This is a genomic window from Corynebacterium sp. HMSC08D02 (genome assembly GCF_001807505.1).
Classification (GTDB): Bacteria; Actinomycetota; Actinomycetes; order Mycobacteriales; family Mycobacteriaceae; genus Corynebacterium; species Corynebacterium pseudogenitalium.
In genome coordinates, this window is sequence record NZ_KV789252.1 from 114928 (window position 1) to 172056 (window position 57129).

Annotated in this window: 54 protein-coding genes (2 of these 54 cut by a window edge); 40 read left to right on the top strand and 14 right to left on the bottom strand. The window is 59.6% G+C overall.

Features of this window, described 5'->3' with window-relative positions:
- Positions 1-1557, top strand: partial view of a signal recognition particle protein gene (gene ffh, locus HMPREF3170_RS07430; RefSeq protein ID WP_070478854.1) — the 3' portion only. Its footprint begins 45 nt before the window's first position; the window shows 1557 of its 1602 coding nt (coding positions 46-1602); the start codon falls outside the window, past its left edge; it ends in the stop codon at positions 1555-1557.
- 64 nt (positions 1558-1621) lie between these two features.
- On the opposite strand, the gene HMPREF3170_RS07435 is transcribed toward ffh, so the two are convergent.
- On the bottom strand, positions 1622-3787 hold the full coding sequence (locus tag HMPREF3170_RS07435) for an acyltransferase family protein (RefSeq protein ID WP_070478856.1): 2166 nt from the start codon (positions 3785-3787) through the stop codon (positions 1622-1624).
- A 358-nt stretch (positions 3788-4145) separates the two neighbouring features.
- Between HMPREF3170_RS07435 and rpsP the strand changes: the two genes are divergently transcribed.
- The 12 genes from rpsP to HMPREF3170_RS07495 all read left to right on the top strand — a co-directional run bounded on the left by rpsP (position 4146) and on the right by HMPREF3170_RS07495 (position 15157).
- The gene (gene rpsP, locus HMPREF3170_RS07440; RefSeq protein WP_070362270.1) at positions 4146-4640 is read left to right on the top strand and encodes a 30S ribosomal protein S16; all 495 of its coding nucleotides are present in this window, start codon (positions 4146-4148) and stop codon (positions 4638-4640) included.
- Between the two features lie 90 nt (positions 4641-4730).
- The gene (gene rimM / locus HMPREF3170_RS07445; protein WP_371327492.1) at positions 4731-5243 is read left to right on the top strand and encodes a ribosome maturation factor RimM; all 513 of its coding nucleotides are present in this window, start codon (positions 4731-4733) and stop codon (positions 5241-5243) included.
- A complete protein-coding gene (gene trmD, locus HMPREF3170_RS07450; protein ID WP_070478859.1) occupies positions 5236-6423 on the top strand; it encodes a tRNA (guanosine(37)-N1)-methyltransferase TrmD in 1188 nt (395 codons plus the stop codon). Before rimM ends, trmD begins: the two co-directional genes overlap by 8 nt.
- 17 nt (positions 6424-6440) lie before the next feature.
- Positions 6441-8741 carry a Tex family protein gene (locus tag HMPREF3170_RS07455; RefSeq protein WP_070478982.1) on the top strand — a complete coding sequence of 767 codons (2301 nt, stop codon included), beginning with the start codon at positions 6441-6443 and terminating at the stop codon, positions 8739-8741.
- A gap of 114 nt (positions 8742-8855) precedes the next feature.
- Positions 8856-9203: a 50S ribosomal protein L19 gene (gene rplS, locus HMPREF3170_RS07460; RefSeq protein ID WP_070362274.1), complete on the top strand. Its 348-nt coding sequence runs from the start codon at positions 8856-8858 to the stop codon at positions 9201-9203.
- 119 nt (positions 9204-9322) lie between these two features.
- Complete coding sequence (gene lepB / locus HMPREF3170_RS07465; RefSeq protein ID WP_083290932.1) at positions 9323-10012, top strand: signal peptidase I; 690 nt, start codon at positions 9323-9325, stop codon at positions 10010-10012.
- 25 nt (positions 10013-10037) lie between these two features.
- Positions 10038-10682: a ribonuclease HII gene (locus tag HMPREF3170_RS07470; RefSeq protein WP_070363483.1), complete on the top strand. Its 645-nt coding sequence runs from the start codon at positions 10038-10040 to the stop codon at positions 10680-10682.
- Positions 10679-10987 (top strand): DUF2469 domain-containing protein, encoded by a 309-nt coding sequence (locus HMPREF3170_RS07475; RefSeq protein ID WP_070362276.1) that lies wholly within the window; start codon positions 10679-10681, stop codon positions 10985-10987. Before HMPREF3170_RS07470 ends, HMPREF3170_RS07475 begins: the two co-directional genes overlap by 4 nt.
- 144 nt (positions 10988-11131) lie before the next feature.
- Positions 11132-11506 carry a YraN family protein gene (locus HMPREF3170_RS07480; RefSeq protein WP_083290916.1) on the top strand — a complete coding sequence of 125 codons (375 nt, stop codon included), beginning with the start codon at positions 11132-11134 and terminating at the stop codon, positions 11504-11506.
- Positions 11493-13049 (top strand): YifB family Mg chelatase-like AAA ATPase, encoded by a 1557-nt coding sequence (locus tag HMPREF3170_RS07485; protein ID WP_070362277.1) that lies wholly within the window; start codon positions 11493-11495, stop codon positions 13047-13049. Before HMPREF3170_RS07480 ends, HMPREF3170_RS07485 begins: the two co-directional genes overlap by 14 nt.
- Positions 13046-14230, top strand: coding sequence for a DNA-processing protein DprA (locus HMPREF3170_RS07490; RefSeq protein ID WP_070478863.1), 1185 nt, complete (start codon positions 13046-13048; stop codon positions 14228-14230). Before HMPREF3170_RS07485 ends, HMPREF3170_RS07490 begins: the two co-directional genes overlap by 4 nt.
- 21 nt (positions 14231-14251) lie before the next feature.
- Positions 14252-15157, top strand: a complete 906-nt coding sequence (locus HMPREF3170_RS07495; RefSeq protein WP_070478864.1) for a tyrosine recombinase XerC — start codon at positions 14252-14254, stop codon at positions 15155-15157.
- Between the two features lie 4 nt (positions 15158-15161).
- Here the strand turns inward: HMPREF3170_RS07495 and HMPREF3170_RS07500 are convergent, their stop codons facing one another.
- Complete coding sequence (locus tag HMPREF3170_RS07500; protein WP_141742244.1) at positions 15162-15653, bottom strand: M23 family metallopeptidase; 492 nt, start codon at positions 15651-15653, stop codon at positions 15162-15164.
- 308 nt (positions 15654-15961) lie between these two features.
- Here HMPREF3170_RS07500 and rpsB point away from each other — a divergent pair, with 308 nt between their 5' ends.
- The 3 genes from rpsB to pyrH all read left to right on the top strand — a co-directional run bounded on the left by rpsB (position 15962) and on the right by pyrH (position 18746).
- Positions 15962-16876 carry a 30S ribosomal protein S2 gene (gene rpsB, locus HMPREF3170_RS07505; RefSeq protein WP_070362281.1) on the top strand — a complete coding sequence of 305 codons (915 nt, stop codon included), beginning with the start codon at positions 15962-15964 and terminating at the stop codon, positions 16874-16876.
- 167 nt (positions 16877-17043) lie between these two features.
- Positions 17044-17862 carry a translation elongation factor Ts gene (gene tsf / locus HMPREF3170_RS07510; protein ID WP_070478866.1) on the top strand — a complete coding sequence of 273 codons (819 nt, stop codon included), beginning with the start codon at positions 17044-17046 and terminating at the stop codon, positions 17860-17862.
- Positions 17863-18062: 200 nt separating this feature from the next.
- A complete protein-coding gene (pyrH, locus tag HMPREF3170_RS07515; protein WP_070362283.1) occupies positions 18063-18746 on the top strand; it encodes a UMP kinase in 684 nt (227 codons plus the stop codon).
- Positions 18747-18749: 3 nt separating this feature from the next.
- Here the strand turns inward: pyrH and HMPREF3170_RS07520 are convergent, their stop codons facing one another.
- A complete protein-coding gene (locus HMPREF3170_RS07520) occupies positions 18750-19841 on the bottom strand; it encodes an amidase family protein (RefSeq protein ID WP_246814940.1) in 1092 nt (363 codons plus the stop codon).
- A 137-nt stretch (positions 19842-19978) separates the two neighbouring features.
- On the opposite strand from HMPREF3170_RS07520, the gene frr reads away from it, so the two are divergent.
- The 3 genes from frr to rlmN are packed head-to-tail and all read left to right on the top strand — an operon-like array spanning position 19979 to position 22596.
- Positions 19979-20536: a ribosome recycling factor gene (frr, locus tag HMPREF3170_RS07525; protein ID WP_070362284.1), complete on the top strand. Its 558-nt coding sequence runs from the start codon at positions 19979-19981 to the stop codon at positions 20534-20536.
- Positions 20537-20548: 12 nt separating this feature from the next.
- Complete coding sequence (locus HMPREF3170_RS07530) at positions 20549-21478, top strand: phosphatidate cytidylyltransferase (RefSeq protein ID WP_083290918.1); 930 nt, start codon at positions 20549-20551, stop codon at positions 21476-21478.
- Positions 21479-21498: 20 nt separating this feature from the next.
- Positions 21499-22596 (top strand): dual-specificity RNA methyltransferase RlmN, encoded by a 1098-nt coding sequence (rlmN, locus tag HMPREF3170_RS07535; protein WP_070478868.1) that lies wholly within the window; start codon positions 21499-21501, stop codon positions 22594-22596.
- A gap of 93 nt (positions 22597-22689) precedes the next feature.
- Here rlmN and HMPREF3170_RS07540 read toward each other — a convergent pair whose 3' ends face one another.
- A complete protein-coding gene (locus HMPREF3170_RS07540) occupies positions 22690-23130 on the bottom strand; it encodes a DUF2631 domain-containing protein (RefSeq protein ID WP_070478870.1) in 441 nt (146 codons plus the stop codon).
- Positions 23131-23457: 327 nt separating this feature from the next.
- On the opposite strand from HMPREF3170_RS07540, the gene dxr reads away from it, so the two are divergent.
- The 5 genes from dxr (at position 23458) to map (ending at position 29862) form a co-directional block, all read left to right on the top strand.
- The gene (gene dxr / locus HMPREF3170_RS07545; protein WP_070362287.1) at positions 23458-24621 is read left to right on the top strand and encodes a 1-deoxy-D-xylulose-5-phosphate reductoisomerase; all 1164 of its coding nucleotides are present in this window, start codon (positions 23458-23460) and stop codon (positions 24619-24621) included.
- 27 nt (positions 24622-24648) lie between these two features.
- Positions 24649-25857, top strand: coding sequence for a M50 family metallopeptidase (locus HMPREF3170_RS07550; RefSeq protein ID WP_070478871.1), 1209 nt, complete (start codon positions 24649-24651; stop codon positions 25855-25857).
- Between the two features lie 20 nt (positions 25858-25877).
- Positions 25878-27041: a flavodoxin-dependent (E)-4-hydroxy-3-methylbut-2-enyl-diphosphate synthase gene (gene ispG, locus HMPREF3170_RS07555; protein ID WP_070362289.1), complete on the top strand. Its 1164-nt coding sequence runs from the start codon at positions 25878-25880 to the stop codon at positions 27039-27041.
- 62 nt (positions 27042-27103) lie between these two features.
- Positions 27104-28927, top strand: a complete 1824-nt coding sequence (locus HMPREF3170_RS07560) for a penicillin-binding transpeptidase domain-containing protein (RefSeq protein WP_070478873.1) — start codon at positions 27104-27106, stop codon at positions 28925-28927.
- Positions 28928-28962: 35 nt separating this feature from the next.
- Positions 28963-29862, top strand: a complete 900-nt coding sequence (map, locus tag HMPREF3170_RS07565; protein WP_070363487.1) for a type I methionyl aminopeptidase — start codon at positions 28963-28965, stop codon at positions 29860-29862.
- A gap of 131 nt (positions 29863-29993) precedes the next feature.
- Here the strand turns inward: map and HMPREF3170_RS07570 are convergent, their stop codons facing one another.
- The 4 genes from HMPREF3170_RS07570 to HMPREF3170_RS07585 all read right to left on the bottom strand — a co-directional run bounded on the left by HMPREF3170_RS07570 (position 29994) and on the right by HMPREF3170_RS07585 (position 33651).
- Positions 29994-30440, bottom strand: a complete 447-nt coding sequence (locus tag HMPREF3170_RS07570; RefSeq protein WP_070478875.1) for a hypothetical protein — start codon at positions 30438-30440, stop codon at positions 29994-29996.
- Positions 30441-30493: 53 nt separating this feature from the next.
- Complete coding sequence (locus HMPREF3170_RS07575; protein ID WP_070362292.1) at positions 30494-30886, bottom strand: hypothetical protein; 393 nt, start codon at positions 30884-30886, stop codon at positions 30494-30496.
- Positions 30887-31230: 344 nt separating this feature from the next.
- Positions 31231-32643 carry a mycothione reductase gene (gene mtr, locus HMPREF3170_RS07580; RefSeq protein WP_070478877.1) on the bottom strand — a complete coding sequence of 471 codons (1413 nt, stop codon included), beginning with the start codon at positions 32641-32643 and terminating at the stop codon, positions 31231-31233.
- A 3-nt stretch (positions 32644-32646) separates the two neighbouring features.
- Positions 32647-33651, bottom strand: a complete 1005-nt coding sequence (locus HMPREF3170_RS07585; protein ID WP_070362294.1) for an alpha/beta hydrolase — start codon at positions 33649-33651, stop codon at positions 32647-32649.
- A gap of 258 nt (positions 33652-33909) precedes the next feature.
- Here HMPREF3170_RS07585 and mqo point away from each other — a divergent pair, with 258 nt between their 5' ends.
- A complete protein-coding gene (gene mqo / locus HMPREF3170_RS07590) occupies positions 33910-35406 on the top strand; it encodes a malate dehydrogenase (quinone) (RefSeq protein WP_070478879.1) in 1497 nt (498 codons plus the stop codon).
- A gap of 57 nt (positions 35407-35463) precedes the next feature.
- On the opposite strand, the gene HMPREF3170_RS07595 is transcribed toward mqo, so the two are convergent.
- Positions 35464-36672, bottom strand: a complete 1209-nt coding sequence (locus HMPREF3170_RS07595) for a protein adenylyltransferase SelO family protein (RefSeq protein ID WP_070478881.1) — start codon at positions 36670-36672, stop codon at positions 35464-35466.
- 87 nt (positions 36673-36759) lie between these two features.
- Between HMPREF3170_RS07595 and HMPREF3170_RS07600 the strand changes: the two genes are divergently transcribed.
- The gene (locus HMPREF3170_RS07600; protein WP_070478883.1) at positions 36760-37728 is read left to right on the top strand and encodes a class I SAM-dependent methyltransferase; all 969 of its coding nucleotides are present in this window, start codon (positions 36760-36762) and stop codon (positions 37726-37728) included.
- Here HMPREF3170_RS07600 and HMPREF3170_RS07605 read toward each other — a convergent pair.
- Genes HMPREF3170_RS07605 through HMPREF3170_RS07615 form a run of 3 tightly spaced genes read right to left on the bottom strand, consistent with a single transcriptional unit; the run spans position 37703 to position 39837 of the window.
- On the bottom strand, positions 37703-38392 hold the full coding sequence (locus HMPREF3170_RS07605) for a thermonuclease family protein (RefSeq protein ID WP_070478884.1): 690 nt from the start codon (positions 38390-38392) through the stop codon (positions 37703-37705). The genes HMPREF3170_RS07600 and HMPREF3170_RS07605 overlap by 26 nt on opposite strands.
- Complete coding sequence (locus tag HMPREF3170_RS07610; protein ID WP_070478886.1) at positions 38389-39114, bottom strand: DUF1648 domain-containing protein; 726 nt, start codon at positions 39112-39114, stop codon at positions 38389-38391. The genes HMPREF3170_RS07605 and HMPREF3170_RS07610 overlap by 4 nt, the downstream gene beginning before the upstream one ends.
- Entirely contained in the window at positions 39115-39837 is a 723-nt protein-coding gene (locus HMPREF3170_RS07615) for a YaaA family protein (RefSeq protein ID WP_070478888.1), read from the bottom strand.
- 30 nt (positions 39838-39867) lie between these two features.
- Here HMPREF3170_RS07615 and HMPREF3170_RS07620 point away from each other — a divergent pair, with 30 nt between their 5' ends.
- On the top strand, positions 39868-41649 hold the full coding sequence (locus tag HMPREF3170_RS07620; protein WP_070478889.1) for a proline--tRNA ligase: 1782 nt from the start codon (positions 39868-39870) through the stop codon (positions 41647-41649).
- A gap of 20 nt (positions 41650-41669) precedes the next feature.
- Here the strand turns inward: HMPREF3170_RS07620 and HMPREF3170_RS07625 are convergent, their stop codons facing one another.
- Positions 41670-42485: a DUF4439 domain-containing protein gene (locus HMPREF3170_RS07625; RefSeq protein WP_070478891.1), complete on the bottom strand. Its 816-nt coding sequence runs from the start codon at positions 42483-42485 to the stop codon at positions 41670-41672.
- Positions 42486-42527: 42 nt separating this feature from the next.
- Between HMPREF3170_RS07625 and rimP the strand changes: the two genes are divergently transcribed.
- From rimP to HMPREF3170_RS07665, 9 genes are all read left to right on the top strand, one after another.
- The gene (rimP, locus tag HMPREF3170_RS07630) at positions 42528-43079 is read left to right on the top strand and encodes a ribosome maturation factor RimP (RefSeq protein ID WP_070478892.1); all 552 of its coding nucleotides are present in this window, start codon (positions 42528-42530) and stop codon (positions 43077-43079) included.
- Positions 43080-43098: 19 nt separating this feature from the next.
- Positions 43099-44103, top strand: a complete 1005-nt coding sequence (gene nusA, locus HMPREF3170_RS07635) for a transcription termination factor NusA (RefSeq protein WP_070478894.1) — start codon at positions 43099-43101, stop codon at positions 44101-44103.
- Between the two features lie 155 nt (positions 44104-44258).
- Entirely contained in the window at positions 44259-44573 is a 315-nt protein-coding gene (locus HMPREF3170_RS11350; protein ID WP_071572529.1) for a YlxR family protein, read from the top strand.
- A 106-nt stretch (positions 44574-44679) separates the two neighbouring features.
- Complete coding sequence (gene infB / locus HMPREF3170_RS07640; RefSeq protein ID WP_070478896.1) at positions 44680-47439, top strand: translation initiation factor IF-2; 2760 nt, start codon at positions 44680-44682, stop codon at positions 47437-47439.
- A 136-nt stretch (positions 47440-47575) separates the two neighbouring features.
- A complete protein-coding gene (gene rbfA / locus HMPREF3170_RS07645) occupies positions 47576-48010 on the top strand; it encodes a 30S ribosome-binding factor RbfA (protein WP_070478897.1) in 435 nt (144 codons plus the stop codon).
- A gap of 5 nt (positions 48011-48015) precedes the next feature.
- Positions 48016-49002 (top strand): DHH family phosphoesterase, encoded by a 987-nt coding sequence (locus HMPREF3170_RS07650; RefSeq protein ID WP_070478899.1) that lies wholly within the window; start codon positions 48016-48018, stop codon positions 49000-49002.
- A 12-nt stretch (positions 49003-49014) separates the two neighbouring features.
- The gene (locus HMPREF3170_RS07655) at positions 49015-50328 is read left to right on the top strand and encodes an MATE family efflux transporter (protein ID WP_070478901.1); all 1314 of its coding nucleotides are present in this window, start codon (positions 49015-49017) and stop codon (positions 50326-50328) included.
- A gap of 7 nt (positions 50329-50335) precedes the next feature.
- Positions 50336-51139, top strand: coding sequence for a metallophosphoesterase family protein (locus HMPREF3170_RS07660; RefSeq protein ID WP_070478902.1), 804 nt, complete (start codon positions 50336-50338; stop codon positions 51137-51139).
- Positions 51139-51792, top strand: a complete 654-nt coding sequence (locus HMPREF3170_RS07665) for a 4'-phosphopantetheinyl transferase family protein (RefSeq protein ID WP_070362309.1) — start codon at positions 51139-51141, stop codon at positions 51790-51792. Before HMPREF3170_RS07660 ends, HMPREF3170_RS07665 begins: the two co-directional genes overlap by 1 nt.
- A gap of 31 nt (positions 51793-51823) precedes the next feature.
- Here HMPREF3170_RS07665 and truB read toward each other — a convergent pair whose 3' ends face one another.
- Entirely contained in the window at positions 51824-52717 is an 894-nt protein-coding gene (truB, locus tag HMPREF3170_RS07670; RefSeq protein WP_070362310.1) for a tRNA pseudouridine(55) synthase TruB, read from the bottom strand.
- Positions 52718-52747: 30 nt separating this feature from the next.
- Here truB and HMPREF3170_RS07675 point away from each other — a divergent pair, with 30 nt between their 5' ends.
- The 4 genes from HMPREF3170_RS07675 to HMPREF3170_RS07690 form a co-directional block, all read left to right on the top strand.
- Complete coding sequence (locus HMPREF3170_RS07675) at positions 52748-53740, top strand: bifunctional riboflavin kinase/FAD synthetase (RefSeq protein WP_070478989.1); 993 nt, start codon at positions 52748-52750, stop codon at positions 53738-53740.
- Positions 53741-53778: 38 nt separating this feature from the next.
- Positions 53779-54732, top strand: a complete 954-nt coding sequence (locus HMPREF3170_RS07680; RefSeq protein WP_210385511.1) for a nucleoside hydrolase — start codon at positions 53779-53781, stop codon at positions 54730-54732.
- A 99-nt stretch (positions 54733-54831) separates the two neighbouring features.
- The gene (gene rpsO, locus HMPREF3170_RS07685) at positions 54832-55101 is read left to right on the top strand and encodes a 30S ribosomal protein S15 (protein ID WP_070362312.1); all 270 of its coding nucleotides are present in this window, start codon (positions 54832-54834) and stop codon (positions 55099-55101) included.
- A 138-nt stretch (positions 55102-55239) separates the two neighbouring features.
- Positions 55240-57129, top strand: the 5' portion of a protein-coding gene (locus HMPREF3170_RS07690) for a polyribonucleotide nucleotidyltransferase (protein WP_070478904.1). 429 nt of this gene lie beyond the right edge of the window; 1890 of the gene's 2319 nt are visible here — the first part of the coding sequence; it begins with the start codon at positions 55240-55242; its stop codon lies beyond the right edge, outside the window.

The following is a 57129-nucleotide window of genomic DNA, read 5'->3' on the forward strand; positions in this document are numbered from 1 at the left end:
TTGCGCGGCAAAGGCAAGCTCACCGAGGCTGACATTAACGCCACAGCACGTGAGATTCGGATCGCGCTGCTGGAGGCTGACGTCTCGCTGACTGTCGTACGCGCCTTCATTAAGCGCGTGAAAGAGCGCGCTTTGGGCTCCGACGTTTCAGAGGCGCTGAACCCGGCACAGCAAGTGGTCAAGATTGTTGACCAGGAGCTGACCGCCATTTTGGGCGGAGAGACTCGACGCCTCAACTTTGCAAAGACACCGCCGACCGTCATCATGCTGGCAGGTCTACAGGGTGCTGGTAAGACCACCCTGGCAGGTAAGTTGTCCCGCCACCTGGCAAAACAAGGACACACACCGCTGCTGGTGGCCTGTGACCTCCAGCGCCCGGGCGCGGTGCAGCAGCTCCAGATTGTGGGTGAGCGCGCCGAGGTTGCAACGTTCGCTCCGGATCCTGGCACGTCCATAGACTCGTTTGAGCACGAGATGGGCACTTCCCACGGCGACCCTGTCGCGGTGGCGCAGGCTGGTATTGAGCACGCGAAGCAAAACAAGCATGACGTGGTGATCATCGATACCGCGGGTCGTTTGGGTATTGACGAAACGCTGATGACGCAGGCCCGTAACATCCGTGATGCAGTCCAGCCTGATGAAGTCCTGTTTGTGATCGATGCGATGATCGGTCAGGACGCGGTCACGACTGCGCAGGCCTTCGCAGACGGCGTGGACTTTACCGGCGTTGTGCTGACGAAGCTCGACGGTGACGCCCGCGGTGGTGCAGCTCTGTCCATTCGCGAAGTCACCGGCAAGCCGATCCTGTTCGCGTCCACCGGTGAGAAGCTCGACGACTTTGATGTCTTCCACCCGGAGCGCATGTCGAGTCGCATCCTCGGTATGGGCGACCTGCTCTCACTCATCGAGCACGCGGAGACCGTCTTCGACCAGAAGGAAGCTGAGGAGGCCGCGAGCCGACTCGGCACTGGGGAGCTCACGCTCGAGGACTTTTTGAACCAGATGCTGATGATCCGCCGCATGGGCCCGATCGGCAATCTGCTCAAGATGATGCCTGGCGGCAAGCAGATGAACCAGATGGCGGACATGGTTGATGAGAAGCAGCTGGACCGCATCCAGGCAATCATCCGCGGTATGACGCCTGAGGAACGCGCGAACCCGAAGATCCTTAATGCGTCGCGCAGGAAGCGTATCGCTGCTGGTTCCGGCGTGAAAGTCTCTGACGTCAACCAGCTCGTTGAACGCTTTTTCGAGGCGAAGAAGATGATGGGCGCGATGGCCAACCAGTTCGGCCTACCAGGAATGCCGGGCATGGGTGGCGGACGCTCCGCGACAAAGAAGAAGCCGAAGGGACGCAGGGGCAAGAACGGGAAGCGCAAGCCCGCGAAGCGCCGTGGTGGAGGCCCGAAGATGCCGGGCATGCCACAGATGCCGGGAATGCCTGGCATGGAGGATCTGCAGAAGATGCAGGAACAACTTCCTCCAGGTATGGAGGGTCTTGACCTCAACAATCTTGACTTCGGCGCAGCGATGAAGCGCATGGGCAAGAAGAAGTAGTCAGCAAAACACTGAAGGGCCGGTACGGGCATCCGTACCGGCCCTTTGCTATGGTGCTCGCACGCTACTGCGTAGCGGGTGCGTCCATCTCCAAGCTCGGTGTGGGATCCGTGGCGGGCCCCGGGAGCAGGCCTAGCTCTTCGAATATCGGCATCAGCTCAGCCCACAGAAGCGGAGCGAGCGTTGCTGCGTAGGCGTTCGAGATGTGGTTCTGGTCGCGGTAGATGTACACGTTGCCACGCTGTGGCGGGCAAAACTTGTCGTCGCAGAACCAGTCAGCGGTATCGATGGACCACTGGTGATTCTCGGGCAAGAGGTACGAGGTTGCTGGGTCCTCGGGCCCGTAGACTGTGCTGCGCAGTGCTGAGCAGTCGCGTTCGGAGGCACCAGCAACGATGCAGAGGTTCGGGTCCATAGGATCGCCTTCTGGGGTGAACATCCATGGGTTATCGCGCAAACCAACGAACGGGATGCCGTTGTAGGCGAAGTTCTGCCACAGGTTCGCGTAGGCGTCGGGGACCTTGTCCGTGGAAAACGCTGCACCGCCCGCGTGGCCCTCGGGGCGTGTGGAGTTTGAAATGACCAGGTCCGGGTTCATTTCGACGATGTTCTGGAACGCAAGCTCCGACCATTGAGCGCATACATCGCTGACGAACTCGTCTCTGTCGGCACCGCCGATGACAATCGGGCACTCCTGCCGGACGTACGGAATGACCCGGAAGTGGTGCTCTTTCCCGAGCTTGTCGAGGGGCACGACGTACGGCTCGATGTGGGACCCGCCGGTCATCACTACAGTGACGTCGGACTCGAGGTCGCCGTACTGGCAGTCGGGACGAGGCATGTCCGTTGCCGGCTGGGGGATCATGATCATGCACTCGTCTACGCCGATAGGTGGGTAGATGCCCGCAATCAGGGCCGGATCGGGCTGTGGCTTGACGTCTGGGACTTCAGCACCAGCAATGGCGAGGGCGCCCGGGTAAAGGTCCTCCGGAAGATCGCGGTCTGCGTCCTCGATGCGCTGATTCCAAAGCGGTTGGATTGCAAAAATAGTGGCAACGAGCACGGAAACCAGCACGCCGCCGCCTGCGCGGCCAATGCCGGTGCGGGTGCGCAGCGTCGAGCGGGCGTCGATAACCGGTGTATCGGTCGATTGCGGGCGCTTGCGGTGTTGACGCAGCGGGTCTTCTACCAGCAGGTGTGTGACGTGTGCGAGTCCGAGCGAAACCGCGATGACGAGGGTGCCAACCCACCACGGAGGAGTCCCGAACCCTCCAGCAAGAGTGACAATGATGAGCAACGGCCAGTGCCAAAGATAGAGGGAATAGGCGATGCTGCCTAGCCACGTCATCGGCTTCGACGCCAGAATGTTTGAGACCGAGTTCTGGTTGCCACTCATGACAATCAGCGCGGCGCCAGTGAGTGGCAGCAGCGTGACAGGGCCGGGGAACGCGAGTGAAGTGGTGACGACGATGCCGGTAATCGAAATCATCACAACGCCAAGGCCCGCAGTCCACGCGGCTGTGCGCTGTGGCAGGAAACGGCTGGTTGGCACGAAGGCAAGCAACCCACCGAGCGCGAGCTCCCACGCACGGGAGAAGGTGGAGTAGTAGTTCTGGCCCGTACCGACGAAGCCGAAGCGCGCAGCGTATGCGAACGAAGCAACGGTGATAATGGCGAGCAGCGTGATCGCGCCTCGCTTGGCAATGATAGCCGGAACTTTGCACTTCCAGATCAGGAAGGCCAGCAGCGTCCCCAACAAAATGGCGAAAACGTAGAACTGGCCCTGCACACTCATTGACCACAGGTGTTGCAGCGGAGACGTGTCCTGGCTTGCCGCCGCATAATCCGCATCTTGGGCGATCAGCTCCCAGTTTTGGTAGTACAGCATGGAGGCGGTGAACTGCTTGGAGAGTTCCACGCCCATGAGTTCGGGGGCGAGCAGCATCACGCCAAGCATGGTTGCCAGGACAGTGAGCGCAAGTGCTGGAACGAGGCGTCGAATAGTGCGCCACAGTGGCCACCAGGGGTTGAGGCTTGGGTTTGGGCGCATTGCGTAGCGGATCTGGCCGCCGAGGAAGAAGTATCCAGACAGCAGCAAGAAGACGTCGACGCCGCCTGAGACTCGGCCGACGTAGACGTGGAACAAGACGACTAGTGCGATAGCAAAGCCTCGAAGCCCGTCAAGGTCGACGCGGTATGCGGTTGAGCGTTTCGTGCTCGGTGCAGGCATGCTGAAAAACCTCGTGTACTCTCAGATTGTTTCGCGCCCTCATTACGCTTCATGCTATTTTTCGGCGGGCAACTGAAAAGACGATACCCGCAACAGGCAGGCAAATGGTAACTATCTGCCTAGATAACAAGTCCTGTTTGGGAATTGGTTCGCTATGGGGTAACCTCTTTCAGGTTGATTATCTGTGTATGCAGGTTTTGAACAGGACCAAACTGCGTTCGCGTTGGACCCGTCACGTGCAGAGATGCGCGATGTCGCCCAACCAGTCACGCGCAGGGTAAAGAAGAAGGGTTGAACCGGCCCGCCTATCGTGTTGGCGGGTGTCTGTACTGCCCGGTGACCGTAAAGGAAGATTTTCATGGCTGTAAAGATTAAGCTGCAGCGCGTCGGTAAGATCCGTAACGCGCAGTACCGTGTTGTTATCGCTGACGCGAAGGCTCGTCGTGATGGCAAGGTTGTCGAGAACATCGGTATCTACCACCCGAAGCAGGAGCCTTCCCTCATCAAGATCGACTCCGAGCGTGCTCAGTACTGGCTCGGCGTTGGTGCGCAGCCGACCGAGCCTGTGCTCGCTCTGCTGAAGATTACCGGCGACTGGCAGAAGCACAAGGGCCTCGACGGTGCTGAGGGCACCCTCAAGGTTGCTGAGGAGAAGCCATCCAAGCTTGACCTGTTCAACAAGGCTCTCGAGGAGGCCAACAACGGCCCGACCGCTGAGGCGATCACCGAGAAGCGCAAGAAGGCGAAGGAAGAGGCTGAGGCCAAGGCTGCCGCAGAGGCTGAGGCAGCTGCAGCTGCTGAGGCTGCGGAGTCCGCTGAAGAGGAGTCCCCGGCTGAGGAGTCCGAGGACTAATCCGAACCTCGCAACGGCACGTTCCCGATCCGTGTGGTCGGAGGGCGTGCCGTTTTTTGTTTGCGAAGTGGGCGTCGAAAAGTAGGGTAATTGAGCATGGAGCTACTGATTGGTCGGGTCGTGAAGACTCACGGTATTAAGGGCGAAGTCGCGGTGGAAGTGCACACGGACCAGCCCGAGGTCCGCTTCGCGGTGGGCAGCAAGCTGCGCGGCGCGCAAACGGGGAAGGAAATTGAACTCACCGTTGCGACGGCCCGCCCGCACAAAGGACGCCTGTTGCTCAGCTTCGAAGAGGTGCCGGACCGTACCGCCGCTGAGGGGCTGCGAGGGCTGAAGTTCTTCGCGGCGCCGCTTGAACGCGGGGAGGACGCGGACCCGGATGAGTTCTACGATCACGAATTGATTGGACTGAACGTGCGTCTTGATGGGGAGGAGATCGGGCAGGTCACAGGTGTGATGCATACGCCGGGGCGCCAGATTCTTGAGGTTGAGTACGACGGCCGTGAGGTCCTCGTGCCGTTCGTGAGCGATATTGTGCCCGAAGTTGATCTGGAGAAGGGCTTCCTGTCCATCACCCCGCCAGAGGGTTTACTCGATGTCTAGGCACACCTTGAGGCTCGATATTGTCACCATTTTTCCCGAATACCTTGAGCCGCTGCGCCACGCGTTGTTGGGCAAGGCGATTGAGCAGGGGATTGTGAGCGTCGGCGTGCATGATCTTCGACAGTGGGGGCTTGGTGTACATAAGTCTGTCGACGCCCCTCCGCTCGGCGGCGGGCCTGGTATGGTGATGCGCCCGGATGTGTGGGGTGAGGCGCTTGATGCCGTGGCAGCTGGCAACGAAGGTGAAGGGTTGCGTTCCGCCGCACCGCACCGCAATGACAAGGCCCGCCACGATGAGGTCCACGCCGTCGCGCCACGGCCGTATGAAGTTAGTGATGTCCGCGAAGGCGAGTCTGCTGAGCAACCACTGCTGATTGTGCCTACTCCGGCGGGATCGCCGTTTACGCAGCAGGATGCGCAGGCGTGGTCGCGCGAGTCCCACATCGTGTTTGCTTGTGGCCGCTACGAGGGCATTGACCAGCGCGTCTTTGTCGATGCCCAGAAACGCTACCGGGTGCGCGAGGTCTCTATCGGCGATTACGTGCTAATCGGCGGGGAGGTGGCTACGTTGGTGATCGCGGAGGCCGTCACCCGTCTGATCCCCGGGGTGCTGGGCAATACGCAGAGCCACGAGGACGATAGTTTTTCCGATGGGTTGCTTGAGGGACCGAGCTACACAAAGCCACGAACGTGGCGCGGGATCGGCGCCCCTGACGTGCTCTTTTCGGGTGATCACGCCAAGGTGGAGCGCTACCGACGTGATGCATCGCTGCTGCGCACGCAGCAAGTCCGCCCGGAGCTATTGGACGCCGCCGAGCTCGATGAGGATGACGAGTTTGCGCTGTACGGCCGCGACGTCGTGACGGCAATGCAGGTGCTCGTCGACGAGAAGCGCTGGCCGAAGGCGCGCAAGTCTTTGGCCCGTGCGTTGCGCAAGGCTGGCTACCGCGAGCCCAAAATCTCACTGGAGCCGATCGGCCCGCACTGCGAGGATGAGTCGATTCTTGAGACCGATTACCTGTTGAAGGAGGGGCATCCGCCTCTTGAGTCTTTGTGCAGGCTCGAGGTGCGCGGCCGCACCGCGCTCGAGCCGGACGCTGCGACGCAAGCGGTGGTCGCAGGCCTGCCCAGAGGTACCTACTGGTACGGATCGACCCGCCTCGTGGATGGGAACGCATAAGCATTAGAATGTCCGGAATGACGTTCATTGCTGAGACCATTGCATCGGAACTCCAGGTAGCGCCGCGCCACGTTGAGGCTGCGCTGCAACTGTTGGCAGAGGGGAATACGGTCCCATTCATTTCTCGCTACCGGAAGGAAGCTACCGGTGGCTTGGATGACACACAGCTGCGCCACATTGAGCAGCGCAATGCGTATTTGATCGAGCTTGAGGAGCGCAAGGCTTCGGTCATTGAGGCGATCGAGGAGCAGGGCAAACTCACTGATGAGCTCAAGGCGCTCATCATGGGTGCGGATACGAAGGCGCGCGTCGAGGATCTCTACCTGCCGTATAAGAAGCGCAGGAAGACCAAGGCGGATATCGCGCGTGAGGCCGGTCTCGAGCCGCTCGTTGACTCGCTTATTGACGCCCCTTCGGCCGACGCCGAGACAGAGGCGGCACGCTATATCTGTGAAGGGTTCGCCGACACGAAAGCGGTGCTGGACGGTGCCCGCGCGATCTTGGTTGACAGGATCGCCACCGATGCGGATCTCGTCGGCGAGGTCCGTGACAAGGTGTACGAGTCCGGAACGATGCGTTCGAGCGTCGTCGAAGGCAAGGAGAGCGAGGGTGCGAAGTTCCGAGACTATTTCGACTTCAGCGAGCCATTCGCCTCGTTGCCGTCGCACCGCATTTTAGCGCTGCTGCGCGGCGAGCAGGAAGGCGTGCTTTCGCTGGATTTGGACGCCGGAGATGACGCGGCGTACGAGGGGATGATCGCGAACCGTTTCGACCTTAACTGCGAAAAGAGCCCGTGGTTGGCGAAGGCCGTGCGGTGGGCATGGAAGACAAAGCTGCAGGTCTCTTCTAATTTGGATACACGGATGCGTCTGAAGGAGCGCGCGGATGAGGCGGCTCTGGACGTCTTCAGTACGAATCTTCGCGATGTGCTGCTGGCCGCTCCTGCCGGTCAACGCGCGACCCTGGCGCTGGATCCGGGTTACAGGAACGGTGTAAAAACAGCGACCGTAGATGGCACGGGGAAGGTGCTCGCAACCGCGATCGTCTACCCACACCAACCGCAGAACCAATGGCAGCAGGCGGTGCAGGTACTCGCGAACACCGTGGCGGAACACGGCGTGGAGCTCATCGCGATTGGTAACGGCACGGCGTCGCGGGAGACGGAGAAGCTTGCACGAGAGGTCGCGGACATGATCGCAGCAGCGGGCGGGCGCAGGCCTGTTCCGGTGGTGGTGTCGGAATCGGGTGCGTCGGTGTACTCGGCTTCTGAAATCGCGGCTCAGGAGTTTCCGGACATGGATGTGTCACTGCGTTCCGCGGTCTCGATTGGGCGGCGCCTCCAGGACCCGCTTGCGGAGCTGGTCAAGGTCGACCCGAAGTCAATTGGCGTGGGGCAGTACCAGCACGATGTGAATCAGGCGGCGCTCGCGCAGTCGTTGGACGCCGTGGTGGAGGACGCGGTGAACTCAGTCGGGGTGGACGTCAATACGGCGTCGGTACCGCTGCTGGAACGAGTCGCTGGCGTGACGCCGACGATCGCGAAGAACATCGTTGCCTACCGCGATGAACATGGTGTGTTTGCTTCGCGCAAGGAGCTGAAGAAGGTGCCGCGACTTGGGCCGAAGGCCTTCGAGCAGTCGGCCGGCTTCCTACGCATCCAAGGCGGAGAGAATCCGCTTGATGGCTCCGCTGTGCACCCGGAGGCCTACCCCGTTGTGGAGCGCATCGCTCAGCAATCTGGGGTGGACACTGCGGCACTCGTTGGTAACAGCAGAGTGCTGTCGGGTCTTCGTCCGCAAGACTTTGCCGACGACACCTTCGGCGTCCCAACCATCACGGATATCTTTGCCGAGTTGGAAAAGCCGGGCCGGGATCCGCGTCCGGAGTTTAAGACGGCCACATTTAAAGAAGGTGTACACAAGGTGTCTGACCTCCAGCCGGGCATGATTCTGGAAGGGACGGTCACCAACGTCGCCGCGTTCGGTGCGTTTGTGGACGTCGGCGTGCACCAGGATGGCCTCGTGCACGTGTCTGCGATGAGCCATTCTTTTGTGAAGGACCCGCACGAGGTCGTGCGCTCGGGTGAAGTGGTGAAGGTGAAGGTCCTCGAGGTGGACGTGCAGCGCCAGCGAATTAGCCTCACGCTGCGCCTGGATGATGAGCCTGGAAGCGAGCAGAAGCGTGAGTCTTCACGCGGGAAGAAGCCGCAGCAGAAGCCGAGCCGTCAGGGTGGGAAGCGCCAGCGAGGTCGCGCTGGAGGTGCGCCGCAGGGCGGTTCGATGGCGGATGCACTCAAGCGTGCCGGATTTGGGAAGTGACGTGCTCGCATGTACAATCGTGCGGGTTATTGTAAGCGACATGAACCAGCCGAGCGTCCACTTGTGGAAAACGCCGCTAGGGTCCTCTGTCCAGAAACGTAAAGGATTGCTTCAATGAGCAACGGCATTATTGATCTTGTAGACGCAGGCCAGCTGCGCGACGATATCCCTGACTTCCGTCCGGGCGATACCCTCGACGTACACGTCAAGGTTATCGAGGGTTCGGTTACCCGTACCCAGGTCTTCACTGGCTTCGTCGTTCGTCGTCAGGGTGACGGCATCCGTGAGACGTTCACGGTCCGCAAGGTTTCCTTCGGTATCGGTGTTGAGCGTACCTTCCCGGTACACTCCCCGAACCTGGAGAAGATTGAGGTCGTCCGCAAGGGTGACGTACGTCGCGCGAAGCTGTACTACATGCGCGACCTGCGCGGCAAGGCTGCCCGCATCAAGGAGCGCCGCTAAGCGCATACCCGCTTTTTGCACATCACCCCGCACACTTACGCTTCGTAAGGTGCGGGGTGTTTTGTTGCGCTGCTAGAGTGTTGCGGGTGAACGAAAAGAGCGCATCTGAAGAAAAATCCATGCCGTGGTACATCGAAATCCCGATGGTCGTTGTACTCACCTTGGTGTTCATCTTCATTATTCAGACATTCATTGGCCGCCTCTACGTGATTCCGTCTGCGTCGATGGAGCCGACGTTGCATGGACAGGACGGCAAGGGTGATCGCATCTTCGTGGAGAAGGTGTCCTACTACTTCTCCGATCCGGAGCCGGGTGACGTCGTCGTGTTTAAGGGGACTGACTCGTGGAATACCGGCTTCGTCACTAACCGCTCCGACAACCCGGCCATTGCCGGTCTGCAGGAGGTGTCCTCCTGGGTGGGGCTGGTGCCGAAGGATGAGAACACGTTGGTCAAGCGCATCATCGCGAAGGGTGGCCAGACGGTGTCTTGCCAGGAGGGGGATCCGGCGGTGATGGTGGATGGAAAGCCGATCGACCAGTCGTACACGCTGCAGCCGAACTACTACCCGGTGGATCCTGAGACTGGGTCCGACGCTTGCGGTGGGAACTACTTCGGCCCGGTAACTGTCCCTGATGGGAACTACTTCATGATGGGTGATAACCGCACGAATTCCGCTGATTCGCGCTACCACCTTGGTGATGAGTACCAGGGCACGATCCCGGAGGAGAACCTTCGCGGAAAAGTTCTTGCGATTGTGTTCCCACTCCAGCGTTTTGGTGGCGTCGACGACCCGGCGATCCAGCAGTAGCCCTACGCTTGGTGTGTGAGCTGTGGTGCGTCGTTTGAAGCAGCTTCGGACGTACGAGGTGGCGCTCGAAAAAGCAGGGCTCGGACCAGTCGTCGGGGTTGACGAGGCCGGCCGGGGCGCCTGCTTCGGGCCACTGACAGTCGCCGCGTGCGTGCTACCACCGCAGCCGATACGGCAACTTGAGGGGTTGACGGATTCCAAGCAGTTGACGGCGAAGCGTCGAGAAGCACTCTTTGACATCATCTGCCAGCACGCGCTCGCATACTCCATCGTGCACGTGCCCGCCAGCGAGATTGATCACCGCGGAGTGCAGCATGCCAACATTGACGGGGCCCGGCGCGCAGTTGCGCAGCTAGAGACGGAGGCGCGGTACGCGCTTGTCGACGCCTTCCATATCGCGGGTTTGCCCGTACCACAACTGCCGATTATCGGCGGTGACGCGAGTGCCCGGTGCATCGCCGCCGCCAGTGTGCTAGCTAAAGTGAGCCGCGACCATCTCCTCGATGGCTACGCGGAGCAGTACCCGGGGTATGGGTTGGAGCGCCACAAGGGGTATGGCACGAAGGCGCACATGGATGCGGTGCGCCGCCACGGGGCGACGCCGCAACATCGTTATAGTTATGCCAACGTGAGAACTGCCGTTGAGATTTACGAAGGGGGCACCGCATGAGTGCTGAGGATCTGGACAATTACGAGGCTGACGTCGAGCTGTCGCTGTATCGCGAGTATCGCGACGTCGCGAGCCAGTTCTCGTTTGTTGTGGAGACGGAGCGTCGTTTCTACCTTGCGAATGCTGTCGAGTTGATCCCGCACAAAGACGGCAACGATGTGTACTACGAGGTCCGTATGTCGGATTGTTGGGTGTGGGACATGTACCGCGCGGTGCGTTTTGTGCGCTACGTCCGCGTAATTACGTACAAGGATGTCAATATCGAGGAGCTAGACAAGCCGGACATCACGTTCCCTAATTCGTAGTCTGCGTTTCGACGTCCCCTCCGCCCCTCCCGCGTGTTGCCTGTAAGGAACCGCGGGAGGGGTTTTTGCGTCTAAACACTTACGCCTCTGGTGCGCCTGGAGGTGTGTGCAAACGAACAAGGATGTGAAGAAGGGAACGAAGTTATGCAGAAACCGTGCATGGACCAGTACCAGCTTGGCCGTCTAGGGGAAGATGCCGTACTGGAGGAGTATTTAGCGTTGGGCTACACGTGCCTTGGCAGGCGGGTGCGATTACGGCATGGCGAGATTGACCTGATTATGCAGGACTCTTACGGCACCGTGGTGTTCGTAGAGGTGAAAACTCGTCGTTTACCGGGGTTTGGTTCGGTTGAGGCGGTGCACGCAAAGAAGATGATGGCAATGCGTAACGCGGCTGCTGAGTGGTTGCGCAGCACTGAGGGGGTCTACGAAGTCCGGTTCGACGTCGTGGAGGCGATGTATCACGAGGACGGCTTCGAGTTTGAGTTCATCATGGGGGTCGAAGATGCCGCTTGCTAGTACGTTGAGTGCCACGGTTGAGGGCATTCGGGCGCGCATCGTACGCGTGGAGGCCAACGTCGGGCCGGGGTTACCAGGAATGCATATTGTTGGGCTCGCCGATGCTGCCGTGAAAGAATCCCGCGAGCGAATCCGTACCGCCTGCCGTAATAGTTCACTGCCGTGGCCGAAGACGAAGGCGATGGTGTCGCTGTCGCCGGCGCACCTGCCGAAGGCTGGTTCGCAGTTTGACTTGCCGATTGCGTTGGCGGTGATGGGGAGTCTAGATCCACGCGCTCAACGGGCACTATCGCGAACATTTTTTGTAGGAGAGTTGGCGCTGGATGGCAGCTTGCGGCCTGTACCGGAAGTGCTGCCGATGCTGCTGGCGGCCCAGGAGCTGCTTGTTCAGGAGGGTGGAATTGACCGCATTGTGGTTCCGCGCGCGAACGAGCACCAGGCACAGCTCGTGTCACGCGGAGACATCGTGCTGGCGGACTCGCTGGCGCAGGTGTGGGCGTGGCTGGTCGGGGAAGAGGTGCTTGAAGTAGCTTCTGTGGGTGCGCCAAGCATTGAGCAAGGACGACAGCCGGACTTCGCAGACATCGCAGGGCAAGGCCCCGAGCGAAGGATTATGGAAGTCGCCGCGGCCGGTGCGCATCACATGCTAATGATCGGACCACCCGGCTCAGGCAAGTCCATGCTTGCAGAGCGTCTCCCATCCATCCTCCCCGCAATGGACGTCGAAGAAATGGTCACGTCCACAGCGATTCACGCAGCTGCCGGGATCGCCGGGGGAGAGCTGATTGCGCACCGCCCGTTCATCGCGCCGGACCCGTCGCTTTCCAAGGCGCAACTCATCGGGGGAGGCAGCGGGATTCCTCGCCCCGGCGCGGTCAGTCAAGCCCATAACGGTGTGCTGTTTCTCGACGAAGCCTCTGAGATCGCGTCCGCTACCCTCGATGCGTTGCGCATTCCCCTGGAGAAAGGCGAGGTGCGCCTGCGACGCAGCAACCGCGACGTCATCTTTCCAGCCGACTTCCAGCTCATCCTCGCGATGAATCCATGCCCGTGTGGAAAACCAGCGAACCGCTGTCGGTGCTCCGGGGCGCAGCGTGCGCGGTATGCGCGAAGTATTTCGGGTCCGCTGAGGGACCGCCTGGACATTGTCTGCAGGACTTCGCTGGATAACGCCGTGCTGAACCCAAACGGGGCAGAGTCTTCCACGGCCATCGCCCAGCGTGTGGCAGAGGCACGGGACCGTGCGGCACATCGGTGGCGGACGTGCGAGGAACACACGAACGGGGCGTTGACGAATGCGCGCGTGCCGGGGCCGTGGCTGCGTCGATACTTCCCGGCGGAAGATTCCGCGATGATGTTCCTCTCCTCGATGCTTGCGCGCGGGGAGGTCAGCCAGCGCGGTATCGACCGCATCCTGAAATTGTCGTGGACTTTGGCGGATCTCACTGGCGCACAATGCCCCCACCTCGGGCACGTCGCTGAGGCCGTCGATCTTCGAGACGACCAGACCTTGCTTTCAGCACGTCAGGAGGCATCGGCATGAGCGCGCTTGAATCATGGGCCTACCTCAACCGTGTCATCGAGGGGCCGTCGACGGCGCTATGGGCACTGCGAAACGAAGGCTATACCGCTGACGAAATCGCCGAAGGCGTGCGCACACGAGCGCCCTGGCTCGGTGACCTCGCCGCCGACACCGATGCGAGGTACACCTGGGACCAGCCAGCAGAAGACCTAGCCACTGCAGCGGAGCATGGGTACACACTCATCACACCGGAATCGCCCGAGTGGCCTCGCGAACGGATCTATGACTCCTTCAATCTCGGTGCAAAGATGAGTCGGGATGGCGAAGGTGCTCCGATACGTGCAGACGGGGTTCCGCCACACGCCCTCTGGGTTCGAGGCAATACCAACCTGCCGGAGCTATTGGAAAACTCGATCGCGATCGTCGGCACACGAGCGCTGAGCGCATATGGACATTCAGCCACCCGTGACATCGTGCACGGACTGAAGCGCTGGGGATACACCATCGTCTCCGGCGGCGCGCTCGGTATTGATGCGGCAGCCCACGATGCGGCCCTCGAGGCGGGACTGCCAACTGTGGTGTTCGCCGCATGCGGGCCGGGTGTCACCTACCCGAGGCGCCACAAACAGCTATTCGATCGCATCGTGGCGGCAGGGGGAGCGATCATCACCGAATACAGCCCTGGCATGGCCCCTGAGCGACACCGCTTCCTCACCCGAAACCGACTCGTCGCTGGGTTCACACAGGCCACGCTAGTAATAGAAGCCGCCTACCGCTCCGGGGCGCTCAGCACGTTGCGCTGGGCGCAGTACTACCAACGCGGGACGCTCGCAGTACCTGGGCCGATAACCACCGCCGGATCTGTCGGCACCAACCTCGCCATCTATAAGGGGGAGGCCACGATGGTGCTCAACGCGACCTACGTCCACGAGGCGATCCGCCTCGAGAACGGACTGGATGCAGAACAAGAACTTGCGGACAACAATGTAGCTTCGCCCCTCCAGCTCCTGACCCGCACCGAGATGCGCATCTACGATGCCACGCCAAAGCATCATCGCGACGGGCTTGTAGCGGAGGAGATTGCAGGTGCCGCCGCGCTATCCCTCCAAGTCACCATCAACACGCTCATTGAGCTGCAAGGTAAGGGACTGATCCAGCGGGAAGGCCAGCTGTGGCGACGAAGCGACACAGCCAAACCCTAAGGTACCGATACAATACGGGACATGAGTAGCAGCCACGATCAGTCGTCCACCCAGTTTCTCACCGCGGTGGACGACTTCATCGATTACTGCCAACACGTCAAAAACCGCGCCGCGGCGACCTGCAAGAGCTACAAATCGGATCTCACCACACTCGCGCCGTACACACCAGATCTCAACGCATTCACCATCGACGCTCTACGCCACTGGCTCGCCGACGCAGTCCAAGCCGGCAAAGCCCGCTCCACCATCTCGCGCCGCACCGCATCCGCGCGCGCCTTCTCCACCTGGGCTTACCAACACGGCTACATCGCAAAGGACGAAGCAGCCCGCCTGCGCACCCCGAAAGAACAGCGCAAACTACCCACCGTGCTCAGCGCCCCCGCTACCGAGGAACTCATCCGCCCCCACGGCGACACACCAGAAGACATCCGCGACACCGCCATCCTCGAACTGCTCTACGCCAGCGCAATCCGCGTCGGCGAACTCGTCGCCCTCAACATCGACGACCTCGACTTCCATACCAACACCGCAAAAGTCACTGGCAAAGGCAACAAACAACGCATCGTTCCCTTCGGAAACAACGCACACGAGGCACTCACCACATGGCTTCACGACGCCCGGCCAGCCCTCGCCAATAGTGCTAACGCGGGGGCCGAACCGCTGTTCGTCGGCACCCAGGGAAAGCGCATCGACCAACGCCAAGTTCGCCGAATCGTCGAGCGCGCCGGGCTGCAAGCGGGGCAGGCGAGTATCACGCCACACTCGTTGCGACACACAGCGGCCACGCAAATGCTTGAAGGCGGCGCCGACCTACGAATGGTGCAAGAAATGCTCGGGCACTCTAGCCTGCAAACCACGCAGATATACACGCACGTCTCCTCACAGCGGCTCACGCAGATTTACAACCAAGCGCACCCCAGGGCATGAGCCTCTAACGGGTTGGCTTCAACCGAATGGTGGGCGTCGATAGGAGGGAAAGCGGATTGATGTAAGTGTCTTTCGCGATGAGTGCGCCCCAGTGCAGCCCGTCCTGGAGATGTGCCTGCGGCCCCGTCGGCCGTGCCAGCGTCCCAATCGCATCGCCGAGTTTTACTTCGTCGCCTTGCCGCACACGCGCGTGTACAGGCTGGTACGTCGTACGGATGCCATCTGGGTGATCAATACTGATAATGGGCGTGCCTGCTACCTTGCCTACGAAAGCGACTGTCCCGTTGTCTGCTGCTAGAACAGTGGCTCCGACGCGTAGCGCAAGATCAACCCCGCGGTGCCCCGGCATCCAGTTCTTCTCCGGGATCTCTGCGGGCCGTGTAATCCGGGTCGCGTAGGGCAGCCCCGTGGTGGGGTCGACGTACGCAAGAACCTGAGGCGCCAAGCACCACGTGCAAAGTAGGGGAGCAATGGCCGCGAGTAAGCGTGTGAACATGTGCATGTTGCCATTGAGCCCTGAAACCGCGGTAGTGGACAAGGCTGTGGGCATGCAGCCTGTGGAGAAAAACTGGCCTGTGGATAAAGCTCAGGGTTTGTGCAGGTCAAATTAGGTAATCGAGGGATAGTCGACTATGCTTAGCAAGGCAACTTTTCGAAGTTGACTACGCGCGCCGAATAACGCCAGCTCAGCGTTGGTCCCACAGTATGAGGGTGTTGAGCGGGTGCGGTGCTAGGGCGAGGGATAAAAACCCTTGCAGTACATGAACATTAACCGAACGAGATTACTCCAAAGGAGAAATTCCCATGGCAGTTGTAACCATGCGCGAACTCCTCGACGCAGGTGTCCACTTTGGCCACCAGACGCGTCGTTGGAACCCGAAGATGCGTCGCTTCATCTTCACCGACCGCAACGGCATTTACATCATCGACTTGCAGCAGACGCTGACCTACATTGACGAGGCTTTCGAGTTCGTCAAGGAGACCGTTGCACACGGCGGCACGATCCTGTTTGTTGGTACGAAGAAGCAGGCGCAGGAGCCTATTCAGGAAGAGGCTCAGCGCGTTGGTATGCCATACGTAACGCACCGCTGGCTCGGTGGCATGCTCACCAACTTCCAGACCGTTTCCAAGCGTATCGCCCGTATGAAGGAGCTCCAGGCTATGGACGCTGCTGAGAACGGCTACGCAGGTCGCGGCAAGAAGGAAGTTCTGATGCTGACCCGCGAGCGCCAGAAGCTCGAGCGTGTCCTCGGTGGCATCGCTGACATGACCAAGGCACCTTCTGCTCTGTGGGTTGTTGACACGAACAAGGAGCACATCGCGGTCAACGAGGCAGAGAAGCTGCGTATCCCGGTTGTTGCTGTTCTTGACACCAACTGTGATCCGGACGACGTCAACTTCCCAATCCCAGGTAACGACGACGCCATCGGCGCGGTCAAGATCCTGACCCACATCATCGGCGAGGCAGTCATCGCTGGTAAGCAGCAGCGCGAGGAGCGTCAGCTGGCTTCCGCACGTGAGGCTGCAGGCGACACCGACGCTAAGCACCAGGCAGAGGTTGCAGAGGCCGCTGCTCAGGCAGCCGCATCCGCTGAGGTTTCCGCTGCAGACGCTGCAAAGGCAGCTGCTGAGGCTGAAGCTGCTGCGCCACAGGAGGTTGCACCAGTCGAGCAGCCACACGCTGTTCGCGCTGCAGAGCAAGCTCAGCAGGCTAAGTAACTCCGCTCGCAGGACGCGCGAAACGTGTATCCTGCATAAGCGAGTGTGACACCCCGCGTCCTGTTCACGTCCTGGATTATGGGCGCGAATTGGGCGTGGGGTGTTTTGCTTGAAGCATAATTTTACGACGTATTTATCCACTACTGTACGAGGAGGATCGCCCGAATATGGCGAACTACACTGCTGCTGACGTAAAGAAGCTGCGCGAAACCACCGGCTCCGGCATGCTCGACTGCAAGAAGGCGCTGGAGGAAACCGGCGGCGACTTCGAGAAGGCTGTTGAGCTGCTCCGCATCAAGGGCGCAAAGGACGTGGGCAAGCGCGCAGAGCGCAATGCTCTCGAGGGCCTCGTCGCTGTCTCCGGCAACACCATCGTCGAAATCAACTCGGAGACGGACTTCGTTGCTAAGAATGACGAGTTCAAGACCACCGCTGGCAAGATTGCTGACGCTGCTGCAGCAGCGAAGGCAAACAGCCAGGAGGAGCTGGCAAACGCTGACGTCGACGGCGAGACCGCTCACGACGTTCTTGAGCGCCTCTCCGCAAAGATTGGCGAGAAGCTGGAGCTGCGCCGTGCTGCCACCATCGAGGGTGAGCAGCTGGCGAAGTACCTGCACCAGCGTTCCGCTGACCTGCCACCAGCTGTTGGCGTTTTGGTTGCTTACAAGGGCGACAACGCTGAGGCTGCACACCAGGTTGCGCTGCAGATCGCTGCGATGAAGGCTCGCTACCTCAAGGAAGAGGACATTCCGGCAGAGGTCGTCGAGAAGGAGCGCGCTGTTCAGGAAGAGATCACCCGCAACGAGGGTAAGCCTGAGGCAGCTATCGAGAAGATCGTCCAGGGCCGCATGGGCGGCTTCTTCAAGGACGTTGTTCTTCTGGACCAGCCGTCACTTGCTGACTCCAAGAAGACCGTGAAGCAGTTCACGGAGGAGAGCGGCATTGAGGTCACCGACTTCGTTCGCTTCGAGGTTGGCCAGGCATAAGCCTGATGCTTTTTACCGTCGGCGTTGAGGGGTTACCCTCCGCCGGCGGTTTCTTTATGCCCGGTTGCTACAAACCGGACTGAGATCGCTAAGATCGGTCGAGAACAGAATTGTCCTCTACGGCTCGAATTGGCCAACTCTCAAGGAGTGTCCTCACAGTGTCAGAACTTGCGTCTACCCGCACAGGATTCAAACGCGTCATGCTCAAGCTGGGCGGTGAAATGTTCGGCGGTGGAAAGGTTGGTATCGATCCGGACGTCGTCGAAAGCGTTGCTGCACAGATTGCCGAAGTCGCCCAGTCCGGAACCGAAGTAGCGGTAGTGATTGGCGGCGGCAACTTCTTCCGCGGTGCAGAGCTGCAAAAGCGTGGCCTTGACCGTGCACGCTCCGACTACATGGGCATGCTCGGCACGGTGATGAACTGCCTGGCGCTCCAGGACTTCCTGCAGCAGAAGGGCGTCGACTGCCGCGTTCAGACTTCCATCAACATGGCGCAGATCGCTGAGCCCTATTTGCCGCTTCGTGCAGTGCGGCACCTGGAGAAGGGGCGCGTCGTCATCTTCGGTGCTGGCATGGGCATGCCGTACTTCTCTACGGATACCACGGCCGCGCAACGCGCCCTGGAAATTGGTTGCGAGGTGCTCCTGATGGCGAAGGGGGTTGACGGTGTCTACGACGACGACCCTCGAACCAACCCAGACGCACAGCTCTACAGCGAGGTTTCTCCCCGCGAGGTGCTCGAAAAGGAACTCAAGGTTGCTGATGCCACCGCGTTTTCGCTGTGCATGGACAACAACATGCCGATCCTCGTGTTCAACCTGCTCAAGGAAGGCAACATTGCCCGCGCGGTATCCGGCGAGCAGATCGGTACCCTTGTTTCCTAAGAATTAATCGGGCAGCCCAAAATGTTCGACGGTGCGCGCTACCGAAAGTAGCGCGCGTCCGCCAACTGTGACTGACCCAAGGTGGAGCGCCCCGACTGCGACAGCGGGGCTGCCCATCACATTGAACAGCGTGCACCAAGGCGTCCACACTGTTTGTTGGTAAAAGCTCTCATCCGGGGTGAGGGAGGAGAAGTAGCCAATTGGTGGGGGATCAAACGCAATCGTGGGGGTGAGCACGATATCAACGTCCCACTCGTGTTGTACGTGTCTAAGTAGGTGCGCGAAGTGGTCATTCGCCGCAAATAGTTCTTCTGGGGTTACCTCGCAACCTTGTGTGTGCATCCATGCGAGGTAGTGATTGTCGAGCGGCTCTACGTTGCGGAAGCTGCTCGTGATGCGGTGTCTGAAGTGCTCGAACGTTGATTGTGCGTCCGCATAGGGGCGAAGTGACACTACATCGTGGTGTTTCCCGAGCTCACGTGCAGCGGCCTCTAGGGCATCACCGCGGCTCGTTGAAACGGTGGTGTTGGCGAAGAGGCCGTCGATAAGTACTCCGATGCGCAGTTTGCGTACCGCGGTGGGGTGATGTCCGTACAACTCAAACTGGTCTGCGACGCTGCGCGTGATAAAACCATTCGCGACTGCCGCGCGTGTTCCAGGCTTGTAACCAACGGCACCGCAGGCTGCTGCCGGGACTCGCAAGGACCCTCCAGCGTCCGTGCCGTGTGCAGCACGGTACAGCCCACTGCCCACGAGCACTCCGGCGCCTGCCGAAGAACCACCGGGCGTGCACCCAGGGAACAAGGGGGACTCTAAAAGCGGTGAGTGGGCTTCTTCGGCGTAGCACGTCGCCCCTAGCTCGGCTGTCAGTGACTTTCCAGGGATGGCTGCCCCAGACTCAAGCAGCGCTGCGACGATTGGGCTGTGCTCTTCCGCGATGACGCTGCGTGACGGGTTGCCGTGCGTGGTGGGCATTCCAGCGACATCCGTTCCGTCTTTGATGGGGATTTGCCATGATGAAAGTCGGCCCTCAGCAGTGCCCAATGGAGTCGGGTGTGTATAGACCATCGCGGCACTGGCGGGGGAGTAAAGCATGGGGACAGTCTAGGCGTAACTTGCCTTGAATTCTGCCGTTCCCCGTCAAGCCACGACACGGCTGGGAGTGAAACGCTGGTAGATTGGTGTGCGACTTATTTGTCCCGAACGCTTTGTACAGAAGAAGTGGAGTAAAAATGATTGATGACGTGTTGCTTGATGCCGAAGAGCGTATGAGCGCTTCTGTCGATTTCACCCGCGATGACCTCGTAACGATTCGGACTGGTCGCGCTAACCCTGCCATGTTTAATGGCGTCATGGCTGATTTTTACGGTGCACCAACCCCGATCAACCAGATGGCGACGATCTCTGTTCCGGAGCCACGCATGCTGCTGATCAAGCCGTACGACATGTCAACGCTCAAGGAAATTGAGACTGCCATCCGCAACTCTGATCTCGGCGTCAACCCGACCGATGACGGGCAAGTCATTCGCGTCACGATCCCACAGCTGACGGAAGATCGTCGCCGTGACCTGGTCAAGCAGGCCAAGCAGAAAGGCGAGGACGGCAAGATCGCTATCCGTAACGTCCGCCGCCACGGTATGGAAGCACTGAAGAAGATCCAGAAGGACGGCGACGCCGGCGAGGACGAAGTGCAGACCGCAGAAAAGGCACTGGACAAGACCACCCAGGGCTACGTGGCACAGATTGATGAGCTAGTTCAGCGCAAGGAAGCCGAGCTGATGGAGGTCTAAGCAGACCTTTCGATGAATAGAAAGCACCGCTACGTGAAACACTCGACAGATCAGTCAGGACCATCGGGCTGGCCCCGCATCGCGCCGCCCAAGCCGAAAAATGATGCGGGTCGCGACCTGCCAGCTGCCATCACGACCGGGATCATCCTCGGCGCTGTGGTGATCGCTGCTGTGTGGGTTGGCCCTATGGCCTGGTATCCACTTGTCGCCATCGCTGTAGCAGGTGGGATGTGGGAGGTGCTTACCCGTTTGCGGGAAGCGGGCTACCAGCAGCCGCGCACGCTGCTGATCATCCTCGGTCAGATCATGGTGTGGTCTTCCGCCGCCTACAAAACCGCTGGCGTAGTTGGCGCATTCGCGTTCACGGTGCTGTTCCTGATGTTTTGGCGGCTGTTCGACCACGGCAGGCACCAAACGCCGACCAACTATCTCCGCGACACCGCCGTGGGAGTGTTCGTCCTGGCGTGGATTCCACTGTTTGGAAGCTTCGCTGCGATGGTTTCGCTTATCGACGAAGGCTCCGTCAGTGGTTCAGCGTTCATTGTCGCGTTCATGTGCTGCGTGGTGGCGTCTGACGTTGGGGGATACGCTGCTGGCGTGATGTTTGGTGCGCACCCGATGGCGCCGGCTGTAAGCCCGAAGAAGTCCTGGGAAGGATTTGCGGGCTCGATGATATTCGGGATCATTGCAGGCGTCGCGGTGGTCACGCTACTGATCAAGGGCCCGTGGTGGATGGGGATCCTTTTAGGTGCTGCACTGGTTATGTGCGCCACGATGGGCGATCTCGTCGAAAGCCAATTCAAGCGCGAACTCGGTATCAAGGATATGTCCCAGATACTGCCTGGACACGGCGGAATCATGGATCGCTTAGACGGTATGTTGCCAGCAGCGTGCGCAACGTACATTCTGCTCAGTGCTTCCGCATTGATGAATCCGTTCTAACGTGCAAAGATGGGGCAATTATGACTGAGACCCCAACACTGCCACTTCTGACCCCAAAGTTTGGTATGCCGCCGAAGCACTTCGCTGATTTGTCGAGCGAAGAGCGCATCGAGGCCCTGAAGTCCCTCGGCCTGCCGAAGTTCCGTGCGGACCAGATTGCGCGCCACTACTACGGCAAGTTTGAAGCAGATCCCCTCACAATGACGGATCTGCCTGCCGCACAGCGCGAGAAGGTAAAAGAGGCTCTTTTTCCGACGCTGCTGACCCCAGTACGTCGGGTAGAGACCGATGAGGGGGACACCACCAAGACGTTGTGGCGGCTGCATGACGGCATTCTCCTGGAGTCTGTGCTGATGCGGTACAAGGACCGCGCGACGCTGTGTATCTCCTCACAGGCAGGTTGCGGAATGGCTTGTCCGTTCTGCGCGACCGGTCAGGGCGGTCTCGATAGAAACCTGTCAACTGCGGAGATCGTCGATCAGGTGCGAGCTGCAGCAGCCATGATGCAGGAGGAAGGTTCCCGTCTTTCCAACATCGTCTTTATGGGGATGGGAGAGCCGCTGGCGAACTACAAGCGCGTGGTCAGCGCAGTACGCCAGATCACGAGTCCAGCGCCGCAGGGATTCGGGATTTCTCAGCGCAACGTCACTGTGTCAACGGTTGGTCTCGCGCCGCAGATTCGAATGCTTGCCGACGAAGGCCTCTCCTGCACGCTCGCGGTTTCCTTGCACACCCCTGATGACGAGCTGCGCGACACACTGGTGCCGATGAACAACAGGTTCTCCGTGCAGGATGTGCTGGACGCAGCCCGCTATTACGCGGATACAACAGGGCGCCGCGTATCGATTGAGTACGCGTTGATTCGTGACATCAACGATCACGATTTCCGCGCCGACATGCTCGGCAGGAAGCTGCATCAGGCGTTAGGGCCGCTGGTACACGTCAACCTCATTCCACTGAACCCAACTCCGGGTTCGAAGTGGGACGCGTCCCCGAAGGCGCGCCAGGATGAGTTTGTTCGTCGTGTGATTGCGCAGGGTGTGACGTGCACTGTCCGTGACACGAAGGGTCAGGAGATCGCTGCGGCTTGCGGGCAGCTCGCGGCGGAAGGCGAGTGACGTTGCGCCGAGTTTAGGTGCGCGAAAACGGCGCCACCCTCAACCTGTGAGTGGGGTGGCGCCGTTTATTGCTATTCGTTGTAAAGCGCGACACTAGTGAATGCTCTGCTGCTGTGCACCGCGCAGTGTATTGAGACGCGCCGGATCGATGTTGAGGGCGCGCAGCTCGCGCTCATCGAGCTCGGCGTATGGGCCGGTCATCGTCTGCTGTGCGTAAATCCAGTCCGGCTCCTTGTGGCCAGCAGGCTTGTTGTGCGAGGTGACCGTGCGAACCTGGCTGAGCTTCGGCTGCAGTCCGTGGAAAATCAGTGCAACTGCAATCAAAACTGCAAATGCGAGCAGCCAAATCGTTTCTACGTGGCCGTGGTGGTTACCGAAGTTGTACGCGAGCAAGAAGATCACCGAGATCCACCCTGCGAGTTGAATCGTGCGCGGCTTGAACGCGCTCCACCCGAAGCGGGCGGAAGGGACGTCAGCTTCAGAAACGCCGTTATATACCTGTGGAGCTTTGTCCTGAGGGTGAGCCACTGCCATTCTCCTTGAGCTGTAGTCGTCCGCATCGGTTCGCATTATTGTGTATGCGCCCGACGGCAGACATGCTAAATCTGTGTGTACTGTGCATTATCTTTTCATATTGCAGGGCACGATGGCACTGTGTAGCCCCCAATGAGTTCAAACTTTCGCATCATGTACGTGAGGGCCAGCGGGGGAGGTGCGCCTGTGGGTGCGATGTGTGGTGATGGGAATGACAGAGTATCCCCACGGTCGTATGTGCACATCTTGTGTATGCACCACGACGAGCGGTGGTCAAAAATACTTTAAGGAGAAACTAAGTATCTATTTTTGCCGTGACGTGCCACAATGGAGGTTGTGAAAAAGGTTCTGATTCTTGGATCGACAGGCTCTATCGGCACACAGGCTCTCGATATCATTCGGAAGCACCCTGAAGACTTTGAGGTTGTCGGCATCGCGGCAGCAGGGCACAACCCTGAGCTTGTTATCCAACAGGCACAGGAGTTCAATCTGCGCCCAGAACAAATTGCAGTGCAGCAGCTCGACCCTGCGAAAGACGTTTCTCGCGCTGTAGGTGATGTCATTATCACAGGTGAGGACGCCGCTGCGGTTCTCGTTGAGATGCAAGACGCAGACATCGTGTTGAATGCACTTGTCGGTGCGGCAGGTCTTGAGTCGACGCTTGCGACGCTTCGCAAGGATGGCGTGCTAGCTCTGGCGAACAAGGAATCACTGGTTGCTGGCGGTCAATTCGTCATGGAGAAGGTGAAGCCTGGACAGCTCGTGCCGGTCGATTCTGAGCACTCTGCGATGGCCCAGTGCCTGCGCGCAGGGAGCCGTGCTGACGTTTCACGGTTCGTCCTTACTGCTTCGGGAGGCCCGTTCCGGGGGTGGACCCGCGAGCAGATGATGGAGGCAACTCCGCAGCAGGCCGGGCAGCACCCGACGTGGTCGATGGGCACTATGAACACCTTGAACTCCGCCACGATGGTGAACAAGGGACTGGAGCTGATCGAGGCGACGCTGCTGTTTGGTATTGCGCCCGACATTATTGATGTCGTGGTGCACCCGCAGTCGATTGTGCACTCGGCTATCACGTTTGCCGATGGTGCGACGATTGCGCAAGCTTCGCCGCCGTCGATGATGTTGCCGATTTCCCACGCTCTTGCTTGGCCGGAGCGTATCCCGGGTGCACAGCCAGCGCTGGACTTTTCGCAGGCAAGTGAGTGGACGTTTGAGCCGCTCGACGACGAAGCTTTCCCCGCCGTGCGTCTCGCTCGGGAAGCTTCAGCGATGGGGGACCCATACCCAGCGGTGTACAACGCTGCGAATGAGGTGGCGGTGGAAGCATTCCTTGCAGGCAAGATTCGTTTCCCGCACATCGTTGACGTGATTGGATATGTCCTTGACGCGGCAGGGGCGTTTGCTTTTGCGCCGACATCTATCGAAGATATTCTTCACGTGGATGCTGGTGCACGCCGGGCGGCAAAGGAAGTAATCGCCCAGCTGTAAACCAGCCTGAAAGGCAAGGAGCAGCGAGTGGGCGTTGTAGGAATCATACTTTTTGCCCTGGGTATTACAGTCTCTATCGCGCTCCATGAGGCCGGACACATGTTTACCGCACGCGCGTTTGGGATGCGCGTGCGGAGATATTTTGTGGGCTTTGGGCCGAAAGTGTGGTCCGTCAAGAAGGGGGAGACGGAGTACGGCATTGCGGCACTGCCTCTCGGCGGATTTTGCGATATCGCAGGGATGACCGCGCAGGATCCTGTCACTGAGGAGGAAGCTCCCGTTGCGATGTACCGCAAGCCGTGGTGGCAGCGAATTGCGGTGCTCAGTGGCGGCATCGCCATGAATCTACTGATCGGCGTTGTGGTGCTGTACTTCGTGGCGATCTTCGCGGCGATTCCGAACCCGTACGCCGACCGGACACCAACTGTGGGTGAGCTGCAGTGCGCTCCCGACCAGATTGATGAGACTCATCTGGGAGAATGCACCGGTAATGGTCCTGGCTATGATGCAGGTTTGCGTGAAGGGGATAAGCTACTCGCCGTTGATGGGGAGGAGCTCACTACGTTCCCCGCGTTGAGGGATTATGTGATGCAGCGTCCGGGGGAAACAGTCACGCTTACTGTGATGCGTAACGAGCAAGAGCTTGATATTGCAGTTCCACTCGCGACCGTGTCCAGGATCGATCCAGCGACCGGTGCGTCCTTTGAAGCGGGGGCGATCGGTGTCACAAGCGCGCCAGTGGAAGACGCGATGCGCCAGTTCGGTCCGCTCGAGGCTGTGCCAGCTACGGCTGCGTTTACGGGCCAGATGCTGAATGCGACTGTCCAGGGCCTTATCGCGTTCCCGTCGAAGATTCCTGGTGTTGTGGCTTCAATTTTTGGTGCTGAGCGAGAGCTTGACGGTCCAGTTAGTGTCATCGGCGCTTCTCGCGCAGGCGGGGAGTTAGCGCAACAAAGCATGTGGTCGATGTTCTGGATGATGTTGGCGAGTCTCAACTTCTTCCTCGCGCTGTTCAACTTGATTCCTTTGCCGCCCCTGGATGGTGGGCATATAGCAGTAGTCCTGTATGAGAAGATTAGGGATGCGCATCGCAGGTTGCGGGGGCTCGATCCTGGTGGCCCTGCGGACTACCGCAAGCTGATGCCGGTGACATACGCGATGGCCGCTGCACTGCTGACGATTGGTGTATTTGTGATGCTTGCGGATGTGGTGAACCCAATCAAGCTGTTTGGGTAGCAGTGCTAGAGTAAGCAACTATGAATCTTCCCATCGGTTTAGGTATTCCTGAAGGCCCAGCGCCAACGCTCGCACCTCGTCGAAAGACTCGTCAGCTGATGGTTGGCGGTGTGGGAGTTGGGTCGGATCACCCGATCACGGTCCAGTCCATGACCACGACGAAGACGCACGACATTAACGCTACGCTGCAGCAGATCGCGCAGCTGGCTACCGCGGGCTGTGACATTGTGCGCATTGCCTGCCCGAAGACCGTTGACGCAGATGCTCTTCCAGCGATTGCGGCGAAGTCACCTATCCCGGTGATTGCCGACATCCACTTCCAGCCGAAGTACATCTTCGCAGCGATCGATGCCGGGTGTGCTGCCGTGCGAGTGAACCCGGGCAACATTAAAGAGTTTGATGGTCGTGTGAAGGAAGTCGCTAAGGCTGCAGGGGACGCTGGTATCCCGATTCGCATTGGTGTCAACGGTGGCTCGCTCGATAAGCGCCTGCTGGAGAAGTATGGCCGGGCCACCCCTGAGGCGTTGGTTGAATCCGCGATCTATGAGGCTGGCCTGTTCGAGGAGTACGGATACGGCGATATCGCCATTTCCGTGAAGCACTCTGACCCGGTTCTCATGGTTGAGGCTTACCGCCAGCTCGCCGAGAAGACCGACTACCCGTTGCACCTCGGCGTGACTGAGGCCGGCCCGAAGTTCATGGGCACTATTAAGTCCTCCGTCGCATTTGGTGCGCTGCTTTCACAGGGCATCGGCGACACGATTCGCGTTTCGCTCTCTGCGGACCCGGTGGAGGAGATCAAGGTCGGCGACCAGATTTTGCAGTCGCTGAACCTGCGCCCGCGAAAGCTTGAGATTGTCTCCTGCCCGTCCTGTGGCCGCGCACAGGTGGATGTGTACAAGCTCGCTGAGGAAGTGACTGCAGGTCTCGAGGGCATGGAGTACCCGCTGCGCGTCGCCGTCATGGGCTGCGTTGTGAACGGACCTGGTGAGGCTCGCGACGCTGACTTAGGCGTGGCTTCTGGCAACGGCAAGGGACAGATCTTTGTGAAGGGCGAGGTCGTTGAGACGGTCCCAGAGTCGAAGATCGTTGAGACCCTTATCGCCCACGCTCAGCGTATCGCTGAGGAAGAAGGCCTCGAGGAGGTCGAGGGCGCACGCGCGGAAGTCAAGGTTACGCGCTAGATAGTCTGCTCGCGGGGAGTGGCGGAGGCGACGTTTCGCTGTGGTCTTGGTACTTTAGGTCCATGCAACGTCTCCTCGCTTTGCTCCTAAGCGTAGTTTTTACGGGCGCGCTGGCCACTGCCTGCACACCGCGCCCGAATGATGTTGAGCCCGTCGCTCGTGAGTTTCTTGACGCCCTCGTGAGTCTTGACGGGTCTAATTTTCAAGATCTTGTCGACGTCCCCTCCGACGCCAACGCATCATTCCAAGAAACGGTCGAAGGGCTCCAAGCTGAGGCGCTGGAGGCGACGATCAACGACGTTAACCAGAGTGACAACCTAGCTACCGTCTCGTACCACTTGAAGTGGGGCCTGCCGAAAGAACGCACGGTCGAGTATGACTCGCACATGACGCTGACCCAGATTGGCGAGAAGTGGACCGTTCGTTGGCAGCCCAGCATTTTGCACCCACGTCTTGGCGCGCAGCAACATCTGGAACTGCGCCCTGTGGCCGCATCCAAGGCGAGCGTTGTCTCCTCCGATGGGGTAGAACTCTTGCGGCCTGGTACTGCGTTCCGCATTCTGGTTGAGAAGCATGCTGTGCGTGACATTCCGGACACCGCACGCCGTATTTCGTCCTTCCTCCAGGATGCCCGTGGAAAATCTCCTGCCGTGGCAGACATTCCGGCCGACGAGCTCGAACAGAACCTCGCCCAGGCCCAGGGAACGTATTCGGTTGCGATGGTGCCTGCGGAGTTCGGTGACGCCGCTAAGGCGGCGTTTAGCTCCGTGCCTGGAGTGCGCATCAACGAGGAAGCGGCCATGGTCAACATCGAACCTGATTTTGCGCCGGATATGCTTGCCCGCGTTGGTGAGTTGGTTCGCGAGGACCTCATCGGTGACGACGGCTGGAGCGTGAGCGTTGTCAACGAGCACGGCGCCGTGTTGGAAGATGTTGAGCGACACGCACCTGCACCCGCTCCAGCTATTGAGGTAAGCCTTGACCACAGCGTGCAATTGGCAGCTGAACGAGCGTTGGAGTCCTACGCGGGGCGGCAGGCAATGATTGTTGCTATCCGCCCGTCGGATGGTGCGGTGCTTGCCGTTGCGCAGACTCGTGACGCTGACCGTGAAGGCAATCTTGCCACGATGGGCCAGTACCCACCGGGATCGACGTTTAAGATCATCACGGCGGCGGCCGGTCTTGAGCGACAGGCCCTTACACCAGGTAGCACGGTGCCGTGCCCGGGGACCATGAACCTGTATGGCAGGACCGTCACGAACTACGCCGGATTCTCTCTGGGCAACGTCTCATTACAGTCGGCCTTTGCACACTCGTGCAACACGACATTCGCCGATATTTCGACGAAGCTCGCCCCAGGTGAGCTCCGAGATATAGGCAAGCAGTTCGGGCTTGGGCTCGATATGAAGATTCCAGGCCTGGAGACGATCACCGGCTCCATCCCGGTAGGCGAGGAGCCACTCGACCGAACAGAGGCCGGGTACGGGCAGGGCCATGACCTTGCGAGCCCGTTCGGGATGGCACTCGTGGCTGCGTCTGCGGCGAATGGCTCAATGCCGATCCCCTACCTGATTAAGGGAGCGGAGACTGAGCTGAGCGAGTCTGCGCCGCGTATGCCGGATGAGGCATGGCACCAGCTCCAGGAAATGATGGCGGCGGTGACCGCCCCGGGTGGTACCGCGGCGGGAATGACCGCCGGTGGTGATATCCGCGGCAAAACCGGTGAGGCCGAAATCAACCAGGGGTCGCATTCGTGGTTCACCGGCTACCGTGTCGACGATGACATAGCATTCGCTGCTTTGGTCGTGCTTGGCGGTGGATCGGAGGCTGCAGTCGCGTTGACGAATTCGATGCTGGTGAATCTTGACCAGTCGCGCGGGGGTTAGTTCGACCTCAGTAGGCAGGTACTACTATGGGGCGCATGAGCAAACGAGGAAAACTAAAGCAAGAAGCGTCCACTCCAATCCGGAAGGTTCCGAAGGACATTGAACGTCCCGAGTACGCCTGGAAGGACGATGTACAGGAGAACATCGGCGAGCCGTACGTGCAGGACGCCGCGACGATTGAGAAGATGCGCGAGAGCTCCAAGATCGCCGCGAATGCACTGGCGGTTGCGGGTGCAGCAGTAAAGCCTGGCGTGACGACGGATGAGATCGACCGCGTCGCCCACGAGTACATGCTTGACCACGGTGCGTACCCGTCCACCCTCGGGTACCGTGGCTTCCCGAAGTCGTGCTGCGTGTCTTTGAACGAGATCGTGTGCCATGGCATCCCGGATACTACCGTGATTGAGGACGGTGACATCGTCAACATTGACGTCACCGCGTATAAGAATGGTGTCCACGGCGATACGAATGCGACGTTCCTCGCCGGCGATGTCTCCCAGGAGCATAAGGATCTGGTCCAGCGCACGTACGAGGCGATGATGCGTGGTATCAAGGTGGCGAAGCCTGGCCGTGAGATCAACGTGATCGGCAGGGTGATCGAGTCCTATGCGAAGCGCTTCGGCTACAACGTGGTAACCGACTTCACTGGCCATGGTGTTGGCCCAACGTTCCACAATGGACTCGTGGTGCTCCACTACGACTCCGATGCCTACCGGGACATCCTGGAGCCAGGCATGACGCTGACTATCGAACCGATGATCAATCTCGGCGCGCTGCCGTACGATATTTGGGATAACGGCTGGACGGTGCAAAACCGCGACGGCAAGTTCACGGCCCAGTTCGAGCACACCTTGGTAATTACCGAGGACGGCAACGAGATCCTTACCATCCCGGACAAGGACGTTGCGGAGGGACAGTTGATGTTGGGAGCGTAAACAGCTCCTAAAGGCGCTGAATCGCTGTTGGTGTTTGTCCTAAGACGCCAGCAGCGATTGTTTTTACCGAAAAGAAAACTGCCCTGCCGCGTGTTGCGACAGGGCAGAACCCGTTTCCTGAGAAGCAGATCTTAGAGCTTGATCAGGCCGTTGTAGGAAGCGAAGTTGAAGCCAGCGATGATCAGGCCAACGAGTGCACCGATGCCGGCGATGACGGTGCCGTCAATCCAAGCGCGTGCCCACTGAGGGACAGCCGCAGCGTCAGTCTCTTTACCGAACGCATCGGTGACGTAGAAAGGCTTGTCGGTGTCATCGTAGTAGTGGGAGGAACCAGCGCCAGAGAACAGGCCCTTGGTGCCCTCGGAGATGACCTTGCCGGCTTCCTTGTCGCCTTCCTGCTTGCCCGTGAAGATTACCTGGCGGTCAGCCTTAGGCTTAGGCGTCTCGGTGGCGGTTGGGACGGTCTCTGGCTTTGCAGGAGTATCGGTCTTCTCTGCTGCGGAAGCGGTGGCAATGCCGCCAAGAGCGACAGTCAGTGCGGTTGCGGAAGCAACAGCTGCGGTGCGGAAGTTACGCATTGAGTTTCCTTCTTTCGAAATTTATTGATTCAGTTGCGGAAATCCGCGATTACTTACTTGGCTGCTGGCAGACCGTGAACAACGAAGTTGTATGCAGGTCCAACGATCAGGCCGACTGCTGCAGCGACGGAGGTGAACACGGTGAGGACGTAGCCCAGCTGTGCCCACTTTGGCTGCCCTTTAAAGTTATCCTTGGAGGAGCCGAAGATCTCGCGACCGTCTGCAGGGTTTGCCTGGACCTTGCCGTCCTTTTTCTCCCAGGCTTCAAGGCTGTGGCCGATCTTGGTGGAGGAGCCGCCCAGACCCTTGGAATCTTCAATCACCTTCGGGGCGTGGGTGGTGGTCGGAGCTGGTGTGCTCTCTTCAGCAATAGCGACGGTTGCGGAGCCGAATGCTACAGCGACTGCGGTAGCGCCTGCGAGGGCTGCCTTACGGAAATTACGCATGAAACGAAATCCTTCTCTGATAGTTACTTACAAGACGTCCGGGTGGAAGTTCGGAGAAATCCAGAACCCGTGAAGGCCCTAGGACCGATAGCAAGCCCCATGTGGACTCTGCCCGGTGTCGGTGACCTACTTTAGACCAACGCGACCAAGTTTGCACAAGTTATCCCAAAAAATCCGTGAGAGAACTTTCAGTAAGCCCGCGTATGGCCTGCTGCACCAACAGGGGAATCGTCGCGCGCGTCACATGCGTTACACGTGGTCAAGTCACCTGGGAAAATGCGTGCAGCTATTAGGGGTGCCTTGCCTAGGTTCAATGCCACCCCGTTTTGGGGTGGCGGCAAGTTTTACTCGCCGATAAATGCAAGTTCAAGACCAAGAAGCGCGTTTTCGATGACTTCTGGCAGGGCGGGGTGGATCCAGTATTGCTTACGTACAACTTCTCGAAGGTCCATGTCGAACGCCATGATGGTGATCAGCTGCTGGACGAGCGTGGAGGCTTGTGGACCAATAAGATGGGCACCCAGGAGTCTCCCAGTTTTCTTGTCGGCGACAAGCTTTACGATGCCTGAGGTGTCCTCGAGTGCCCACCCGTAGGCGACGTCGCCGTAGTTCTGTTGTTTCACAGTGACGTCGTAGCCTGCGTCTTGGGCCTCCTTCTCCGTGAGGCCAACTGTGGCGATCTGTGGCTCGGTGAAGACGGCGAATGGGACATGCTCGTGTGGCATGGTGCGGTACTCGGATTCTGGGGCGCCATTCATCGCCGCCAGTAGGTTGTGGCGCACGGCACGCATCTCCGCGTTAGCTACATGCTTGAGTTGGTACGGAGAGGACACGTCACCGAGGGCCCACACGCCAGGGCAGGTGGTGCGCCCGTAACTATCGACGGCCACGCGACCGTCTTTTTCCATATCGATGCCCGATGCCTCGAGCGACATTTGGTCGCCGTTCGGGATACGGCCCATGCCAATCAGGAGGTGCTCGCTGGTGATGGTGGTGCCGTCGTCAAGAGTCAGCGCTATGCCGTCTGCGTTGTGCTGGGCGTCGCGGACGGTGCCGAAGTGGACGTCGAAACGCTTTTGGGCGAGCTCATTGAAGCGCTGCGTGATGTCCTTATCTAAGGTGCGGAGGAATGGTGAGCGGTTCACCACCGTGACCTTGGTGCCGAGGGCATCAAAGACGTGGGCGAACTCCATCGCGATGAAACCGCCGCCAACGATCGTCAGGGACTTGGGGAGCTCCGGCAGGCGCATGATGTCCTCGTTGGTGTGGAAGGGGACTGCCTTTGCCCACTCAGGGATGAAGGGGCGTGATCCGGCGGCAATCACGATCTGGTCAGCGGAGATTGTGCGCGCTTCGTTGCCGATGCCGGTGGAGATTGTCTTTGGGGCGACGAACCGCGCGTGTTGGTCGAAAACGGTGACGTTGGGGCACTCGTCGCCGCGGCGGTAGGCTTCGCCGCCCTCAGCGATCTTGTCGATGCGCTCGGTGAAGACACGGTCGATGATGGATGGCCAATCGACGCCTCGATATTCGAGGTCAACACCGAGCTTCTTGGAAGTGCGGGCCTGGTAGGCGGCGTCGGCGGCGAGGACGTACATCTTTGTAGGAATGCAGCCGACGTTCAGACACGTGCCGCCGAAAGTACCTTCCTCGACGATGGCTACCTTCTTATCGTCGAACTCTGGCGTAAGGATCGAGTTACCGGAACCGGTGCCAATAATAATGAGGTCAAAGTGTTCGTCTACGTGAATGCTCATTGGTTACTCCTTAGGTGTTGTGAGGGTCTGCAGCCACTGGATGGAGGCGCGATAGGCGGCTGTGCGTGAGTACGGCTCAGAGAGGAACACGTCGTGGCGGGCGCCATCGATGGCGACGGTGGTGGTGTCGTCCGCAACGTGGGGTGCCCAGTAGCTGATCTGGTCGACGTCCAAGATGGTGTCCGCGGTATCGGCCGCCGGGGTGTATTCGTTTTTCAAAAAAGAATGCGAGGAATGCAGGACCAGCGTTGGAACACCAGCGTTGACTGTTCCCGAGTGAATCTTTGCCTGCGCCTGAAGTACAGCGCGCATCCAGCCGAAATATTTCCGATGCCCGGAGATCGGTTTCCACTGCTTGTTGAAGGACCATGAACCATGATCCTCGTAGTGGAGAGATTTACCGTAGGCCGTAAGACTTCCGCCGGGGAGCGGGAGCAGTGGGACCACTCGCCCCAAAACATTAATGACTGGTTTGAATGCCGTCGTCAGCGCTTTCGGAAACTGCAGGTCAAGCCAGGGGCTGTTCAGAATGATGCCCGCTATTAGATCGTGGACTTCGGGGTTGTTACGGCGCATCTCATCGGCCCAGAGAGGCGCGATAAGACCACCCGTAGAGTGTGCGAGGAGTACCACCTGGCCGTGTTCCTGGGCTACGTACTGCACCGCTTTCGTGATTTCCGGGAAATAGTGGGACATATCCCGGGTGTAGTGCCAGCGCTCCCCTCGCTGCCGTGAGCGCCCGCAGCGACGAAGGTCGAGTGCATAAAATGGATAACCCTGTTCGTGGAAGTGTTCGGCCACATGATCCTGGAAAAAGTAATCGGACATGCCGTGAATCCACAGTAAGGCTGGTTGTCCAGGTTTTGACGGTGGCGCTGGGCTCATTCGTACGAGTGTCGCTACGACCGGCTGGTGGGTATCAGGGTCTTCCCCGAGGGGGAGCGTAAGTTGTTCGAATCCGTCCCCCAATATGTCTGGTTGCCAGTGGTTGCTCCTAATTTTGGCCATGTAGGAATGGTAACGGACTGGCTAGGAACTTGCTTGGGCTGCGCAAGTAGCCATGTTTACGATTTGGTCTAGGGGGTGGGGGCGGGTGTAGGGGGTGGGGTGGCTGCAAGTATGAAGCAAAAACAAAATGTGGGCATAAGGGGTAACGTAAGGTGGAAACTGTTCAGCCAACAAGCGTATGGTTAGAGAGGTTACGCACCTGCCTGAGGTGTGCGTTGCACTCGTACAACGATATGGATCGAAGAGGGAATATTACTAATGTCTGAGACGGGCAACATCCAGTACGTTGATGAGGTTGACGTACTGCATATCGGCGCCGGAATTATGAGTGCCACGCTGGGAGCAATGATCCGGGAGCTTGAGCCGGAGTGGACTCAAGCAGTGTATGAGCGACTTGAGGGGCCAGCGCAAGAGTCCTCGTACCCGCTCAACAACGCGGGTACCGGGCACTCTGCGCTGTGTGAGTTGAACTACACGCCTGAAAAGAATGGGCAGATTCAGATTACAAAGGCGCTCGCGATTAATGAGAAGTTCCAGATCGCGCGCCAGTTCTGGTCCCATCAGATCGACAATGGCAAGTTGGGGGACCCAAGCGAGTTCATTCACCCAGTCCCGCACGTTTCGTTCGCGCAGGGGCAGGACCAGATCGACTACCTGCGTCGCCGTTACGAGGCCCTGTCTGCGAACCACATGTTCCCGGGTATGCAGTTCTCGGCGAATGAAGAAAAGTTTGCTGAGAAGCTTCCGCTGATGGCGAAGGGCCGCGACTTTGGTGCTGAGCCTGTTGCAATTTCCTGGATGGACGCGGGTACTGACATTAACTACGGTGCGCTGACTCGCCAGTTTTTCGACGCCTCCGAGAAGGCTGGTACCCAGATCCACTACGGGCACGAAGTAGTGAATCTTAAGCGCGAGGGCAAGCTGTGGAATGTCACCGTCCGCAATGTCCACACAGGCGACAAGCATGTCGCGCGTGCACGTTTCGTGTTCGTAGGTGCAGGCGGCTACGCTCTCGACTTGCTGCGTAAGGCAGGCGTGCCGGAGGTGCACGGTTACGCCGGGTTCCCGATTTCCGGCATGTGGCTGCGTACCAACAACCAGGAGCTGGTCGCGCAGCACCAAGCGAAGGTGTACGGCAAGGCAAAGGTGGGCGCGCCCCCAATGTCCGTTCCGCACCTTGACCTCCGCGTTGTTGACGGTGAGCAGTCACTACTGTTTGGCCCGTACGGTGGTTGGAGCCCGAAGTTCTTGAAGAAGGGCTCGTACTTGGACCTGTTTAAGTCGATTCGTCCGGATAACATTCCGTCCTACCTTGGTGTCGCTGCGTCAAACATCGGCTTGGTGAAGTACCTGGTGGAGGAAGTCTTCCGCGATTTTGACGGCAAGATCGACGTGCTGCGTCAGTACTACCCGGAGGTAAACCCTGCCGACTGGGATGTGGCTGTCGCAGGCCAGCGTGTCCAGGTGATTAAGCCTGCACGTGCACCGAAGTTTGGTTCGCTCGAGTTCGGTACCGCGCTGGTCAACGACCAGGACGGCACGATCGCGGGCATCCTGGGTGCGTCGCCGGGTGCGTCGATTACCCCGGCTGCGATGATTGAGCTGCTGGAGCGCTGCTTCGGCGAGCGCATGGTCTCCTGGGGCGACAAGTTGCGCGAGATGTTCCCGACCTACGGCGTATCGCTGCGCGATGACAAGGCGGCGTATGAGAAGCAGTGGGAGTGGACGCAAAAGACGCTTGGTCTGCAGGCGTAGTAGCAGCTTGAAAGTATCGGCCACACGGCTTCCGGTTGTACCGGCGCCGTGTGGCTTTTACGTTCCGCAGAACGTCGTGAATGCGCCGTCAGGTTCCTTCTCGAGCATCCACGGCTCCCCGGCGTCCGGGTCGTATGGGTGGGTGACTGCCTGGAGCAAAGCGGTGAACGGACTGTAGTCGCCAACGTGCTCGACCGCGTCGAGTGCGTCTTGTAGCGCGAAGTTTTTCGGCACATACAACGGACCTGGGCGTCCGTTGACGCCGTGTTTACGGTTGTAGGCGGCGAGGTCGTCGACACCTCCTAATGCATCGAGGCCTTCCGGTCCGAACCAGCGCTTGGTGGCGCCCTCCCAGCGCTCAGGGATAGTGGTAAGGATCTCGTTGGCCCGTGATTCCGGCATCAGCGGTAAGAGTGCTTCCGCAAGACGTACGAGGTTCCACACAATCACGTTTGGCTGGGCTCCGAAGCAGTAGCGCCCATGCCGATCGATGGATGAGAAGCATGAGTGCGGGTCAAACCCTTGGGTGAAAGCGCAGGGCCCGTAGTCGATGGTTTCGCCGCTGAGTGCGGTGTTGTCCGTGTGCATGACGCCGTGCACGAACCCGTATCTCATCCACTGCGCAACCAGTTCGAGCTGCTTGTCGACGACCACCTCCAGCAGCCTTTCCGCGGAATCGAATCCTGCGGCGTGCACGACGGCTTCCAAGAGCTCATGGGACTGGGTCGCGGCGTACTGCACCGAGCCAACGCGTAGGTGGGAGCGCGCGACGCGGACCACAATGCCCGCTGGAACGGGGCCACTGCTGCGCATGACTGTCTCACCAGTGCTGATAACGGCGAGGGCGCGTGTGGTCGGAACTCCGATTGCGTGCATATGTTCCGAGACCAGGTACTCGCGCAGCATTGCGGTCAGTGGGCCTTGCCCGTCGGAGCCCGGGCGGGAGAAAGGGGTGCGCCCGCTTCCCTTGAGCTGGATCTCGTACCCGTTGCGGTCGCCGAGGAGGGTTGCGCGGCCGTCGCCAAGCAGGGGCACGAACGCGCCGAATTGGTGGCCTGCGTAGGCGGTTGCAACGCCGCCCGTCGCACCTGTCATCCAGGCGATGCCCTCATCGCTTCGGAGCCACTCCGTGTCGAGGTCGAGCTCGGACGCGACTGACTCGTTGAGGTAGCTCACCTGGGCGTTGGGGAAGTGCGTGGGCGCCACCGTGCCGACCATGCCTGGGAGTGTTTCCGCAAAGTGTTGGTGGAGCTCGGGGTAATGCATGCCAACAGCCTAAACTGTCTGGGCAAGGAGCAAAAGGAGAGAACATGCAGCAGTACCTGGTGTTGACGCAGTGGGAGGTAAGTGGCTGTGCGCGCGCTTGACCGGCTGATCTGGGAGCAGGCGAGTGAACTCGAGGGGTTCGAGTCAGCCGACATGCTCATCGTGTGCAACGACCCGACCGGGGCGCTTGTGCGTGCCGGAGTGGAAAGCGGGAAGCGCGTCATCGTCGCGGACACGGACTACTCCCGCTGCCAGCAAGCAGCAGCGTTGGGCGCAGCGGTCGTCGGTGATCAGCGCCTCGATGAGTACCTGGCGGGGTTGTCCGGTTCGTGCGTTGCGTTGGGAGAGATGCCGAAGTCGCTCGCGCGCCTTGACTACCTCGCGCGCAGTATCGCGGGTGCAGGGTTTACGCAGGCGGACGTCGTGTTGGGGGCGAACAACAAGCACCTGAGCCGCACCATGAATAGTGTGCTGGCGCAGTCCTTCGTTGAGGTGCACGCCACGCGGGGGAGAGGTAAATTCCGCTGCCTCGCGGCGCGTGGCCCAAAGCCTGTGTCCTACACGCTGGTAGAAGAAAACGGGTTCGTTGCCATCGGAGGCGTCTTCGCGGGGGCGCGGGCGGACTACGGCGGGCAGCTGCTGCGGTCGTGTCTTCCGGACGCCCCCGGCGCGCTATTGGACCTCGGTTGCGGCAATGGGGCTGTTTCAAAGGGGCTTGAGGGGGAGGTGTGTGCCACGGATGCTGATGCGGACGCGGTGCTTTCCGCCCGCGCGATCGGTATTGACGCGACCTGGGATGATGCCGGAAGCAAGTTTGCCGACGCCTCCTTCGACACCGTGGCGCTCAACCCTCCATTTCACGCGGGCACGACCGTGGACACGACGCTGGTGGAGCATCTGCTGAACGCATCGCATCGCCTGTTGAAACCGGGCGGTCAGCTCTTCATAGTGTTCACCTCGCACCTGCCGTACCGTGCCCAGGTCGCGAAGCGTTTTGCACAGGTGGAGCAGGTGGCGAGGAACTCGAAGTTTACGGTTTTGACAGCTCGTCGATAAGGCGTTGCTGTTCGTCGAGGTACTCCATGGCGGGCTCGCGGAACGTGAAGTTTCGCGTGCGCTTCACGCTGTCGCGCAGTGCGTCGACGTAGTGCTGGCAGCGGCCGGCAAGCCCGCGATCACCTGGGGAGCGTTCGAGCTCCTCGATGCCGGTGGTGAGCATTTCTAACGTCACTTGTTGCGTTGGTTCTGTGAACCAGCACTCGGGCCCCAGCCCGTAGATGCCGAGGGAATCGCGCACCGCAGGTGCGGCCTCTGCCTCGAGGCGCTGCGTGAACTTCGTGTTCGGCGCGTACTCGACGACGCGGGCAAGCCCCTCGGACACCATCACGGCGTTGACGAATTGGCCGTCGCGAAACACACCTGCAAGCGTGCGCCCGTAGCGGTCGGTGCGCTCCTGGTCGTATTCGAGGCGTACGCCCGTGCCTTCGGGGAGGAGTTCCTCGAGTCGCCGGGTTGCGTCGTCAGCTAAACACTCGCCGCGCTCCGGAGTGTCAATCCCGAGCAGGCGAACGCGCTCTTGCCCAGCGGGGCCGTCGACAACGATTGTGTCGCCATCGACGACGCTCGCTACGCGTACTTCCGGGGCATCGACTTGCTGCCAGACCCAGCTGCCGACAGCGAGCAGCACAATCGCAGCGAGGAGCCCAAACACCTTTTTCATAGCATGGCCACCAGCACGGTGAAGAGCGTGTACACCACGATCGAAACCACCATCCGCATTAAATACCGTTTGCCCAGCCGCTGCCCGCGGTTGATGATGATGCGAGTCGGGCGAGACGAAATCGATATTGCGGCCATCGGATCGTTCGGGTCGTTGTACATACCCACGAGAAACTCGTCATCAGCGCGGGCCATCTCCTCCGCATCGGGTTCGATCTTCTTCGAGGACGTCAGCCGCACCATCAAGACGAGGCTTCCCGCGACAACCAGGATGGTGAACGCCACCCAAATAGCGGGGGCAAGCCACTGCATGTGGGCAAACGCTGGAAGGCGCGTCGTGGCGTCGCTGACCAGAAACGCGACAGCAATCGCCACCGCGAACCACCCCATGAAGCGCCAGGTAATGTGCACAAGCTGTTCCACTCGCTGCGCAACACTCACGGAGTACGGCACGGAGGCGCTTCCAGGAACCGGCTGCGGCTGTGCGAGCTCACGTGGGGGAAGGCATGCAAACATCAACAGGGCAGTCGCCACCGAAACCAGCGGCATCATCAGCACGTGCAGCATCGTCTTCGGCTCCCAACTATCCGCCTGGCCCGACGCGTCAAAATGCGTCGCAACAGGGTCAGGAATACTGTCCCAGTACAGCAGCAACAGCGCCACGTGCGCCAGCAGCACAATGACAGCAACACCCCACGGCTTCCAGTTCACCGGCGCACCCATCTACGTTTCCTCCACCACAAGCGTCAGCACCAAACCATTAACCTCGACAGCATAACCCGCGGCCTCGGCAACCTCGGCGACCTCACGTATCGACGCCACCTCCGGCCCGCACGCCAGCGCCCTGGCCAGCAGCCCCTTGTAGTGCTTATTAAAGTGGCTGACCACCTTGCGCGACCCATCTGGGGCAACGGACTCCACCCGTACCGTCACCGCGCCATCGACAGGCCCAAGCTTCTCGTACGCGCCAGAGCGCATATCCACCACGAACGGCTCCTTCGAAAGCGCCTCCGAAACCGCTGACCCCCAACGCGCCCGCATCGTCGGCAGCGACCCATCCGCAGCAGGCACCTTCGACGAGGCAGAGACCCGGTAGCGCGGAATCATGTCATCAGCACGCACAACACCAAACAGCGCCGAGCCAACCGCCAAACGGCGAATCGCATCATCCGGCAACGTCTCAGGAACCAGCGCGTCATACAGCACCCCCGTATAGCGATAAATCGCAGGCATCACCGGGCCAGTGCGCAGCGACTGATTCTCCACCGCCTCCTCCCGCTTCGTCTTCGGGATCTTGAGCAGCCCCATCATCTCGTCTACGTCCATTGCGGAGAGGTCGTCGAAAAGTGAAGCACGCACCGAATCAAGGGCAGGGAAGGAGACAGACATGGCGTCGCGCTCGCCGCCGGGCGCCTTCGTCTCGGAAGGAGGGAGCAGGATCAACATGCAACTCACCCTAGCGCTAAGATATGCCCCATGATTACACGCCTGTCAGAGCTATTCCTGCGCACACTGCGCGAGGACCCCGCCGATGCCGAAGTCCCTAGCCACAAACTGCTCGTCCGAGCAGGCTACGTCCGTCGCGCCGCGCCGGGCGTCTACAGCTGGCTGCCCCTCGGGCTTCGCACGCTGCGCAAGATCGAGGGCATCGTCCGTGAAGAAATGAACAGCATGGGCGCACAAGAGCTGTTGTTCCCGGCGCTTCTTCCACGCGAACCATACGAGCTGACCAATCGCTGGACCGAATACGGCGACGACCTCTTCCGCTTGCAGGATCGCAAGGGCGCCGACATGCTGCTTGGCCCAACCCACGAAGAGATGTTCACTGCAGCAGTTAAGGACATGTACTCCTCCTACAAGGACTTCCCGGTCACGCTCTACCAAATCCAGACCAAGTACCGCGACGAAGCACGCCCACGCGCCGGGATTCTCCGCGGCCGCGAGTTCGTGATGAAGGACTCCTACTCCTTCGACATGTCGGACGAAGGCTTGGACAACTCGTACGCCAAGCATCGCGAGACCTACCAGCGCATCTTTAACCGCGTTGGCATCCGCTACGAGATCTGCAAGGCAACCTCCGGAGCGATGGGTGGCTCCGCATCCGAGGAGTTCCTTGCGTACTCCGAGAACGGCGAGGACACCTTTGCTGTGTCGACCGCGGGAGATTACGCCGCCAACGTTGAGGCAGTGACCACGGTTGCACCTGAACCACGCCCGATTGAAGGGCTGCCGGAGGCCGTCGAGCACGACACCCCAGCTTCCGAGACCATCGCGGCACTCGTGGAATGGGCGCAAGAAGCAGGAGTGCTTATCGACGGCCGCCCTGCCGAAGCCTCCGACACCCTGAAGTGCATGATGATCAAGGTCGACGACCCACGCGTGCTCGACGACAACGGGAAGCCGGTCGGCCCGCAGCTCGTCGGCGTTGTGATCCCGGGCGATCGCGAGCTCGACGAAAAGCGCCTGGAAGCTTCCCTGGAACCAGCGACGTTTGAGCTGGCCAGCGACGAGGACTTCACCAAGAGCGACTTCCTGGTGAAGGGCTACGTCGGGCCACGCGCACTGCAAGCCAACGGTGTACGCGTCCTCGCGGACCCGCGCGTGGTGGAAGGTTCCGCGTGGATCACCGGTGCAGACGCTCCTCAGAAGCACGTCGTCGGCCTCGTTGCCGGCCGCGACTTCACCGTTGACGGGTTCATCGAAGCCGCCGAGATCAAGGAAGGCGACCCCTCACCGTCCGGCAACGGCACAGTGAAGCTTGCCCGTGGCATCGAACTGGGCCATATCTTCCAGCTTGGTCGCAAGTACACCGAGGCAATGGATGTGCAGATCCTGGACGAAAATGGCAAGCGCGCTGTCCCTACCATGGGTTCCTACGGCATCGGCATCTCCCGCATGATGGCCGTCGTCGCGGAGCAGAAGCACGACGAGAAGGGCCTCGTGTGGCCAGTTGCAGTCGCGCCGTACCAGGTACACGTTGCCGTCGCGAACAAGGACAAGGCAGCCATGGAGGCTGGAGACGCTCTCGCACAGGAACTCAGCGACAAGGGCATTGAGGTTCTTTACGACGACCGCCCAAAGGTGTCCCCAGGCGTCAAGTTCAAGGATGCCGAATTGCTCGGCATGCCGTTCGTTGTGATCCTTGGCCGATCGTTCGCCGACGGCATCGTTGAGCTTCGCATCCGCGGCGGCGAGACCCTTGAGGTCCCAGCTGGTGAGGTTGTAGCGAAGCTGCAGCAGCTCATCGCCGAAAGCTAATTCGGCAGTAGCAAGGAGCCTTATGCTTGCTGCGCGTGCGCGGCAAGCATAAGGCTTTGTTGTTTCCACTCGGAAGAGCTGGCCTGGGATACGGTTCCCCTCCAGGTATTGGTGAGCTGGGCGGAGAGGGCGTCGACAAGCGCTTCGGCATCTGCTGCATCATTGAGCGCATCATCGTGGGCGAGTTGATACCCAGCTGCTGCGACTGGAATCGAGTCAGCGTCGCGCAGTGCGGTGCGCAGGAACGCGACGCGCTCATCGGAGGCGTCCTCCAACGCGGCGATACGCGCGTGCAGCGGCGCATCCGCATATGCCTTTGCCAGCCCCAGCCCATAGAGGAACTCGTACTCTGTTTTGAGCGCCGCACTGGCAAGCTCGATATCGCCCTTGTTTTGCAGTGCGGCGACGTCCTCAGCGTCGAGTTCGAGGCCGATTGCCGCGATGATGTCGACGGCCTGCGCCGCAACTAAGTCTCGCGACTGCGCTGGAACCTTCTCCAAAGAAGCTGTCACGGACTGCTCGACGAACTCTTGCAGAGCTGCATCGTCGCTGACACCCACGGCTTCACCAGGACCGGTGGAAAACTCGCAGCTGCGCGGCAACTCCGCGTCAATGTTGCCGCAGAGTCGCGCAACCTCTCCAAAAAGCTCATCCGCCTGCTTGCCACGAAGCTCAGCGAGTGCTGGATCCGAAAGACTGCGCGCATCCGCAGTCGCCTGTTGCGCAAGGCCAAGCACTGCTTTGTCGGGGCGGGGCCCAACAACACCGAGAAGGTCGCACGACGAAAGCGTCAGCGACAACGGCACCGCAAGAACAGCAACCAGCAATTTTTTCACGGGGAAAACGCTAGCACGTTTGCGTCGCGCTATGGTGGGCACATGGCTTTTCCAACTCCCCAAGAACTAGAGACACTCATTGAGCCGCTGGCCCAACGCCACAACATGGACATCGAACACGTCAAGGCAGTGAAGGCTGGCAAGAAATCCCAGATTGTCATCGCGCTTGATGCCGATGCGCGTCCAACGCTGGACGAGCTCGAGGTAGTGTCGAACGAAATCGGGGAGTTCCTCGACGAACAGGAAGAAGTCGGAGCGTTCTCATTCGGTGCTGGTTACACGCTGGAAGTGACCACCCCAGGCGTCGACTTACCGCTCACAGCACCGCGCCACTGGCGTCGTAACCGCGGACGGTTGGTGAAGCTCAACGACACCAACGGCCAGAGTTCTATCTGGCGCATTGGCGCGATGAACTCCGAGGAAACGAAGGTCGCGCTGATCGAGGCAGGGAAGAAGACCCCGGCGGTGCAAATCTTGGGAGTTTCCGAAATGCCGAAATCGGTGGTAGAAATTGAGTTCAACACGCCGCCCGCTGCTGAGCGAGAACTCAGCGAGGCGACGTTTGAAGAAGCAGAAGTAGCAGCAACCCTGTAAGGGATCCGGAGGAAGACAAGTGAATATTGACGTCCAAGTCTTGAAGAACATCGAAGCACAGCAAGGAATTGGGTTCGACGAACTACTCGAGACCATCGCCTCGGCGCTGCTCTTCGCGTACACGGACAACCTGGAGCACCCCCAGGATGAACACCACAAGGCGCGCGTCGACATCGACTCCGAAACCGGTGACGTTGCCGTCATGGTTTCTGAGCTCGACGCTGAGGGCGAAATTATCTCGGAGTACGACGCCACCCCGGTCAACTTTTCTCGAATCGGTGCGAGGGCCGTGCGCGACGCCATCAAGGGCAAGCTATTGGCCGTCGAAGCTGGTCGCGTGTACGAGGAGTACTCCGGCGCTGAAGGTACTGTTGTCTCAGGCATCGTGCAGCGGGACGCGCAAGCGGAAGCACGCGGAATCTCCGTGGTGCAGCTTGGAACCGAAGCCGATCCACAGGATGGCCTGCTCATCCCGGCAGAAAAGATCCCTTCCGAAACGCTCAAGCACGGTGACCGCATTAAGGCGTACGTAGTTGGCGTCAATAAGTCTGACCGTCGTGTGCAGGTAAGCCTGTCGCGCACGCACCCTGAGCTCGTGCGCGGGTTGTTCGCGCTTGAGGTCCCGGAAATTGCAGATGGCACCGTTGAGATCGTGGGCATTGCCCGTGAGGCGGGGCACCGCTCCAAGATCGCTGTACGGGCGACGGTGAAGGGTGTCAACGCGAAAGGCGCTTGCATCGGCCCGCGCGGCTCGCGCGTCTCAAACGTGATGAAGGAGCTCGGCGGGGAAAAGATCGACATCATCGACTGGGCAGAGGATCCGGCTACGTATGTTGGAAACTCACTGGCGCCATCGAAGGTTGTCAAGGTCGAGGTCGTCGACCCAGTGGCGCAAGTAGCGCGCGTTACCGTGCCCGACTACCAGCTGTCACTTGCGATTGGCAAGGAGGGGCAGAACGCACGTCTGGCTGCCCGCCTTACCGGTTGGAAGATCGACATCCACTCCGACGCAGCCGCGGATTAACGACGCCAGATCCTGGCCTCTGTGTCGGGAATTCACACAACGCTTATAAAAACTTGGCAAAGTGGCGTAGGCTGGTCCGTGGCTAATTTTCCCATCGTGGTGTTGGCCACGCGATAGCCGTTCAGCAATGTCGAGTATGTGGAAGAAGGGTGTGGATGACTTCAGCGAGCGAACGCTCAATCCGTCGTCGCACCTGTATAGCCACAGGCCGGAAACTTCCAGATAGGGAATTGCTCCGGGTTGTTGCTGACGGTACTGTTCCAGGTGTTGTTCTTGCAGATCCCACCCGATCATTACCTGGGCGGGGAGCGTGGATAACCCCTACATGGGATGCATTAAAGCTGGCGGAAGAGCGTAGAGCTTTCTCTCGCGCCCTCCGTCTGTCCGCTCCTGCGGACGTAGGTCATGTACACAAGTACCTCGCTGAAAAGGCGAAAGACCCAACAGAAGTAAGGAAGACCGAACACTGATGAGAACGCAACAATGAAGCAGCATCAGCGATGAAAGTCATAATCAACGTCTAGAGGCCGGTCGCCGTTTCCGGTGCCGCCCTCTAGCCCAACTAAGAGGAGACACGTGCCCGGAAAGCTACGCGTACACGAGCTCGCAAAACGACTCGGCGTAACAAGCAAGGAACTACTCGCCACTCTGAAGGAAGAGGGCGAATTCGTAAAGACAGCTTCCTCCACCATTGAGCCTCCCGTCGTCAAGAAGATGACGGCACTGTACGAGCAAAAGAATGGTGGCGGAGAAGAAGCATCCGCGAAGGATAAGGATGCAGCGAAGCCCGCTGGTAAGGCGTCGAAGCCTGCCGCAGCAAAGCCAGCGGCACCGAAGCCAAGTGCTGCAAAACCTGCAGCACCAAAGCCTGGTGCTGCCACACCGGCTGCTCCAAAGCCCGGCGCTGCTAAGCCAGCTGCCCCGAAGCCTGCAGCAGCAAAGCCTGCGGCACCAAAGCCAAGTGCTGCAAAACCTGCAGCACCAAAGCCTGCCGCAGCGAAACCTGCAGCACCAAAGCCGTCGGGTATGCCGCGGCCGATGCCGAAGCCGGGTGGCCGCCCACGGGTAGCCAACAACCCATTTTCTTCCAACACTGGTGGGGCACGACCAGCTCCACGTCCGGGTGGTCGCGGTGCACAGGGTGGCCGTGGTGGTCAGCCTGGTCGCGGTGGCCAAGGTGGCCCACGCCCAGGGCAGAACCAGGGCCAGGGTCGCGGGACTGGCGCGCAGCGTCAAGGTAGCCGTCGTCCGTCCCCAGCAGATATGGCAGCGGCACCATCACCAACGCAAATGCCACGCAAGGCGGCTGGGTCGGACAACCGTGGCGGTCGTGGGCACGGCCGCGGCCGTGGTGGACACGGCCCGGGCGGCCCACAGGGCGGCGGTTTCCGCGGTCGCGGTGGACGTCGTGGCGGAACCGCTGGTGCATTCGGCCGTCCAGGTGGCGCACCAGGGCGTCGTCGTAAGTCGAAGGGTCAGAAGAGGGCCGAGTACGAAGAGATGCACGCACCAAACGTCATCGGTGGCGTACGCCTTCCCGATGGCGGTGGCAAGACTGTGCGTCTGCGTCAGGGCGCGACCTTGGCTGACTTCGCTGACAAGATCGGTACCGAAGCATCGAACCTGGTGCAGGCTCTGTTCAACCTTGGTGAAATGGTAACGGCAACGCAGTCGGTCCCCGAGGAGACGCTGCAGCTACTCGGCGCCGAAATTAACTACGAGGTTAAGATCGTCTCTCCTGAGGACGAGGACCGCGAACTTCTCGAGTCCTTCGACCTCCAGTTCGGTGAGGATGAAGGCACCGAAGAGGACCTTGAACAGCGCCCACCAGTGGTGTCTGTCATGGGTCACGTGGACCACGGTAAGACCCGCTTGCTGGATACAATTCGTCGCGCCAACGTCGGGCGCGGCGAGGCCGGCGGTATTACCCAGGGCATCGGTGCGTACCAGACCACCGTTGAGCTGGAGGGCGTTGAGCGTAAGATCACCTTCCTCGATACCCCAGGTCACGAGGCGTTCACGGCAATGCGTGCCCGCGGTGCGAAGTCGACCGACCTCGCTATCCTCGTTGTCGCTGCTGACGACGGCGTGATGCCACAGACGGTTGAGGCTATCAACCACGCCAAGGCTGCAGACCTGCCTATCGTGGTTGCAGTGAACAAGGTGGATAAGCCGGAGGCTTCGCCGGAGAAGATCCGTGGTCAGCTGACCGAATACGGACTGGTTCCGGAGGAGTACGGCGGTGACACCATGTTCATCGACATCTCCGCGAAGCAGGGCACCGGCATCGATGAACTGCTCGAGGCAGTCTTGCTGACCGCCGACGCAGCTCTCGAGCTGCAGGCGAACCCGGACATGGATGCACAGGGCGTGGCTATCGAGTCGCACCTCGACCGTGGCCGTGGCCCAGTCTCCACCGTTATCGTGCAGCGCGGTACGTTGCGCGTCGGCGACTCCATCGTTGTGGGCGGCAACTTCGGCCGTGTCCGCCGAATGGTCGACGAGTGGGGCAACGACGTTGAAGAGGCTGGCCCGTCCCGCCCGGTACAGGTACAAGGCCTCAATGGCGTTCCTGGTCCAGGCGACAACCTCCTGGTAGTCGAGGACGACCGTGTTGCCCGCCAGATCGCTGCGCAGCGCGACGCCCGTCATCGCGCTGCTATGCAGGCGCGCAACAAGAAGCGCGTCTCTCTGGAGAACCTGGATCAGGCGCTCAAGGAGACCAGCCAGCTCAACCTCATCCTCAAGGGCGACAACGCCGGTTCGGTGGAAGCTCTGGAGGAGGCGCTGCTCAAGATCGAGGTCGACGACGAAGTCGAGGTAAACATCATCGACCGTGGCGTCGGTGCTGTTACCCAGACCAACGTCGTGCTCGCGGCCGCTTCCGACGCTGTCATCGTGGCATTCAATGTCCGTGCTGAGGGCAAGGCTACGGAAGAAGCCAACAACGAGGGCGTCGAGATCCGTTACTACTCGGTGATCTACAAGGCGATCGAGGAAGTCGAGGCAGCCCTGAAGGGCATGCTGAAGCCGATCTACGAAGAGAAGGACCTGGGCAAGGCCGAGATCCGTCAGATCTTCAAGGCATCTTCTGTCGGCCTCATCGCAGGCTGCATGGTTACCGAAGGCAAGGTCAAGCGTGGAGCGAAGATTCGCCTCGTGCGCGACGGCAACGTTGTTACCTCGGACGCGACCATCGACTCGCTGCGACGCGAGAAGGACGACGCAACAGAGGTTGCAAAGGGCTACGAGTGCGGCATGGTGCTGTCCTACCCGGACATCCAGGTCGACGACATCATCGAGGCATACGAGATGGTGGAAGTCCCCCGCGACTAGTCGGTAGAGAGAAAACGGCCCTGCTCTTTCGCAAACGCGAAGTGAGCAGGGCCGTTTCTTTTCTTGAAGTAGTGGGCTGCGTCGTAGCAGGGTAGACTGTTCGGAGGTTTAGTGCCAATGAAGTAAAGGAGACGAAATGTCAGAGAACCCTCGCGCGCAGCGCCTGGCGAAGCAGATCCAAATGATCGTCGCTTCGGCGATAGAGCGTGAAGTGAAAGACCGTCGCCTCGAATTGGTGACTATTACGGACGTCCGGATGACCGGCGACCTACATGATGCGACTGTCTACTACACGGTACGCGGAAAGAATATCGACGACGAGCCGGATTACGATCAGGCTGCAGAGGCGCTGTACCGTCACCGAGGACAGATCCGCAAGATTGTTGGCGACCAGTTGAGTGTCCGCTTTACTCCTACGATTGAGTTCAAGCTTGATACGGTGCCGGAGTCCTCGGCGCGGATGGAAGAGCTGCTGGAGAAAGCTCGTCGTCGCGATGCAGAGCTGGCGCGACTGCGAGAGAGCGCCCAGCCAGCAGGTGAGGAAAACCCGTATAAGACGATTGAAGAGTAGGCACTATGGCGTTGTTATTTCCCCAAGCAGAGGCCGAATTTAACAAAGTTGCTGGCGCCATTAAGAACGCGTCGAATGTTGCGGTGCTGGCCCATATCAAGCCCGATGCTGATGCGATTGGATCGGCGTGCGCTCTTGTTCGAGGATTGCGGCAGATCGGAATTGAAGCCAGTGCTTACATCGGCCAGCCATTCCCGCACGCAAATAACCTGCGCTCTATTCCGGGGGTTGATGAGGTCATCTATGGGGAAGCGTTACCAGCGGATGGGCTGATCGTCACGGTTGATTGTGCCTCGGTAGACCGAACGGGATGCTACCAATCTGAGCTTATGGCGCAGCAAGAGCGGGTGATCGTGCTTGACCATCACCGTTCGAATGACGGGTTCGGAGCGCGGAACCTCATTATCGATTCTGAATCGACGACGACTATCATCCGGGAGCTGTTTACGTACCTCGGCGTCGAGTTAGACGCTGAACTAGCCTATTGCCTGTATTCCGGGCTTGTCACCGACACAGGTAACTTCCGTTGGGGTTCCCCGAGAATGCATACGCTTGCTGGAGAGTTGTTGGAATTCGGGCTCAATCCAAGGAACATATCCCTGCAGCTTTCGGACGAGATGACGGCCGATGACCTACGTTTGATGGGTAGTGCATTAGCAAGCTTGGAATCACGTCAAGTCGATGATCTCACAGTTTCGTTCATGTGTATTGATGAAGCTGCGATGCAAGCGATGAGCCAAACTGCCGTTGAAGCCGTAATTGATTACGCGCGTGTCCTCGTTGGCAGTGACGTCGGGGTTGTACTCAAGCAGTTCCACTCGGAGCGGTGGGGGATTTCCTTGCGCTCGACAAAGGTAGATGTCTCCGTCGTTGCAAGTGCGCTCGGCGGGGGTGGTCACCGCCCAGCTGCGGGGTACTCGGCGCAAGGAACGAAAGAACAGGTACAAGATCGGCTTCTCGCTGCATTGCATGACGCTTACGTTGCGGAGTAAGGCTGCTCCTGTATGACGAATACACATGGTGTGCGGGCGCGTGACATTTTTGCCTTGGCGCTACCGGCCCTCGGCGTGCTTGCGGCGAATCCTCTGTATTTGCTGCTGGATACTGCTGTGGTTGGAAGGCTGGGCACGGTTGAGCTTGCGGCGCTCGCTGCTGGTACTGCGGTGCAATCTACGGTGACCACGCAGCTGACGTTTCTTTCCTACGGCACTACCGCGCGTAGCTCGCGTCTTTACGGCGCAGGTCGGCGTGCTGATGCGGTCGCGGAAGGCGTCCAGGCTTCGTGGGTGGCAATACTCGTGGGCCTCGGATTGGCGTCGATTATTTGGCTGTTCGCCGAACCCATCGCGTTCGCGTTGACTCAGAATGCGGAAACGTCTGCTGACGCGGCGCAGTGGATGCATGTCGCGGCGGTCGCTATTCCGCTGACGCTGCTGATTATGGCAGGTAATGGTTGGATGCGAGGAGTGCAAAACACCAGGCTACCGTTTGTGTTGACGCTGTGCGGTCTTGTACCCGGGGCGGTTCTATTGCCTTTGCTTGTTGACCACTTTGGGCTGGTGGGCTCTGCTGTGGCCAACGTAATAGGAATGGGAATTACCGCTTCACTATTCGTTGGGGCGCTTGTAAAGGAACATCGAGGAGAGGGCGCTGTTTGGCGCCCACAGTGGAATGTCATTGCCCATCAGTTGGTGCTTGGACGTGACTTGATTTTGCGCTCCGCCTCCTTTCAGATTTCGTTGCTCGCCGCTACTGCAGTCGCTGGTCGTTTTGGTGTCTTCGCATTGGCCGCGCACCAGGTGTTGCTGCAGTTGTGGAACTTCCTGAGCCTCGTGCTGGACTCGCTCGCAATTGCAGCTCAGACGCTTACAGGGGCTGCACTTGGGCAGGGAAACGTGGAGCGCGCAAGAGGGACAGGTGCAGCTGTTACGCGCTACGCTACGGTGTTTGCGGTTGTGCTCGCTGCGGTTTTTCTTGTGTTCGATGGGCCAATCCAGTCGATTTTTACGCATGATCCTGGCATGGCAGACGCGCTGGCTGTCCCTTGGCGGTGGTTGGTGGCGATGATCGTTGTGGGGGGTGCGGTGTTTGCGCTCGACGGGGTGCTGCTTGGAGCGAGTGACGCTGTCTTCCTGCGCAACCTTTCGATTGGCGCAATGCTCGGTGGATTTTTGCCTTTGACGTTGTTGTCCATGTGGCTGGGGTGGGGTCTCGCGGGTGTGTGGGCCGGCTATTTTGTCTCAGTCGTGTTGCGTCTGGTGGGAGTGCTGTGGCGGTTCCGTTCGATGAAGTGGGCGCGCACCGGGGTAGAGGAGTGAGTACGTCATGCTAGGTCCGACACTGTGGGCGGTCAGCGACCTGCATGCTGCAGTAAAGGCGAATCAGGCCAAGATCGACCTCATTCAACCGCGGCATGAGGGGGATTGGCTGATTGTCGCGGGTGATGTTGCAGAGAAATTTGAGCTGATAGTCAACGTGATGGGTGTACTTGCTCAACGGTTTGAGAAAGTCATCTGGGCCCCTGGAAACCACGAGCTGTTCTCTAGCGAGCGATCACGCTACAGAGGCCGTGATAAGTACGTTGCGCTAGTCCAGGCAATGCGAGAACTCGGCGTTGTAACGCCTGAGGACCCGTACCCGGTATTCCACGGCATTACGGTGGCGCCACTGTTTACTCTGTACGACTACTCGTTTCGCCCTCAGCATTTAAGTGTCGACGCCGCGCTGAAGAAAGCTCGCGACAACAACATTCTGATGACGGACGAGTTTGCTATCCGCCCATTTGTAGATACTCGTGCGTGGTGCTGGGAGCGCTTGGCGTACACAACGAAGCGCCTTTCTCGCGTGCACGGTAAGACGATCTTGGTCAACCACTGGCCACTGGTAAAGGAGCCAACGCACCGCCTGTTCTACGGGGACATTGCCATGTGGTGCGGGACCCGGCACACGCGCAGTTGGCCTAAGCGGTTCCAGGCACAGGCCGTAGTCTACGGACACCTTCATATCCCGGGGACCGTACATGTAGACGGCATTCCGCATATTGAAGTGTCGTTGGGGTACCCCAGGGAGTGGCAGCGCTGGCCAGAGGAACATCGTTGGCCGTACCCAGTCTGGGAGGTGAACCGCTAGTGCGCGATCTGTCATTATTCCCTCCCTCTGCGCGGTTCGTCTCTCTTCGAACTGATGACGGCCATAATCTCCGCAATTACGATAATCTCGACGAGCAGGAGAAAGGCGTTGTCCGCGGAGCGGTCGATATCCGGAAAGGGGAGTTCGGCGATGCCCGTTGGTGTGCGCACCGCGCCCTCGACGAACTAGGGGTCGAAGGTCCTCACCGCATCATGCGGGGCGAAGCTGGGATGCCGTTGTGGCCCGACGGCGTGTGCGGCTCCTTGACGCATACGGATGGTTTTCGTGCGGCGGTCGTTGCGCCACTCAACAAGGTGCGCTCTATCGGTATTGATGCTGAGCTGGCGGAGCCGCTTCCGGAAGGCGTATTGCCCCAAATCGCGTGCCCAACCGAGCTTGAGATGTTGGACGCACTTCGGGCAGAGGGCTGCTTCTGGGCTGATCGGCTGCTGTTCTGCGCGAAAGAGGCCACATATAAATGTTGGTTCCCGTTGGCGCGAAAGATGTTGGAATTCGATCAGGCGGAAATCTATATCCGGCCGAACGGAACATTTGTTTCGTACATTCTCGAGCGGCCGACGCCCGCTCCGTTCTTTGAGGGGCGCTGGGTGCACCGGGCTGGCTACGTCATCACTTCTGCGTTTCTGTTGTAGCGACAAACGCGAAAAACGGCGTTAGCGCTGACTACAGCGTGGATGGGCGCGCGACAAACACCGTGGCAAGACGCTTCTTGGATTCTTTCACAAGGGCGACGACGCGGCCGTCGTCACGTTGTGCAGCGTGTACACCCGAAAGTCCGCGAGGTTCGAGCCATTTGCCCATAGCGAGGGCGTCGTATTCATCGTTGGTGACGGGCAGTACCGGCCAACAGGTAGCGCAGGCTTCGTCGAGGGTGAGGCTGAAGCGCGGGTGAGCCTGGATGTCTTCCAGCTCCAATGCGTGCTCGAGGTTAAAGGGCCCGACTGTGGTTCGGCGAAGCGCAGTCAGGTGCCCGCCGGTGTGTAGGGTCTCACCTAGATCGCGTGCGAGCGCGCGAATGTACGTCCCCGAGGAGCAGTGCACACGGACATCGACGTCAATCCAGGTATCGACGCGAGCGATGCCCAAAATGCTGTACTCGTGAATTGTTACTGGTCGGGCTGGGATCTCGACATCGTGTCCTTCGCGGACGAGCTGATGTGCGCGCTTGCCGTCGATTTTGATTGCGGACACGCTTGAGGGACGCTGCATGATATCGCCGCGGAAGCTGTCGATGGCGTCGATAATGTCGGCGTCAGTGACTGCATCGGTGGGGGAGGTGCTGACGACCTCGCCCTCGGCGTCATCCGTCGTGGTGGCGGCACCGAGCCGAATGGTTGCCTCGTACGTCTTGGTTTCCGCGACGAGGTGGGCGAGGAGCTTTGTGCCACGCTCGATACCGACAACCAGTACTCCAGTCGCCATCGGATCCAAGGTGCCGGCATGACCAACTTTGCGGGTCCCGAAAGCACGGCGAAGGCGTGCGACCACGTCGTGGCTTGTGAGACCTTGTGGCTTATCGATGACAACAATTCCAGATGTAGCGAGGGGATCACTCATAGCTCTTTAGTATGCCGTACGCTATTGCACGTGGATATTTTGCACGGTCTTAATGCTGTACCGGAATCGTTCGGTGCCCTTGACGGCACCGTGCTGACGATAGGGGTCTTTGACGGGGTCCACCGCGGTCACCAGATGCTGATCAAAGCAGCTGTTGATGAGGCGAAGCGTCTCCAGGTGCCATGCGTGGTGATGACATTTGAGCCGCACCCGGTAGCAGTATTTCGTCCGGAAGCCGCGCCCACGGCGCTGATGCCACTCGAGGAGCGGGCGCGGCTGATCGCTGAGCTTGGCGTGGACGCGCTGATCGTTATCGATTTCCGCAAAGAGCTTGCGGGGGAGAGTGCACAAGACTATTTCGACAAAGTAGTGATGGGCACCTTGCATGCTCGTCACGTCTTTGTGGGCGAGAATTTCACGTTCGGACGAGATGCTTCCGGCACGTCGCAGACGATGGTGCAGCTCGGTGAGCAGAATGGTGTTGATGTGACAGTAGTCCGCCTGCTGAAAGAGGGCGCGACAAGAATTTGTTCAACGGCGATTCGGGACGAGCTTGCACAAGGCAACATCAGCGTGGCTAAGGACTACATGGGCAGGCCGTTCTCCGTCGTGGGTCCGATCAAGCGGGGTGCTGGGCGAGGAGGTCGCGAGCTCGGTTACCCGACCGCGAATCAGTATGTTGCTGACGTTTCTGCCCTCCCGAAAGATGGGGTGTACGCGGGGTGGCTCACAATTATCGACGATGCCCCCATCGGCGGGAACATGGTTCCGGGAAAGCGCTACCCGGCTGCGATTTCAGTCGGCACTAATCCGACGTTCGGTGACAAGCGGCGCAGTGTCGAGTCCTACGTGCTTGATAGAGATGCTGACCTCTACGATCGGATGGCCCGCGTCGAATTTGTGGCGAAGGTTCGCGACATGGTCAAGTTCGATTCCGTTGACGAGCTTCTGGAGCACATGGCTCGGGACGTTTCCCGGACCCGCGAACTCTTAAGCGAGCCTGTTGCTGATTCCGTAGAATAAAGCCGTTGCTGATCTGTGTTGCTTGAAAGGTTTTTGCTGTGACCATCAAGATGATTCTCGACGTAGACACCGGTATCGACGACGCGTTGGCGTTGGCATACGCTATGGCTTCACCTGAAGTGGAACTTGTCGGCGTGACATCGACATATGGAAACGTCACGGTGGCTGATAGCGTTCGCAACAGTCTCGCGATTCTCGAGTTATTCGGGCGCACCGATATTCCCGTGTTCGCTGGCCCGACGCATGCTCGTGCCAAGGATAGCTTTGAAGTGCTGGAGATTTCGCAGTTCATTCACGGCGTAAACGGTATAGGGGAGGCGCAACTTCCGGATGCCCATCGCGCTGTCGAGGAAGCCTCCGCGGTGGACTTCATGGTCGACGCGTTCCACCGCTACGGCGACGAGTTAGTGATTGTTCCTGTCGGACCTCTGACGACGGTCGCAGCTGCCATGGAAGCCGATAAAGACTTTGCAGACAGTGCCAGGATTGTGATGATGGGCGGTGCGTTGACCGTGCCGGGAAACGTCAATACGTGCACTGAGGCGAACATCAATCAGGACCCCGAAGCTGCTGACTTTGTGATGCGCAGGGCACAGAACCTCACCATGATCGGGCTCGATGTCACTTTGCAGACGTTGTTGACGTCGAAGGAAACCGCGGTGTGGAAGGAGTTGGGCACGTCTCAAGGCAACTTCTTGGCAGAGGCGACTGACTTTTACATCAAGGCATATGAAACAACTTCGCCGCATCTTGGTGGGTGCGGGCTGCATGACCCGTTGGCGGTAGCAGTTGCGATAGATCCCAGCCTGGTTGACTGCATTGGTATAAACCTGCGCACGGACCTCGAAGAGCCAACTCGTGGACGAACGATCGGGGACCCGGAGCGCTTGAATGACCCGAAGAAGACGAGTCAGGTTGCAGTTGGCGTCGACGTTGATCGATTCCTCGATGAGTTCATGACACGTTTGACCAACCTGGCGCGCAGCAGCTAAAGTAGTCCAGGCTTTGTGCGTATTGAGACTGTGGTTCGCAGCAGTTGCAGCACAAAGTGGTCAAAGTATATGCGGACTGAAACAAATGAGGAGTTTTTCATGGCGCTGAACGCTGAGAAAAAGGCAGAGATTCTGAAGACCTACGGTGTGCACGAGACTGACACCGGTTCCCCGGAGGCACAGGTTGCGCTGCTCACCGAGCGCATCAACAACCTGACTGAGCACCTGAAGTTCCACCAGCACGACCACCACTCCCGTCGTGGCCTGCTGCTGCTGGTTGGTCGCCGTCGTGGTCTGCTGAAGTACCTGCGCGAGAACAACGTCGAGCGCTACCGTGACCTGATTGCTCGTCTCGGCCTGCGTCGTTAAGACGATCACGTCATAAGGCTTCAAACCCCCGCTCTGGCTTTTCAGGGCGGGGGTTTAGCTGTGTCTGAAGCGTGGTGAAATCCCTGGCAGGGTGGTAGAGTGTGCTTCGTTCTAAATGACACAAAAACGGCGACATCGATGATCGCCCGGAGATCCAAGGAGAGGGATCAATTGAGCAGTTTTAAGCCGAGAAATTCGTACGAAATCCACGTTGATGAAGAGTATGGGGTTACCGAAGCAGTAGCGTCGCTCGACAACGGTGATTTCGGTTCTCGCACCATTCGTTTTGAGACGGGCCAGTTGGCTCGCCAGGCAGATGGGTCGGTGACGACCTACCTGGACGATGACACCATGATGCTTGCGACGACGACGGCGTCGAATAACCCCCGCGAAGGCTTTGATTTCTTCCCTCTGACCGTTGATGTCGAGGAGCGGATGTATGCCGCGGGCCGTATCCCGGGCTCGTTCTTCCGCCGCGAAGGCCGCCCATCCACCGAGGCGATCCTTGCTTGCCGTCTCATCGACCGCCCACTGCGCCCAACCTTCGTGAAGGGGCTGCGCAACGAGGTTCAGGTCGTGATTACCGTCCTGTCGATCGCCCCGGAAGAGTACTACGACGTTGTCGCTATCAACGGAGCTTCCGCGGCAACGCAGCTTTCTGGCCTGCCGGTTTCGGGCCCTGTTGGTGGTGTGCGTATGGCATTGATCGCTGACGATAAACACCCAGAAGGCCAGTGGGTTGCATTCCCGAATCATGAGCAGCACCAGCGTGCCATCTTCGAGATGGTTGTTGCGGGCCGCATTGTTGAGCGCAAGCGTGGCCGTAAGACGGAAGTGGATGTTGCAATCATGATGGTTGAGGCAGGAGCTGGCGCGAACGTCGTCAAGCTGATCGCTGACGGCGCACCTGCACCTACCGAGGAAACCGTCGCAGACGGTCTGGAGGCTGCGAAACCGTACATCAAGACGCTGTGTGAGGCGCAGCGCGATCTTGCAGCTCAGTTCGACAAGGAGCGCAAGGAGTTCCCGCTATTCCCGGCATACACCGATGAGGTGTTTGAAGCAGTGGAGAAGAAGGCATCGAAGAAGCTCGCTTCCTTCCTGACCATCGCTGGCAAGCAGGAGCGCGAAGAGAAGATCAACGCGTACATCGAGGACATCGAAGAAGATGTGCTTGACCGCCTCGACGTCGACGAAGATGACGACGATGTTGCTGCTGTGGTGAAGGAGATTCGCGCGGCGTACAACGCACTGCAGAAGGAGATTGTTCGAGGCAAGATCCTGAAGGATGGCTACCGTATCGACGGCCGCAGCGTGACCGCGATCCGTGACCTTGGTGTTGAAGTCGAACTCGTCCCGCGTGCGCATGGTTCGGCACTGTTCGAGCGCGGCGAGACCCAGATCCTTGGTGTGACGACGCTTGACATGTTGAAGATGGAACAGCCAATCGATTCGCTGAGCCCTGAGACTTCGAAGCGTTACATTCACCACTACAACTTCCCACCGTATTCGACCGGTGAAACAGGTCGCGTTGGCTCCCCGAAGCGCCGCGAAATCGGTCACGGTGCTCTTGCAGAGCGCGCGCTGTTGCCAGTGATACCTTCGCGCGAAGACTTCCCGTACACGATTCGCCAGGTTTCTGAGGCGCTGAGCTCTAACGGTTCGACGTCGATGGGCTCCGTGTGCGCATCGACGCTGTCTCTGTACAACGCTGGTGTGCCACTGGCTGCTCCGGTCGCGGGTATTGCGATGGGCCTTGTGTCGGGTGACGTCGATGGTGAGACGAAGTACGTCGCTCTGACGGACATTCTGGGCGCGGAAGATGCGTTCGGCGATATGGACTTCAAGGTGGCAGGCACCCGCGAGTTCATCACCGCCCTGCAGCTTGATACCAAGCTGGACGGCATTCCATCTGATGTGCTCGCTTCGGCTCTGAAGCAGGCGCATGATGCTCGAGAGACCATCCTGGATACGATGGCAGAGGTCATCGATTCGCCGGATGACATGAGCTCGTTGGCACCGAAAATC

Coding starts and splice junctions, on each gene's coding strand:
- HMPREF3170_RS07435 (WP_070478856.1), bottom strand. CDS start 3,787: ATGCCTGCACCGAGCACGAAACGCTCAACCGCATACCGCGTCGACCTT.
- rpsP (WP_070362270.1), top strand. CDS start 4,146: ATGGCTGTAAAGATTAAGCTGCAGCGCGTCGGTAAGATCCGTAACGCG.
- trmD (WP_070478859.1), top strand. CDS start 5,236: ATGTCTAGGCACACCTTGAGGCTCGATATTGTCACCATTTTTCCCGAA.
- HMPREF3170_RS07455 (WP_070478982.1), top strand. CDS start 6,441: ATGACGTTCATTGCTGAGACCATTGCATCGGAACTCCAGGTAGCGCCG.
- rplS (WP_070362274.1), top strand. CDS start 8,856: ATGAGCAACGGCATTATTGATCTTGTAGACGCAGGCCAGCTGCGCGAC.
- lepB (WP_083290932.1), top strand. CDS start 9,323: ATGCCGTGGTACATCGAAATCCCGATGGTCGTTGTACTCACCTTGGTG.
- HMPREF3170_RS07475 (WP_070362276.1), top strand. CDS start 10,679: ATGAGTGCTGAGGATCTGGACAATTACGAGGCTGACGTCGAGCTGTCG.
- HMPREF3170_RS07480 (WP_083290916.1), top strand. CDS start 11,132: ATGCAGAAACCGTGCATGGACCAGTACCAGCTTGGCCGTCTAGGGGAA.
- HMPREF3170_RS07485 (WP_070362277.1), top strand. CDS start 11,493: ATGCCGCTTGCTAGTACGTTGAGTGCCACGGTTGAGGGCATTCGGGCG.
- HMPREF3170_RS07490 (WP_070478863.1), top strand. CDS start 13,046: ATGAGCGCGCTTGAATCATGGGCCTACCTCAACCGTGTCATCGAGGGG.
- HMPREF3170_RS07495 (WP_070478864.1), top strand. CDS start 14,252: ATGAGTAGCAGCCACGATCAGTCGTCCACCCAGTTTCTCACCGCGGTG.
- HMPREF3170_RS07500 (WP_141742244.1), bottom strand. CDS start 15,653: ATGTTCACACGCTTACTCGCGGCCATTGCTCCCCTACTTTGCACGTGG.
- rpsB (WP_070362281.1), top strand. CDS start 15,962: ATGGCAGTTGTAACCATGCGCGAACTCCTCGACGCAGGTGTCCACTTT.
- tsf (WP_070478866.1), top strand. CDS start 17,044: ATGGCGAACTACACTGCTGCTGACGTAAAGAAGCTGCGCGAAACCACC.
- pyrH (WP_070362283.1), top strand. CDS start 18,063: ATGCTCAAGCTGGGCGGTGAAATGTTCGGCGGTGGAAAGGTTGGTATC.
- HMPREF3170_RS07520 (WP_246814940.1), bottom strand. CDS start 19,841: ATGCTTTACTCCCCCGCCAGTGCCGCGATGGTCTATACACACCCGACT.
- frr (WP_070362284.1), top strand. CDS start 19,979: ATGATTGATGACGTGTTGCTTGATGCCGAAGAGCGTATGAGCGCTTCT.
- HMPREF3170_RS07530 (WP_083290918.1), top strand. CDS start 20,549: ATGAATAGAAAGCACCGCTACGTGAAACACTCGACAGATCAGTCAGGA.
- rlmN (WP_070478868.1), top strand. CDS start 21,499: ATGACTGAGACCCCAACACTGCCACTTCTGACCCCAAAGTTTGGTATG.
- HMPREF3170_RS07540 (WP_070478870.1), bottom strand. CDS start 23,130: ATGGCAGTGGCTCACCCTCAGGACAAAGCTCCACAGGTATATAACGGC.
- dxr (WP_070362287.1), top strand. CDS start 23,458: ATGGAGGTTGTGAAAAAGGTTCTGATTCTTGGATCGACAGGCTCTATC.
- ispG (WP_070362289.1), top strand. CDS start 25,878: ATGAATCTTCCCATCGGTTTAGGTATTCCTGAAGGCCCAGCGCCAACG.
- HMPREF3170_RS07560 (WP_070478873.1), top strand. CDS start 27,104: ATGCAACGTCTCCTCGCTTTGCTCCTAAGCGTAGTTTTTACGGGCGCG.
- map (WP_070363487.1), top strand. CDS start 28,963: ATGAGCAAACGAGGAAAACTAAAGCAAGAAGCGTCCACTCCAATCCGG.
- HMPREF3170_RS07570 (WP_070478875.1), bottom strand. CDS start 30,440: ATGCGTAACTTCCGCACCGCAGCTGTTGCTTCCGCAACCGCACTGACT.
- HMPREF3170_RS07575 (WP_070362292.1), bottom strand. CDS start 30,886: ATGCGTAATTTCCGTAAGGCAGCCCTCGCAGGCGCTACCGCAGTCGCT.
- mtr (WP_070478877.1), bottom strand. CDS start 32,643: ATGAGCATTCACGTAGACGAACACTTTGACCTCATTATTATTGGCACC.
- HMPREF3170_RS07585 (WP_070362294.1), bottom strand. CDS start 33,651: ATGGCCAAAATTAGGAGCAACCACTGGCAACCAGACATATTGGGGGAC.
- mqo (WP_070478879.1), top strand. CDS start 33,910: ATGTCTGAGACGGGCAACATCCAGTACGTTGATGAGGTTGACGTACTG.
- HMPREF3170_RS07595 (WP_070478881.1), bottom strand. CDS start 36,672: ATGCATTACCCCGAGCTCCACCAACACTTTGCGGAAACACTCCCAGGC.
- HMPREF3170_RS07605 (WP_070478884.1), bottom strand. CDS start 38,392: ATGAAAAAGGTGTTTGGGCTCCTCGCTGCGATTGTGCTGCTCGCTGTC.
- HMPREF3170_RS07610 (WP_070478886.1), bottom strand. CDS start 39,114: ATGGGTGCGCCGGTGAACTGGAAGCCGTGGGGTGTTGCTGTCATTGTG.
- HMPREF3170_RS07615 (WP_070478888.1), bottom strand. CDS start 39,837: ATGTTGATCCTGCTCCCTCCTTCCGAGACGAAGGCGCCCGGCGGCGAG.
- HMPREF3170_RS07620 (WP_070478889.1), top strand. CDS start 39,868: ATGATTACACGCCTGTCAGAGCTATTCCTGCGCACACTGCGCGAGGAC.
- rimP (WP_070478892.1), top strand. CDS start 42,528: ATGGCTTTTCCAACTCCCCAAGAACTAGAGACACTCATTGAGCCGCTG.
- HMPREF3170_RS11350 (WP_071572529.1), top strand. CDS start 44,259: ATGACTTCAGCGAGCGAACGCTCAATCCGTCGTCGCACCTGTATAGCC.
- rbfA (WP_070478897.1), top strand. CDS start 47,576: ATGTCAGAGAACCCTCGCGCGCAGCGCCTGGCGAAGCAGATCCAAATG.
- HMPREF3170_RS07650 (WP_070478899.1), top strand. CDS start 48,016: ATGGCGTTGTTATTTCCCCAAGCAGAGGCCGAATTTAACAAAGTTGCT.
- HMPREF3170_RS07655 (WP_070478901.1), top strand. CDS start 49,015: ATGACGAATACACATGGTGTGCGGGCGCGTGACATTTTTGCCTTGGCG.
- HMPREF3170_RS07660 (WP_070478902.1), top strand. CDS start 50,336: ATGCTAGGTCCGACACTGTGGGCGGTCAGCGACCTGCATGCTGCAGTA.
- truB (WP_070362310.1), bottom strand. CDS start 52,717: ATGAGTGATCCCCTCGCTACATCTGGAATTGTTGTCATCGATAAGCCA.
- rpsO (WP_070362312.1), top strand. CDS start 54,832: ATGGCGCTGAACGCTGAGAAAAAGGCAGAGATTCTGAAGACCTACGGT.